49 protein-coding genes, 1 other RNA gene and 5 pseudogenes (1 of these 55 only partly in view) are annotated in these 56,701 nt (G+C 68.3%); 43 read left to right on the top strand and 12 right to left on the bottom strand.

Annotated features, from left to right (window positions below; translation table 11 throughout):
- The first annotated feature begins 133 nt into the window (after positions 1–133).
- From AAG689_RS07805 to AAG689_RS07765, 9 genes and pseudogenes are all read left to right on the top strand, one after another.
- Entirely contained in the window at positions 134–481 is a 348-nt protein-coding gene (locus tag AAG689_RS07805) for a RidA family protein (RefSeq protein ID WP_024001189.1), read from the top strand.
- Positions 482–507: 26 nt separating this feature from the next.
- Positions 508–1,752 carry a D-amino acid dehydrogenase gene (locus AAG689_RS07800; protein ID WP_406625459.1) on the top strand — a complete coding sequence of 415 codons (1,245 nt, stop codon included), beginning with the start codon at positions 508–510 and terminating at the stop codon, positions 1,750–1,752.
- Positions 1,749–2,525: an Asp/Glu racemase gene (locus AAG689_RS07795; protein ID WP_406625458.1), complete on the top strand. Its 777-nt coding sequence runs from the start codon at positions 1,749–1,751 to the stop codon at positions 2,523–2,525. The genes AAG689_RS07800 and AAG689_RS07795 overlap by 4 nt, the downstream gene beginning before the upstream one ends.
- A 49-nt stretch (positions 2,526–2,574) precedes the next feature.
- Entirely contained in the window at positions 2,575–3,705 is a 1,131-nt protein-coding gene (locus tag AAG689_RS07790) for an ABC transporter substrate-binding protein (RefSeq protein ID WP_406625457.1), read from the top strand.
- Between the two features lie 57 nt (positions 3,706–3,762).
- The gene (locus AAG689_RS07785; RefSeq protein WP_406625456.1) at positions 3,763–4,656 is read left to right on the top strand and encodes a branched-chain amino acid ABC transporter permease; all 894 of its coding nucleotides are present in this window, start codon (positions 3,763–3,765) and stop codon (positions 4,654–4,656) included.
- Positions 4,649–5,536, top strand: coding sequence for a branched-chain amino acid ABC transporter permease (locus AAG689_RS07780; RefSeq protein WP_406625455.1), 888 nt, complete (start codon positions 4,649–4,651; stop codon positions 5,534–5,536). Before AAG689_RS07785 ends, AAG689_RS07780 begins: the two co-directional genes overlap by 8 nt.
- A 49-nt stretch (positions 5,537–5,585) precedes the next feature.
- Complete coding sequence (locus AAG689_RS07775; RefSeq protein WP_406625454.1) at positions 5,586–6,314, top strand: ABC transporter ATP-binding protein; 729 nt, start codon at positions 5,586–5,588, stop codon at positions 6,312–6,314.
- Positions 6,314–7,033, top strand: coding sequence for an ABC transporter ATP-binding protein (locus tag AAG689_RS07770; protein WP_406625453.1), 720 nt, complete (start codon positions 6,314–6,316; stop codon positions 7,031–7,033). The genes AAG689_RS07775 and AAG689_RS07770 overlap by 1 nt, the downstream gene beginning before the upstream one ends.
- A 216-nt stretch (positions 7,034–7,249) precedes the next feature.
- Positions 7,250–7,435: pseudogene (locus tag AAG689_RS07765) on the top strand (transposase); the annotation flags it as partial.
- Between the two features lie 314 nt (positions 7,436–7,749).
- Here the strand turns inward: AAG689_RS07765 and AAG689_RS07760 are convergent.
- Positions 7,750–8,391, bottom strand: a complete 642-nt coding sequence (locus AAG689_RS07760) for an IPTL-CTERM sorting domain-containing protein (RefSeq protein ID WP_406625452.1) — start codon at positions 8,389–8,391, stop codon at positions 7,750–7,752.
- A gap of 678 nt (positions 8,392–9,069) precedes the next feature.
- On the opposite strand from AAG689_RS07760, the gene AAG689_RS07755 reads away from it, so the two are divergent.
- The 4 genes from AAG689_RS07755 (at position 9,070) to AAG689_RS07740 (ending at position 11,511) form a co-directional block, all read left to right on the top strand.
- On the top strand, positions 9,070–10,317 hold the full coding sequence (locus AAG689_RS07755; RefSeq protein ID WP_406625451.1) for a tail fiber domain-containing protein: 1,248 nt from the start codon (positions 9,070–9,072) through the stop codon (positions 10,315–10,317).
- 256 nt (positions 10,318–10,573) lie between these two features.
- Entirely contained in the window at positions 10,574–10,726 is a 153-nt protein-coding gene (locus AAG689_RS07750; protein ID WP_406626409.1) for a hypothetical protein, read from the top strand.
- A 141-nt stretch (positions 10,727–10,867) separates the two neighbouring features.
- Entirely contained in the window at positions 10,868–11,239 is a 372-nt protein-coding gene (locus tag AAG689_RS07745) for a transposase (protein ID WP_406625450.1), read from the top strand.
- A complete protein-coding gene (locus AAG689_RS07740) occupies positions 11,236–11,511 on the top strand; it encodes a transposase (protein WP_406625449.1) in 276 nt (91 codons plus the stop codon). Before AAG689_RS07745 ends, AAG689_RS07740 begins: the two co-directional genes overlap by 4 nt.
- A gap of 316 nt (positions 11,512–11,827) precedes the next feature.
- Here the strand turns inward: AAG689_RS07740 and AAG689_RS07735 are convergent.
- The 5 genes and pseudogenes from AAG689_RS07735 to ompA all read right to left on the bottom strand — a co-directional run bounded on the left by AAG689_RS07735 (position 11,828) and on the right by ompA (position 15,811).
- Positions 11,828–13,041: pseudogene (locus AAG689_RS07735) on the bottom strand (tyrosine-type recombinase/integrase).
- Positions 13,042–13,292: 251 nt separating this feature from the next.
- Positions 13,293–13,671: a transfer-messenger RNA gene (gene ssrA / locus AAG689_RS07730) on the bottom strand.
- A gap of 12 nt (positions 13,672–13,683) precedes the next feature.
- Complete coding sequence (locus tag AAG689_RS07725) at positions 13,684–14,361, bottom strand: HAD family hydrolase (protein WP_406625448.1); 678 nt, start codon at positions 14,359–14,361, stop codon at positions 13,684–13,686.
- Positions 14,358–15,071 carry a bifunctional 2-polyprenyl-6-hydroxyphenol methylase/3-demethylubiquinol 3-O-methyltransferase UbiG gene (gene ubiG / locus AAG689_RS07720; protein WP_406625447.1) on the bottom strand — a complete coding sequence of 238 codons (714 nt, stop codon included), beginning with the start codon at positions 15,069–15,071 and terminating at the stop codon, positions 14,358–14,360. The genes AAG689_RS07725 and ubiG overlap by 4 nt, the downstream gene beginning before the upstream one ends.
- Before the next feature lie 77 nt (positions 15,072–15,148).
- Positions 15,149–15,811, bottom strand: coding sequence for an outer membrane protein OmpA (ompA, locus tag AAG689_RS07715; RefSeq protein ID WP_406625446.1), 663 nt, complete (start codon positions 15,809–15,811; stop codon positions 15,149–15,151).
- A gap of 238 nt (positions 15,812–16,049) precedes the next feature.
- On the opposite strand from ompA, the gene gyrA reads away from it, so the two are divergent.
- The 16 genes and pseudogenes from gyrA to mnhG all read left to right on the top strand — a co-directional run bounded on the left by gyrA (position 16,050) and on the right by mnhG (position 34,458).
- A complete protein-coding gene (gyrA, locus tag AAG689_RS07710) occupies positions 16,050–18,680 on the top strand; it encodes a DNA gyrase subunit A (RefSeq protein WP_020228023.1) in 2,631 nt (876 codons plus the stop codon).
- A 67-nt stretch (positions 18,681–18,747) separates the two neighbouring features.
- Positions 18,748–19,857: a 3-phosphoserine/phosphohydroxythreonine transaminase gene (serC, locus tag AAG689_RS07705; protein ID WP_406625445.1), complete on the top strand. Its 1,110-nt coding sequence runs from the start codon at positions 18,748–18,750 to the stop codon at positions 19,855–19,857.
- 104 nt (positions 19,858–19,961) lie between these two features.
- On the top strand, positions 19,962–21,077 hold the full coding sequence (pheA, locus tag AAG689_RS07700) for a prephenate dehydratase (RefSeq protein ID WP_020228021.1): 1,116 nt from the start codon (positions 19,962–19,964) through the stop codon (positions 21,075–21,077).
- Positions 21,078–21,089: 12 nt separating this feature from the next.
- Complete coding sequence (locus AAG689_RS07695) at positions 21,090–21,989, top strand: prephenate dehydrogenase (RefSeq protein ID WP_406625444.1); 900 nt, start codon at positions 21,090–21,092, stop codon at positions 21,987–21,989.
- The gene (locus AAG689_RS07690) at positions 21,989–24,010 is read left to right on the top strand and encodes a bifunctional 3-phosphoshikimate 1-carboxyvinyltransferase/cytidylate kinase (RefSeq protein WP_406625443.1); all 2,022 of its coding nucleotides are present in this window, start codon (positions 21,989–21,991) and stop codon (positions 24,008–24,010) included. The genes AAG689_RS07695 and AAG689_RS07690 overlap by 1 nt, the downstream gene beginning before the upstream one ends.
- Positions 24,011–24,186: 176 nt before the next feature.
- On the top strand, positions 24,187–25,872 hold the full coding sequence (gene rpsA, locus AAG689_RS07685) for a 30S ribosomal protein S1 (RefSeq protein ID WP_020228018.1): 1,686 nt from the start codon (positions 24,187–24,189) through the stop codon (positions 25,870–25,872).
- 86 nt (positions 25,873–25,958) lie between these two features.
- Entirely contained in the window at positions 25,959–26,294 is a 336-nt protein-coding gene (locus AAG689_RS07680; RefSeq protein WP_020228017.1) for an integration host factor subunit beta, read from the top strand.
- Between the two features lie 110 nt (positions 26,295–26,404).
- The gene (locus AAG689_RS07675; protein ID WP_406625442.1) at positions 26,405–26,707 is read left to right on the top strand and encodes a lipopolysaccharide assembly LapA domain-containing protein; all 303 of its coding nucleotides are present in this window, start codon (positions 26,405–26,407) and stop codon (positions 26,705–26,707) included.
- Positions 26,697–27,850, top strand: a pseudogene (lapB, locus tag AAG689_RS07670) (lipopolysaccharide assembly protein LapB). Before AAG689_RS07675 ends, lapB begins: the two are co-directional and overlap by 11 nt.
- Positions 27,847–28,161: a ComEA family DNA-binding protein gene (locus AAG689_RS07665; protein ID WP_406625441.1), complete on the top strand. Its 315-nt coding sequence runs from the start codon at positions 27,847–27,849 to the stop codon at positions 28,159–28,161. Before lapB ends, AAG689_RS07665 begins: the two are co-directional and overlap by 4 nt.
- An 89-nt stretch (positions 28,162–28,250) precedes the next feature.
- Entirely contained in the window at positions 28,251–31,223 is a 2,973-nt protein-coding gene (locus tag AAG689_RS07660) for a monovalent cation/H+ antiporter subunit A (protein ID WP_406625440.1), read from the top strand.
- On the top strand, positions 31,223–31,588 hold the full coding sequence (locus AAG689_RS07655) for a Na+/H+ antiporter subunit C (RefSeq protein ID WP_020228012.1): 366 nt from the start codon (positions 31,223–31,225) through the stop codon (positions 31,586–31,588). Before AAG689_RS07660 ends, AAG689_RS07655 begins: the two co-directional genes overlap by 1 nt.
- The gene (locus AAG689_RS07650; protein WP_406625439.1) at positions 31,585–33,321 is read left to right on the top strand and encodes a monovalent cation/H+ antiporter subunit D; all 1,737 of its coding nucleotides are present in this window, start codon (positions 31,585–31,587) and stop codon (positions 33,319–33,321) included. The genes AAG689_RS07655 and AAG689_RS07650 overlap by 4 nt, the downstream gene beginning before the upstream one ends.
- A complete protein-coding gene (locus AAG689_RS07645) occupies positions 33,318–33,809 on the top strand; it encodes a Na+/H+ antiporter subunit E (protein ID WP_020228010.1) in 492 nt (163 codons plus the stop codon). The genes AAG689_RS07650 and AAG689_RS07645 overlap by 4 nt, the downstream gene beginning before the upstream one ends.
- 56 nt (positions 33,810–33,865) lie before the next feature.
- Positions 33,866–34,087, top strand: a complete 222-nt coding sequence (locus AAG689_RS07640; RefSeq protein ID WP_049696871.1) for a K+/H+ antiporter subunit F — start codon at positions 33,866–33,868, stop codon at positions 34,085–34,087.
- Complete coding sequence (gene mnhG / locus AAG689_RS07635) at positions 34,084–34,458, top strand: monovalent cation/H(+) antiporter subunit G (RefSeq protein WP_406625438.1); 375 nt, start codon at positions 34,084–34,086, stop codon at positions 34,456–34,458. The genes AAG689_RS07640 and mnhG overlap by 4 nt, the downstream gene beginning before the upstream one ends.
- A gap of 49 nt (positions 34,459–34,507) precedes the next feature.
- Here the strand turns inward: mnhG and AAG689_RS07630 are convergent.
- Positions 34,508–38,163 (bottom strand): annotated as a pseudogene (locus AAG689_RS07630) (hydantoinase B/oxoprolinase family protein).
- A 73-nt stretch (positions 38,164–38,236) separates the two neighbouring features.
- Between AAG689_RS07630 and AAG689_RS07625 the strand changes: the two are divergent.
- The gene (locus AAG689_RS07625; RefSeq protein WP_406625437.1) at positions 38,237–40,048 is read left to right on the top strand and encodes a peptidase M14; all 1,812 of its coding nucleotides are present in this window, start codon (positions 38,237–38,239) and stop codon (positions 40,046–40,048) included.
- Here AAG689_RS07625 and icd read toward each other — a convergent pair.
- Entirely contained in the window at positions 40,023–41,288 is a 1,266-nt protein-coding gene (gene icd / locus AAG689_RS07620) for an NADP-dependent isocitrate dehydrogenase (RefSeq protein WP_406625436.1), read from the bottom strand. The genes AAG689_RS07625 and icd overlap by 26 nt on opposite strands.
- Before the next feature lie 165 nt (positions 41,289–41,453).
- Here icd and AAG689_RS07615 point away from each other — a divergent pair, with 165 nt between their 5' ends.
- Positions 41,454–41,666 (top strand): hypothetical protein, encoded by a 213-nt coding sequence (locus tag AAG689_RS07615; protein ID WP_020228004.1) that lies wholly within the window; start codon positions 41,454–41,456, stop codon positions 41,664–41,666.
- An 89-nt stretch (positions 41,667–41,755) separates the two neighbouring features.
- Positions 41,756–42,241: a DUF192 domain-containing protein gene (locus tag AAG689_RS07610; protein WP_406625435.1), complete on the top strand. Its 486-nt coding sequence runs from the start codon at positions 41,756–41,758 to the stop codon at positions 42,239–42,241.
- Between the two features lie 176 nt (positions 42,242–42,417).
- Here AAG689_RS07610 and AAG689_RS07605 read toward each other — a convergent pair whose 3' ends face one another.
- The 3 genes from AAG689_RS07605 to xseA all read right to left on the bottom strand — a co-directional run bounded on the left by AAG689_RS07605 (position 42,418) and on the right by xseA (position 47,206).
- The gene (locus AAG689_RS07605; RefSeq protein WP_406625434.1) at positions 42,418–44,652 is read right to left on the bottom strand and encodes an NADP-dependent isocitrate dehydrogenase; all 2,235 of its coding nucleotides are present in this window, start codon (positions 44,650–44,652) and stop codon (positions 42,418–42,420) included.
- Between the two features lie 261 nt (positions 44,653–44,913).
- Positions 44,914–45,495 (bottom strand): Fe-Mn family superoxide dismutase, encoded by a 582-nt coding sequence (locus AAG689_RS07600; RefSeq protein ID WP_406625433.1) that lies wholly within the window; start codon positions 45,493–45,495, stop codon positions 44,914–44,916.
- A 397-nt stretch (positions 45,496–45,892) separates the two neighbouring features.
- Positions 45,893–47,206, bottom strand: a complete 1,314-nt coding sequence (gene xseA, locus AAG689_RS07595) for an exodeoxyribonuclease VII large subunit (protein WP_406625432.1) — start codon at positions 47,204–47,206, stop codon at positions 45,893–45,895.
- Positions 47,207–47,556: 350 nt separating this feature from the next.
- Between xseA and AAG689_RS07590 the strand changes: the two genes are divergently transcribed.
- The 6 genes from AAG689_RS07590 to adk all read left to right on the top strand — a co-directional run bounded on the left by AAG689_RS07590 (position 47,557) and on the right by adk (position 51,348).
- On the top strand, positions 47,557–48,192 hold the full coding sequence (locus tag AAG689_RS07590) for a MotA/TolQ/ExbB proton channel family protein (RefSeq protein WP_020227999.1): 636 nt from the start codon (positions 47,557–47,559) through the stop codon (positions 48,190–48,192).
- Entirely contained in the window at positions 48,189–48,614 is a 426-nt protein-coding gene (locus AAG689_RS07585) for an ExbD/TolR family protein (protein ID WP_406625431.1), read from the top strand. Before AAG689_RS07590 ends, AAG689_RS07585 begins: the two co-directional genes overlap by 4 nt.
- 5 nt (positions 48,615–48,619) lie before the next feature.
- Positions 48,620–49,606: a tetraacyldisaccharide 4'-kinase gene (gene lpxK, locus AAG689_RS07580; protein ID WP_406625430.1), complete on the top strand. Its 987-nt coding sequence runs from the start codon at positions 48,620–48,622 to the stop codon at positions 49,604–49,606.
- An 11-nt stretch (positions 49,607–49,617) separates the two neighbouring features.
- Complete coding sequence (locus AAG689_RS07575) at positions 49,618–49,800, top strand: Trm112 family protein (RefSeq protein ID WP_020227996.1); 183 nt, start codon at positions 49,618–49,620, stop codon at positions 49,798–49,800.
- The gene (kdsB, locus tag AAG689_RS07570) at positions 49,797–50,573 is read left to right on the top strand and encodes a 3-deoxy-manno-octulosonate cytidylyltransferase (RefSeq protein ID WP_406625429.1); all 777 of its coding nucleotides are present in this window, start codon (positions 49,797–49,799) and stop codon (positions 50,571–50,573) included. Before AAG689_RS07575 ends, kdsB begins: the two co-directional genes overlap by 4 nt.
- Positions 50,574–50,691: 118 nt before the next feature.
- Complete coding sequence (gene adk / locus AAG689_RS07565; protein WP_406625428.1) at positions 50,692–51,348, top strand: adenylate kinase; 657 nt, start codon at positions 50,692–50,694, stop codon at positions 51,346–51,348.
- 9 nt (positions 51,349–51,357) lie between these two features.
- On the opposite strand, the gene AAG689_RS07560 is transcribed toward adk, so the two are convergent.
- Positions 51,358–52,593, bottom strand: a complete 1,236-nt coding sequence (locus tag AAG689_RS07560) for a PQQ-dependent sugar dehydrogenase (RefSeq protein ID WP_406625427.1) — start codon at positions 52,591–52,593, stop codon at positions 51,358–51,360.
- Positions 52,594–52,909: 316 nt separating this feature from the next.
- Between AAG689_RS07560 and AAG689_RS07555 the strand changes: the two genes are divergently transcribed.
- The 5 genes and pseudogenes from AAG689_RS07555 to AAG689_RS07535 form a co-directional block, all read left to right on the top strand.
- Positions 52,910–53,653 carry an energy-coupling factor ABC transporter ATP-binding protein gene (locus AAG689_RS07555; protein WP_406625426.1) on the top strand — a complete coding sequence of 248 codons (744 nt, stop codon included), beginning with the start codon at positions 52,910–52,912 and terminating at the stop codon, positions 53,651–53,653.
- On the top strand, positions 53,653–54,246 hold the full coding sequence (locus tag AAG689_RS07550; RefSeq protein ID WP_406625425.1) for an energy-coupling factor transporter transmembrane component T family protein: 594 nt from the start codon (positions 53,653–53,655) through the stop codon (positions 54,244–54,246). The genes AAG689_RS07555 and AAG689_RS07550 overlap by 1 nt, the downstream gene beginning before the upstream one ends.
- A 27-nt stretch (positions 54,247–54,273) precedes the next feature.
- Entirely contained in the window at positions 54,274–54,858 is a 585-nt protein-coding gene (locus AAG689_RS07545; protein WP_406625424.1) for a biotin transporter BioY, read from the top strand.
- 2 nt (positions 54,859–54,860) lie between these two features.
- Entirely contained in the window at positions 54,861–56,273 is a 1,413-nt protein-coding gene (locus tag AAG689_RS07540) for an AMP-binding protein (RefSeq protein WP_406625423.1), read from the top strand.
- Positions 56,270–56,701, top strand: a pseudogene (locus AAG689_RS07535) (acetyl-CoA C-acyltransferase); it runs 716 nt beyond the window's last position. The gene AAG689_RS07540 and the pseudogene AAG689_RS07535 overlap by 4 nt, the downstream one beginning before the upstream one ends.

The following is a 56,701-nucleotide window of genomic DNA, read 5'->3' as shown; positions in this document are numbered from 1 at the left end:
TGCGCCATAGCAGTAACAGACCAGCCAGACTGCCTGTACCTGGCACGCTTCTTGGTAGTGGATAGAAGTGACTGCACAACTGTCTTCACTTGGTGAAGGCAGCCCTTTGTTCAACGACCCGGAGATTCCTCGCATGACGATCCAGCGCATCAAGACCAACAACCGCATGAGCCAGGCCGTGGTGGCCAACGGCTTCGTCTTCCTGGCGGGCCAGGTGGCCGACGACACCTCGGCCAGCGTGGCCGGCCAGACGAAGCAGATCCTGGACAAGATCGACGCGCTGCTGGCTGAGACCGGCTGCGACAAGACCAAGATCGTGCAGGCCACCATCTGGCTCGCCGACCACAAGACCTTCGCCGAGATGAACGAGGTGTGGGACGCCTGGGTGCCCGCAGGCCATGCGCCGGCGCGCGCCTGCGTGGAATCGGCCCTCGCCTTCCCGCCCTACACGGTGGAAATCGGCGTGGTGGCCGCCCTCTGACGCACGGCCGCAAGGAAACCCTTTCCATGCACACCGTCGTTCTGGGAGCCGGCGTCGCGGGCATCACCACCGCCTGGTATCTGGCCGCACAGGGCCGCCAGGTGACGGTGATCGACCGGCAGCCGCTGGCGGCCTCCGAGACCAGCTATGCCAACGCCGGCATGGTCGCGCCGGGCCACTCGTACACCTGGGCGTCGCCGCGCGCGCCCGGCATCCTGTGGCGCTCGCTGCGCGACAGCAGCCAGGCGCTGCGCCTGAAGCTCAACGCCGACCCGCACATGTGGGTCTGGCTGTGGAAATTCCTGCAGAACTGCACGGCCGAGCGTTCGCGCATCAACACCAGCCGCAAGCTGGTGCTGTGCCGCTATTCGCAGGAGCGGCTGCAGGCGCTGACGGCCGCTCAGGGCCTGGAGTACGAGCGCATCAGCCAGGGCGCGCTCTACATGTACCGCGACGCCGCCTCGTTCCAGCGCGGCCAGGCCAACATGCGCATTCTCTCGGACGGCGGCATGCGCCTGGACGTGCTGAACACAGATGGCGTGGTCGCCCGCGAGCCCGCGCTGGCCGCGGCCCGCGAGCACATCGCCGGCGCCATCTACTGCCCCAGCGACGAGAGCGGCGACGCGCGCATGTTCACCCGCGCGCTGGCCGAGCGCTGTCGCGCGGCGGGCGTGCGCTTCCTCATGGATACGTCCATCGACCGCATCGAGGCGCAGGGCGACCGCATCGCGGCCGTGCACACCAGCGCGGGGCCGGTCACGGCGGACGAATATGTGCTGTCGCTGGGCAGCTACTCGCCCATCCTGGCGCGGCCGCTGGGCTACAGCCTGCCGATCTATCCGGTCAAGGGCTACTCGGTCACCTTCCCCATCGGCGCGGGGCACCTGCCGCCCACGCTCGCGGGCGTGGACGAGAACAACCTCGTGGCCTGGGCGCGCTTCGGCGATCGGCTGCGCTTCACGGCCACGGCCGAGTTCAGCGGCTATGACACGCGCCATACCCCGCGCGACTTCGAGCCCATGCTGCGTGCGGCGCGCCAGTTATTTCCCAACGGCGCGGACTGGAGCCAGCCGGACTACTGGGCCGGCCTGCGCCCCATGACGCCGGAGAACACGCCCATCCTGGGCGCGAGCCGACACCGCAACCTGTTCCTGAACACCGGCCACGGCCACATGGGCTGGACCATGGCCTGCGGCACCGCGCAGATCGTGGCCGACCTGATGGACGGCCGCAAGCCGGCCATCGACATCACCGGAATGACCCTCGCATGAACGACACCGCCACCCCCAAGAGCACCTGCACGGTGCTGCCTTTCACCATGGACGAGGGCGTAATGGCCCGCGCCGCCATCGGCCTGGTGGTGCTGGCCACCGACCAGACGCTGGAGCACGAGTGGCGCCAGATCATCGACCTGCCCGGCGTGGCCTTCTTCGAGTCGCGCATGTACAACTCGCCCGACATTTCGCCGGCCACGCTGGCCGCGATGGAGAAGGACATCACCGCCGCCGTGGAGCTGATCGTGCCCGACGTGCCGCTGCAGGTGGTGGCCTTCGGCTGCACCTCGGGCTCCATCGTGATCGGCGAGGAGCAGGTGGCCCAGCGCATCCGCAATGCGCGCCCCGGCGTGGCCGTCACCACGCCCATCACCGGCGCCGTGGCAGGCCTCAAGGCGCTGGGGGCCCGGCGCGTGGCGCTCATCACGCCCTACGTGCAGAGCGTGAACCAGCTCTTCGAGCGGCACCTGCAGGGCTGCGGGCTGGAAGTGAGCCGCATCGGCACCTTCAACCACGGCAACGACAACGAGGTGGCGCGCATCGACGCCGCCTCGCTGCGCGCGGCCATCCTGGCCACCGGCGGGCACGGCGACGTGGATGCCGTCTTCGTCTCGTGCACCAGCCTGCGCATGGCCGCGCTGATCCACAGCGTGGAGCAGGAACTGGGCAAGCCCGTCGTCGCCAGCAACTCCGCCATGGCCTGGCACGCGCTGCGGCTGGCCGGCGTGCGCGATGCGCTGCCGCAGTTCGGCCGCCTGTTCGACATCTGAGTTCCCCATCGCCCCACGGCATTCCCTTCCCTCACCACAGGAGTTCACCATGCGTTCCTCTCGCGTTCCCGGATTCCGCCGCGCCCGCATCGCGGCCGCGGCTTCGCTGCTCACCCTGGCCGGCACCGCCGCCTGGGCGCAGGACAGTGTCAACATCGGCGCCGTGCTGTCGCTCACCGGCGCCAACGCCACGGTGGGCGAAGACGTGCGCCGCGGCATCATGCTGGGTGTGGAGCACGTCAACGCCAAGGGCGGCGTGCTCGGCAAGAAGTTCAACATCATCATCGAGGACTCGGGTGGCAACCCCACCACGGCGCTGAACGCCGCGCGCAAGCTGGCCACCGTGGACAAGGTGCCGGTGGTGATGGGCGAATACTCCTCCGGCATCACCCTGCCCATGGCGCAGTACCTGGTCAAGGAAGGCGTGACACACCTGAACATCGCCAGCAGCAGCACCAAGATCCGCCAGCTCGGCGCCACCTCGTTCAGTCTGGTGGGCCTGGAGAACTTCGGCAACCAGTTCTCGGCCAAGGACACCTGGGATCAGGGCTACCGCAAGGTGGCCGTGATCGCGCCCAACAACGCCTACGGCCAGGGCGTGCTCGAAGGCTACAAGGCCGAGTTCGAGAAGCTCGGCGGCAAGGTGGTGACCGAGGTGCTCTACACCGCCGGCCAGTCCACCTACCGGCGCGAGCTGCAGCAGATGTCGCGCAGCAACCCCGACGCCTATGTCTACACCGCCTACGGCCAGGAGTCAGCCGTCATCAACCGCGAGGCCGAGGAACTGGGCCTGCGCAAGACGCCCTGGTACGCCATCCTCATGAGCATGAGCCTGTCGGACACGCCGCCCGCCATCGCCAACGGCCAGATCGGCATGGAGCTGGGCTCGGTGCAGGGTGCGGCGGGCAAGGCCTATGCCGATGCGTTCAAGGCCAAGTACACCGAGGGCTTCAAGACCTCCTACACCGGCTACGGCTACGACGGCGTGCTGCTCACCGCCGCCGCCATCGAGAAGGCCAAGGCCACCACGCCCGCGGCCATCCAGGCCGCGCTCAAGGAGATCGGCGCGACGGGCTTTCCCGGCGTGACCGGCACGATCCGCTTCGACCAGGACCGCCAGCGCGTCGACCCGCCCTACGACAAGCTCAAGTTCGAAGGCGGCAAGCTCGCGCCGCGCTGACCCACGCCCTTTCGCGCAGGCCTGCACGGCCTGCGCTCCCCTTGCCCGAGATCCCCGATGCTTCAATTCCTCGTCGACACGGTATTGCGTGCCTCCGACCTGGCGCTCATCGCGCTGGGCCTGAGCATGCTCTACGGACTGGTGAAATTTCCCAACGTGGCGCACGTGCAGTACGCCATGTTCGGCGCCTATGTGAGCTACGCCCTGCAGTCCAGCGGCTTCCCGCTGGTCGGCGCACTGCTGGCCGGCAGCGTGGCGGCGGGGCTGCTCACGTTGGGGCTGCAGGTGCTGGTATTCCAGCGCCTGCTGCGCGGCGGGCCTGCCATCGCCATGATCGGCTCGCTGGCCGTGGCCATGCTGGTCATCGCCATCATGCAGGGGCTGGCCGGGTCGTTCCCACGCATGTTCAACCTGCCGCGCGTGGAGCCGCTGGTAATCGGCGGTGCGCGCATCGCGTGGACGCAGCTCTACCTGATGGGCACCACCATCGTGCTGCTGGCGCTCTTCATGCTGGTGCTGTTCCACACGCGGCTGGGGCGCGCCATGCGCGCGCTGTCGAGCAACCCCATGCTCGCCAACGCCTCGGGCCTCAACGCCGAGCGCATCACCTATTGCGTGAGCTTCGCCAGCGGCGCCATCGCCGGGCTGGGAGGCAGCATGCTCGCGCTTTCGACCGGTGCGCACATCAACCTGGGCAACGACCTGCTGCTGCCCGTGTTCGCGGCAGCCATCCTCGGCGGGCTGGGCAACCCCATCGGCGCGGTGTTCGGCGCGCTGCTGATCGCGCTGACCGAGACCGCCGTCACCAACCTCAACTTCGGCCCCCTGCTCGGGCGCGAGCTGGCCTTCATGCCCGTGGGCTACATCTCGGCCGGCTCCTTCCTGATCCTGCTGCTGGCGCTGCTCTTCAAGCCCTACGGGCTGTTCGACCGGGAGGTCCGCCGTGTTTGACTTCGCCGTCTCCACCGTCACCATCGCGGGCATCTACGCACTGATGGCCCTGGGCCTGAACCTGCAGGCGGGCTACGCGGGCCTGCTGAACTTCGGCCACATCGCCTTCGCGGGCCTGGGCGCCTACGCGGCGGGCATCGGCTTCGGCCTGGGCTGGGCGCCGCTGCCCAGCCTGGCGCTAGGCGTGGGCCTGGCCATGCTGCTGGGTGCCTTCATGGCGGGCCTGGGGCGCAAGCTGGCCTCCGACTACTGGGGCATCGCCACGCTGGCTATCGCCGAGATCCTGCGCACCATCGCCACCAACGAGGGCTGGCTCACCGGCGGCGCCAACGGCATCAGCGCCATTCCCGCGCTGTTCGACAGCCTGCCGCGCCCCTGGAACGCCGTGGCCTTCCTGGCGCTGGTGCTCGGCGTGCTGGCCGCCGCCGCGTGGCTGTGCGCGCGCCTGGGCAACGGCCGCTTCGGCCGCGCGCTGCGGCTGATGCGCGAGGAGCCGCAGTTCGCCACCTGCCTGGGCTACAACCTGCGCACGCTCAAGACCCGCGCCATCATGGCCAGCGCTGCCGTCACCGCGCTGGGTGGTTTTCTCTACGCGCACTACATGAGCTTCGCGGGGCCCGAGTACATGCTGGCCTCCGAGACCTTCCTGCTGTGGACCATGGTGATGATCGGCGGCCTGGGCAACACGCTGGGCGTGCTGGTGGGCGTGGTCACCGTGCAGGCCGCGCACGTGCTCGTGCCCTTCGCCAAGGACTGGATCGGCTTCGACTCCGACGTGGCTGGCGCGCTGCGCCTGGGCCTGATCGGCGCCATCCTGCTGGCCTGCCTGCTGTGGCGTAGCGAGGGCCTGGTTCCTGAAAAACTGCGGAAGATCCCATGACCCCCTGCTTCGCGTTCACGACGTCGCCAAGGCCTTTGGCGGCAACCAGGTGCTCCACGGCGTGGAGTTCGACATCGCCCCCGGCGAGATCGTCGGCCTGCTGGGGCCCAACGGCTCGGGTAAGAGCACGCTGCTCAACACCATCACCGGCTTCGAAGCCATCGACCGCGGCCGCATCGAGTTCGAGGGCCGGCGCATCGACCAGGTGCCCGCGCACCGCATCGTGGCCGCCGGCGTGGGCCGCACGTTCCAGCTGCCCTCCATGCCGCGCCGGATGTCCGTCATGGAAGTGGCCATGGCCGCCGCCACGTCGCACCACGGCGTATGGGGCACGCTGCTGGGCACCACGGGCAGCCGGCAGGCGGAGGCCGCCGCGCACGCCAAGGCCACGGCGCTGCTGGAGCAGTTGCTGCTCACCCGCGTGCGCGACCTGCCTGCCTCGGCGCTCTCGGGCGGGCAGAAGAAGCTGCTGGGCATCGTCTGCGCGCTGATGGGCGACCCGCGCCTGCTGATGCTCGACGAGCCCACGGCCGGCGTGCACCCCAACCTGCGCCGCGACATCGTGGCCGCGCTGCAGCGCCTGAACGCGCAGGGCATGACGCTGGTGATCGTGGAGCACGACATGCACTTCATCCGCGAAGTGTGCACGCGCTGCATCGTGCTGGACCGCGGCCGCATCGTGGCCAGCTGCCGGCCCGACGAGCTGGCGTCGAACGAACACGTGGTGCAAGCCTACCTGGGCAGCGTGGAACCGAAGGCCGTGGAGGAGACCGCCTGATGATCAAGATCGACAACATCGTCGCGGGCTACACGCCCGAGGTGGACATCCTCAAGGGCATCTCGCTGCACGTGGACAAGGCCGAGATCGTCACCCTGCTCGGCCCCAACGGCTGCGGCAAGAGCACGCTGCTCAAGACCATCGCCGGCGTGCTGCTGCCGCGCAGCGGCACCGTCACGCTGGAGGGGCAGGACCGCTCGCAGATGCCCGTCCACCGCAAGATCCGCCACTGCAGCCTGGGCTTCGTGCCGCAGACCGAGAACGTGTTCGCCAACCTCACCGTGCGCGAGAACATGCAGGTGGGCGGGCACTACATGCCGCCGCAGGCCTGCCAGCAGCGCATGGTGCAACTGTGCGACCTGTACCCCGTGCTGGGCCGCAAGATCAACGCCCCCGCCGCCTCGCTCTCGGGCGGCGAGCGGCAGATCCTGGCGCTGGCGCGCGCGCTCATGCCCAGCCCCAGCCTGCTGCTGCTGGACGAACCCTCGGCCGGTCTCTCGCCCAAGGTGCTGCAGGAAGTGTTCGCCGCCATCGTGGAGGTGCGCGACAAGGAGCGCGTGTCCATCCTCATGGTGGAGCAGAACGCCATGGAGGCCATGCGCATGTCCGACCGTGCCTACATCCTCTCGATGGGCACCGTGGCGCTCACCGGCACCACGCGCGAGCTGCTGCACGACCCGCAGGTGCGCGAGCTGTACATGGGCGGCCGGGCCGCCTGATCTATAGGCTCAGTAAATGCTTTGCAGGGTCCGCACGATCTACATTTAGCCCTGCTCAATTTCAGTCGCCCAGCCTGATTTGAACCCCTCGGTTTTCGCGGAGGCTCAACACTCTGAGAGTATTAAGCCATGAGCAAGTTGAATCGCCCCGGGTGAATCCTCCCTGGTTTCCTAGACACCTCTGAGCCTCAAACCTGAGACCCAATAGGAGGTGCCATGACAGCAAAGCGACCCTACCCGGAAGAATTCAAGATCGAGGCAGTAGAACAGATCACGGAGCGAGACCACCGGGTGGCTGCTGTGTCTGCTCGGATCGGCGTGAGCCAGCACAGCCTGTACAAATAGATCACAGCCTATTCGGTGCCGAAGGCCGAGCAGCGGGCTCAGGTTTCGCGAACAGAATAACTGCGGCGCCTGAAGGCCGAACTGCGCCGCGTGACCGAAGAGCGCATGCTCGGGGAATGCCAGCCAAGCCCCAGCCTCCTTCTCGATTGCCCGATCCGGGCGATTTGCGCGCTGTGCTCGCGTACTGGGTACGCCTCAAGCGGACGGACAAGGACTGGTAGCAAGAGCGCTTGGCGATGGAGTACGAGTTGGACAGGACTTACGTGTCTGCGGTGGAGCGATCACGCTGGAATGTGTCTCTGTCGAATATCGAGCGCTTCGCGCAGGCTCTCGATGTGGAGGCGTGGACGCTGTTGAAGCCTCCTACCCGTTCACCGGAGTAGGAAACCGATGCAAGTTGGCTGCCCTTTGCGTCGCATCCATCCCAGCCCCATTACCATAAGGACAGCCGAGATCCCGATCAGGCCCCATTGGCTCAAAGTGGGAATTGGCGCCGCGCCAGGAGGCGCACCTGCCTCAATCAGAACCGTGGGAGGCACGCTTGCAAAAGTCCGCACGAGCGTTGCCGAAGGGCCAAGCGCAATTACTGCAGTACCTCCCGACGGCAATAGTCGCACGGGTAGCGCTGCAGTTCCCTGAATGGTCAACATTCCGAGAACGGTGATATTGATGCCTTCGGGTATGACGAAGGTGCGGCCCGTATTGCTGCTCAGCGTAAGGTCTCGCAACCGCAGGCTGCCGGCGACACGGCTGCTGTTGGCCGCATTGCACCCGTCCCGGAGCACCACGCTGACAGCATCCAGGTCGAGAGAGCCATTCGTCACCAAGTCCCCACCCACTGAAATCAAGCCATTTCCGGTGACGCTTGCGCTACTGGCAAACGTTGCATTGGCATCCAGGGCTAAAGACCCTCCACTTAAGTCCAATTCACCCTCCACTGTGAGCTCAGTGCAGGAAAGATCGAGTACGCCTGCAGTTGCACCTTCATCGATGCCACGGGTGGAACGTGCCATTGCGCTGACGCGTGAGCACACAGCAGCAACGCGCTTGTCAGACCGATGACCAGAAGGCCCAGCATTGCTCTCATCGAAATTCTCCTGGGCCTGCTTAGGCAACAGCCGCGAAATAACACAACTTGAAGCTGTAAGATTTGACGATTGTCTACTATCCTCACAATTCCTCTCAATCGGTCAAACCCTTTTCCCCACAGAACCATGAAGCACCTGCTTTCCTTCGTCGCTGCTCTGTTGGCGGGCTCCGCATGCGCGGCAGATATTTCCATCACCCCTCCCCCGGGGGAGGGGGTCGTTATTAATTCCGCGCCCAACACACCTGTGCTGCGTGTCTCAGGGGATGGGGTGCGTATCCCAGAGTTGCCGGCAGCATCGCCGACCTTCTCGAGCGTGGTCTGCCACGATGGCACTGGTGTCTTGGGCCGCTGTGCGCCTTCAGCTCTCGCTGGTCCTCAAGGGCCACAGGGCGAGAAAGGCGATACCGGCGCAGTGGGCCCCGCAGGCCCACAGGGCCCGATCGGTCCTGCTGGCGCAGCGGGCGCCCCGGGAACGCCCGGTATGCCAGGTGCTACGGGGCTTACAGGGCCTGCAGGCTTGGCTTGGCGTGGCCAGTGGTCTGCCGCGGCCGCCTATGCCCCTGGTGACGCTGTCGAATATGGCGGTTCTTCCTATATTGCCGTGGCCAATGCAAGTGGCACCAGCGCATCTCCGATCAATTCCGCTAACTGGTCTCTACTTGCTGCACGCGGTGCTGCCACCGGAAATGCCTTGGTGGAATTGTCTCCTGCCGCCACCCAGTCGAGTGCACTTCTGCCCCTGGTCAGCATCGCCTCGCTCCAAGGGATCGGCTCTGGAAACGATGCACTGATCAATATTGGGTACAACGCTGGAGCAGGCACCGTGATGCGCCTGTCGGACGATGGCGCATTCACTGTGGGGGGCGACATAGCCAATGGCCAAGTGCCAGCCACGGGTGCTGGCGCTCGAATGATGTGGTATCCCGGCAAATATGCCTTTCGCGCAGGCAGCGTCGGCAGTTTTGGTAGCACCTACTGGGACGAAAATAACATTGGCTCGGGCTCTGTTGCTTTTGGAGAAAACTCCCGGGCGTCAGGGAACAATAGTTTCGCAGCAGGATTGGCCACAACGGCATCGGGCAGCGAGTCCGTTGCGTGGGGCAACAATGGCACGGCAAGCGCAGCTCGAGCCTTCGCCTTCAATGGCACAGCAAGCGGAGTGGGAGCCATTGCGTTAGGTTCTGGAGCCCAAGCTACCAACGATGATGCATTAGCTCTCGGGCCCAGCTCGATTGCGTCAGGCTTGGCCTCCGTTGTTTTAGGGCCTTCTGTTGCATCGGGCAGCTTTGGCGTTGCAATAGGGCTTCAAAACCAAGCATACGGTAATTTCGCATTTGCTATCGGCAAAAATGCTTGGGCGCATCACCAAGGCAGCGTGGTGATCGGAGATGGCTGTGCAGGCTTTTCGTCCGATGCCGTACGCTCCACGGCCAATAACCAGTTTGTAGCTCGCGGATGCGGTGGAATCAAACTGTATACGTCTCAGAACATGACTTCTGGCGTAGAGGTGGCAGCAGGTGGCGGCTCGTGGAGCAGCATCAGTGACAAGGCGAAGAAGGAAAATTTTGCCGACGTGGATCCTGTGGCAGTGCTTGAACAGGTGGTTGCCCTTCCCATTCAGACCTGGAATTACAAAACTCAAGATCCAGCGATTCGCCACATAGGTCCAACGGCGCAGGACTTCCGTGCTGCCTTTGGCCTTGGGGAAAACGACACCACGATCAATACCATCGATGCAGATGGAGCGGCACTGGCTGCGATTCAGGGGCTTCACACACTCTTAAAGCAGCAGCAGGAGACGATTGAATTGCTGAGACTTGAGATTGAACGGCTGAAGGGCGCGCGGTAGATAGCCAGTCCCTCATTCTCGGGCGTGGCGCTATTTACCATAGCAGCGCATCCATCTAATCTCTAACAGTTGCCGCACAGATCTGAAAGCATAGTCTCCAATATGGCAGGATTAACGGCGGGGGCTGCAACCTAGTTTGCGTTGACCAGTCCCGTGCCCCATTCAGGGTAGTGACTGACCCTGTTCCAGGTTTCCGTACCGTTCAGTAACAGAACGACCGGCATGATGAAAGCCCGAATCGGGCCAGGAGTATGTCGTGAAGAAGAGCAAGTTCACTGAGGATCAGATTGCCTTTGCGCTCAAGCAGGCGGAGCTGGGCACCAGCGTCGAGGAGGAGTACTGCGCCATCACTCGGGCGATGAGTTGGCCAACAGTCTCTCTGGTCATGGCTGCACCTCGGACAGGCTGAGCTGGCGCGGGTCTGCCCGCCGCCGGCGCAACGGCGACATGACGGCTGGCGCGCGGCGCGCCGGCGCGAAGAGATAGCCCAGCAGGCCCGCGCACCCTAGGGCGTGTCATCAGACTCTGATGTTGCTCCGTTATCAGGAGCATGAACCGCAGATACGCCCTGACAGATAAGCAGTGGTTGCAAATCCAAGACCTGTTGCCCGGCAGGGCCGGGCACGTTGGAGCGCCTGCCAAAGACAACCGCCTGTTCGTCGATGCGGTGCTCTACCGCTATCGCGCGGGCATTGCCTGGCGCGATCCTGCCCGAGCGATTCGGGACTTCCGCGTGGTGCACCTGCGCCATATGCGCTGGAGCCGGCGCGGTGTGTGGCAACGCCTGTTTGAAGTATTGGCCCAGAACGCCGACAACGAATACGCCATGATCGACGCGACCATCGTGCGAGCCCACCAGCACAGCGCAGGCGGCAAAGGGGGGCCTCAGCGCAAGCCATCGGACGCAGCCGGGGAGGCTTGAGCACGAAGATCCACGCCACAGTGGATGCGCTGGGCAATCCCACGGGCTTTGTGCTTACGGCGGGCCAGGCATCGGACCTGGAGGGTGCCGATGTCCTGCTCAAGGACATTGATGCGCAGATGGTCATCGCCGACAAAGCCTATGACGCGCAGCAAAGAGTGGTTGAGCCCCTATTGCAAGCAGGCAAGGCCGTGGTCATTCCCAGCATTCGCACACGCACCGTGCAGCGCGAATACGAGCGGCATCTATACAAGGCAAGGCGCGTCACCTGATCGAGAACTTCTTTGCTCGCCTGAAGCAGTACCCCCCGACAAAAACGACACACGAAGCCCGGGGGCGAGGCGGGGCTGCGGTGGCGCGCTGCGGGGTTGCGTGGTTGTACGCCTGGGGCGAGCCTGCAGGCCCGCCAGCAGGGGGCGGCGCGGCAGCGCATAGGGTGGGCCTCGCTGTGCGGGCGTTCTGGTGCGTTCTAGAGGGGGTGCCGTTTTCGCACCGACACGCTGGTATGCCATCGACCGCAGCACTGCATGTCAGCCGCAGGGCGGCGGGTATAGGTGGGCGCAGCCCCTGCAATGCTGGCGGAGTGGTTCAGCGCTGGCTGGCGCGCAGTTCGTCCAAGTAGTCGGCCCATCGCTGCATCATCTTTTACGGTGGGCCATGTACTGTGTGCGGTTGTAGGCGCGGCCGTTGGCATCCTTGACGGCGTGGGCCAGTTGGGCCTCGATTACCAAGGGGTCCACGTCCAAGCGCTCCGCGAGCATGGTGCGGGCTGTGGCCCGGAAGCCGTGCCATGTGTGCACATCGGGCGTGTAGCCCATGGAGATCAATGCGGTAAGCACTGAGTTTTCAGAGATGGAGCGGTCGTGGTTGCGCTCGCCTGGGAACACCATGGCGCCCCGGCCGGTCAACGGGTGCAGTTCCTGCAAGACGGCCACGGCTTGCTTGGGCAAAGGCACCAGATGTGGCTCGCCATGCTCCTTGCCATCCTTGCCGCGCTTCATGCGAGCGGCGGGGATCGTCCAAAGCGCGGCATCCAAATTGATTTCGGCCCAGGTGGCGGCGCGCAATTCGCCCGGCCGCTGGAACAGAAGGGGGGCAAGCTGCAATGCAGCGCGCACGACAGGCCCGCCCCGGTACGCCTGTATGGCGCGCAACAGCTCCCCCAGCTTGGCCGGGTCGGTGATGGCAGCGAAATGCCTCCCCCGGTATGGCGACAGCGCTCCCTTGAGGTCGCCAGTGATGTCCCGCCCTACCCGTCCTGTGGCCACGCCATAGCGCCACACCTGTCTGGCAAGCATCAAACCCCGGTCTGCTGTCTCTATCGCACCATGTTCTTCGATCTTTCGCAGGGTGGCCAACAGCTCTACGGGCTTGATATCGACCAGTCTGCGCTCGCCTATCCATGGAAACAGATCGCGTTCGAACTGGCGAAGTGCTCGCGCAGCATGGCCCTCGCTCCAAACCGGGCTCTGTTTGGCGTGCCATTCCAGCGCGACCACCTGAAAAGAGTCTCCCTCAGGGTTCGTCGCCTTGAGCTTTTCCACCTTGCGGACCTGCACCGGATCGACCCCGGTGGCCTTTTGGTGCTTGGCGGCATCCCTGGCCCGGCGGGCAGCCGTCAGGGAAACCGCTGGGTAGCTGCCTAGAGCGAACTGCTTTTCCTTGTTGTTGACCCGGTACTTGAGAAACCAGCGCTTGGAGCCGTTCGGGCTGACCTGCAGGTAGAGCCCGGCCGAATCACTGAATCGTGCTTGCTTGCTCTCGGGGGGACATACGGCGTTGCGGCACTCAAGGTCAGTCAGGGGTACAAAACGAAGGATGAAGGCAGCCGGTGGGGGTACAGATTCCCCTATGGCGAACCACCTTCTACAGAGGGAAGTGGGGGTACAAAACACCGATTTCACCAGATTTCTGGGTTTGTACCCCCACTTGTACCCCCACTTTTGCTTGGCTGGGCATGGACGGCTGTAGACGGCCATGGACTGCAAGTTGTTGATTCACCAATGAAAAAGGGCGTCCACTGGATTAGTGTGGACGCCCTTGGATGGGGTTATGGTGGAGCTGGCGGGAATTGAACCCGCGTCCGCAAGCCTTCTTCGGGCAGATCTACATGTTTAGCGTTCTGTTTTGAATCTCGCATCCCCCATCGCACAGACGCACGCTATGCGGGATGCCAGCACCCTTGAATCTCGTGCCATGCCAAGGTACCCGGCATGCCACCAGCTGATGTGAATTCCCTTGCAGCCGGGAGGCCTTGCGGCCCCCTTGCCCAGCCCATCAGCGTGCTGTTGCAAGGCTCACCGGTATTTAAGCGGCGAGTGCGAAACGTTCGTCGTTTGCAGTTACTTTAGTGAATGGAGATTTACGAGCGTCACTCAAGCTCGACATGCACCACGCCGATTCCGAACCCACGTCGAAACCGGGACAGCCCCATGGCATCTATTTTAGTCCAGTCCCAGCAGTTTCAAGACCTCGAGCGGAGATTCGGCCATCGCATCCGCTCCCCAGCCCTGCGGGGCGCCGTGAGCGCCCAGGTAGCCGTACATTGCAGCGACCGTACCCATGCCGGCCGCGCGCCCGGCCACGATGTCGCGCTCATCGTCGCCCACGTAAATGCAGTGCTGCGGCGCCACGCCCAACTGTGCAGCGGCCTCCAGCAAGGGGGCGGGATGGGGCTTGGAATGCGGGGTCGTGTCTCCGCTCACGACAGCGCCCGCAGTGCCGAACAACGCCATGCGCTGCGCGATGAGCGAAGTGAAGCGTGTCGCCTTGTTCGTGACGATCCCCCACTGCAGCGCATTGCGGCCCAGTGCCGCCACCAGTTCCGGCACCCCCTCGAACGCATAGGTGCGGTCGTGGATGCAGCGCTCGTAGTTGGTGAAGAACTCTTCTCTCAAGGCGGGAAAGTCCGGGTGTTCAGGGGTGATGCCGAACGCTACCGCCAGCATGCCCCGCGCCCCCGCCCCGGCCATGGAGCGATAGGCGTCCAGCGGCAGCGAAGGCAGCCCGCGGTGGACGCGCAACTGGTCCGCGGCAGAGCCGAGGTCCGGCGCACTGTCGATCAGCGTGCCGTCCAGGTCGAACAGCACGGCGCGGATACCCGCCGATGCGAAGGCACTCATGCGGCGGGACGCCGTGTGGCGAACAGGTAGTTCACGCTGGTGTCGCTGCTGAGCCAGTACCGTCCCGTGAGCGGGTTGTGCTGCATGCCGCGCGTCTGCACTACATCCAGGTCCGCAGCACGGCAGGCAGCGGCCAACTCGCTCGGGCGGATCAGCTTGGCATATTCGTGCGTGCCGCGCGGCAGCATCCTGAGCACGTATTCCGCTCCCACGATCGCCAATGCGAATGCCTTGGCGTTGCGGTTGATGGTGGAGAAGAACACCCAGCCGCCGGGCTTGACCAGTTGCGCGCAGGCGGCTACCACGGAATGCGGATCCGGCACATGCTCCAGCATTTCCATGCAGGTCACGATGTCAAAGGACGCGGGCGCCTCCTGCGCCAGTGCTTCCGCGCTGATTTCGCGGTACTGGATGCGGGGCGTTTGCGCCTCCAGCGCGTGCAGGCGTGCCACGCGCAGTGCCTTGGAGGCCAAATCGATCCCCGTCACCTCCGCGCCCTTGCGCGCCATGGAGTCGGCCAGAATCCCGCCGCCGCATCCCACATCGAGCACCTTGCGTCCATCCAGGGGAGCCAACTGGTCGATCCAGTCCAGGCGCAGAGGATTGATCTGGTGCAGGGGGCGAAACTCGCTGTCCGGGTCCCACCAGCGATGCGCCAGCTCCGAAAACTTGGCCAGTTCGGCCGGGTCGGCATTCACGGATTCATTCATGCGTTCATTGTCCCATGGAGGCTTCGGGCCATAAAAAAAGCCCCGTTTCCGGGGCTTTTTTTCGATCGTGGAGAAGATCAGTTGGAGCGGGTACCCACCACTTCGATTTCCACGCGGCGGTTCTTGGCGCGACCTTCCTTGGTCTTGTTGTCGGCCACGGGCTGCTTCTCACCCTTGCCTTCGGTGTAGACGCGGTTCTTCTCGATGCCCTTGGAGACCAGGTAGGCCTTCACGGCTTCGGCGCGGCGCACCGACAGCTTCTGGTTGTAGGCGTCAGTGCCGATGGAGTCGGTGTGGCCCACGGCAATGATGACTTCCAGGTTGATGCCTTGGATCTTGGAGACCAGATCGTCCAGCTTGGCCTTGCCTTCGGGCTTCAGCACGGACTTGTCGAAGTCGAAGAAAGCGTCGGCGGCGTAGGTCACCTTGCTTGCCACAGCCGGAGCAGCCGGCTTGGGAGCCGGAGCAGGTGCAGCGGCGGGAGCCGGAGCAGGTGCAGCGGCGGGAGCGGGAGCAGCCTTCACCAGAGCGCCATCGCAGCCTTCAGCAGCGGTAGCAGGCGTCCAGTTGGCATCGCGCCAGCACAGTTCGTTGGTACCGTTCTTCCAGACCAGTTCGCCGGAACCGTTCTGCCAGTTGTCGATGACCTTGCCACCGTCTGCGGCCTTCACTTGGGCGCCAGCCGAGGTTGCAATCACGGCAGAGGCCAACAACATCGCCACTTTGTTCAGTTTCTTCATGGTTCTCCTCTTGGGGAAAAAGCCGCAGCCGCGCTGCGAATCATGGACGTCGTCAGTGACCATCACCAAAAACGTTGATTTGATTGTGCCATACGTAACAACGCAAAGGCGGCTTTGGCCGGGCCAGAACCGTAGGACGAAAGCGCAATCCCGGGGTTATGTTGCTCTGCCGCGACACAGTCTTGCACCTAAAATGGACTTTTCCCGCCGCCCTCTTCCCTGCCTGCTGCCTGCCGCCATGACCCAGTTCGCCAAAGAAACCCTGCCCATCAGCCTCGAGGAGGAGATGCGCCGCAGCTATCTGGATTACGCCATGAGCGTGATCGTGGGCCGGGCGCTTCCCGATGCCCGCGACGGCCTCAAGCCCGTGCACCGGCGCGTGCTCTACGCGATGCACGAGCTCAATAACGACTGGAACCGTCCTTATAAGAAGTCGGCCCGTATCGTCGGCGATGTGATCGGTAAGTACCACCCGCACGGCGACAGCGCGGTGTATGACACCATCGTGCGCATGGCGCAGGACTTCTCGCTGCGCCACATGCTGGTGGACGGCCAGGGCAACTTCGGCTCGGTGGACGGCGACAACGCGGCGGCGATGCGCTACACGGAAATCCGCCTCTCGAAGATCGCGCACGAGATGCTGGCGGACATCGACAAGGAAACCGTCGATTTCGGCCCCAACTACGACGGCAGCGAGCAGGAGCCCCTGGTGCTGCCCAGCCGCCTGCCGAACCTGCTGGTCAACGGCTCGGCCGGCATCGCCGTGGGCATGGCGACCAACATCCCGCCGCACAACCTCAACGAAGTGGTTGACGCTTGTTTGCACTTGCTGCGCAACCCCGAGGCGTCGATCGACGAGCTGATGGAGATCATCCCCGCGCCCGACTTCCCCACGGCCGGCATCATCTACGGCATCAACGGCGTGAAGGAGGGCTACCGCACGGGGCGCGGGCGCGTGGTGATGCGCGCCAAGTGCCACTTCGAGGACATCGACAAGGGCCAGCGCCAGGCGATCATCGTCGACGAGCTGCCCTACCAGGTCAACAAGAAGACGCTGCAGGAGCGCATGGCCGAGCTGGTGCACGAGAAGAAGCTCGAGGGCATCAGCCACATCCAGGACGAGTCCGACAAGTCCGGCATGCGCCTGGTGATCGAACTCAAGCGCGGCGAAGTGCCCGAGGTGGTGCTCAACAACCTGTACAAGCAGACACAGTTGCAGGACACCTTCGGCATGAACATGGTGGCGCTGGTGGACGGCCAGCCGCGCCTGTGCAACCTCAAGGAGCTGATCCAGGTCTTCCTGCAGCACCGCCGCGAGGTGGTGACGCGGCGCACCGTGTTCGAGCTGCGCAAGGCGCGCGAGCGCGGCCACGTACTGGAAGGCCTGGCCGTGGCGCTGGCGAACATCGACGAGTTCATCCGCATCATCCGCGAATCGCCCACGCCGCCGGTCGCCAAGGCCGAGCTGATGGCCCGCTCGTGGGACAGCCAGCTGGTGCGCGAGATGCTGACGCGCACCCGCGAGGACGGCGGCGTGGTGAATGCCGACGACTACCGCCCCGAAGGGCTGGAGCGCGAGTACGGCATGCAGGCGGGCGGCCTGTACCGCCTCTCGGACACGCAGGCGCAGGAGATTCTGCAGATGCGCCTGCAGCGCCTCACCGGGCTGGAGCAGGACAAGATCGTCGCCGAGTACAAGGACGTGATGTCCGTGATCGAGGACTTGCTCGACATCCTAGCCCGCCCAGAGCGCGTCTCGACCATCATCGGCGAGGAACTCACCGCCGTGCGCCAGGAGTTCGGCCAGACCAAGCTGGGCGCGCGCCGCAGCCTGATCGAGCACAGCGCGCAGGATCTTTCCACCGAAGACCTGATCACGCCCACCGACATGGTGGTGACGCTGAGCCACACCGGCTACATCAAGAGCCAGCCCCTGTCCGAATACCGCTCCCAGAAGCGCGGCGGGCGCGGCAAGCAGGCCACGGCGACCAAGGAAGACGACTGGATTGACCAGCTTTTCATCGCCAACACGCACGACTACATCCTGTGCTTCTCCAACCGCGGCCGGCTGTACTGGCTCAAGGTATGGGAAGTGCCCGCGGGCTCGCGCGGCTCGCGCGGGCGGCCCATCGTCAATATGTTCCCCTTGCAAGAGGGCGAGAAGATCAACGTGGTGCTGCCGCTCACCGGCGAGTTCCGCAGCTTCCCGGCCGATCATTTCGTATTCATGGCGACCAGCATGGGCACGGTGAAGAAGACGGCCCTCGACGAATTCAGCAACCCGCGCAAGGGCGGCATCATCGCCGTGAACCTGGACGAAGGCGACTACCTCATCGGCGCGGCGCTGACCGACGGTCAGCACGACGTGATGCTGTTCAGCGACGGCGGCAAGGCCGTGCGCTTCGACGAGAACGACGTGCGCCCGCTGGGCCGCCAGGCGCGCGGCGTGCGCGGCATGATGCTCGAAGACGGCCAGAGCGTGATCGCCATGCTGGTGGCCGAAGACGAAACGCAGAGCGTGCTGACCGCCACCGAGAACGGCTACGGCAAGCGCACCCCCATCACCGAATACACCCGCCACGGGCGCGGCACCAAGGGCATGATCGCCATCCAGCAGAGCGAGCGCAACGGCAAGGTCGTGGCCGCCACGCTGGTGCATGCCGACGACGAGATCATGCTCATCACCGACACCGGCGTGCTGGTGCGCACGCGCGTGTCGGAGATCCGTGAACTCGGCCGCGCCACGCAGGGCGTGACGCTGATCAGCCTGGACGAGGGCGCCAAGCTCGGCGGCCTGCAGCGCATCGTGGAGAACGACGCCAACGCCGCCGATGCAGAGGGCGATGCGCCCGCGCCCGCCGACGAGTGAATTTTCAAAAACCATAGCTGCCAGCGCTTGCCAGCCGAGCGCTGGAGGCCTATTTGACCCATAGACCATGAACCGCCCCTACAACTTCTCGGCCGGCCCGGCCGCCATCCCGGAGGAAGTGCTGCAACAGGCCGCCGCCGAAATGCTCGACTGGCACGGCAGCGGCATGGGGGTGATGGAGATGAGCCACCGCGGCAAGGAATTCATCGCCATCTGCGAGCAGGCCGAGGCCGACCTGCGCGAGCTGCTGGCCATCCCGCCGCAGTTCAAGATCCTGTTCATGCAGGGCGGCGGCCTGGCCGAGAACGCCATCGTGCCGCTGAACCTCTCGCGCGCGGCCACGGTGGACTTCGTGGTCACGGGCGCGTGGAGCCAGAAGTCGCGCAAGGAAGCGCAGAAGTACGCGGCCGAGGTCCATACCGCCGCATCGGGCGAGGACAGCCACTTCACCACCCTGCCCGACCCGACCACCTGGCAGCTCTCGCGCGGCGCGAGCTACGTGCACCTGTGCAGCAACGAGACCATCCACGGCGTCGAGTTCCAGCAGCTGCCCGACCTGCGCGCACTCGGCAGCGACGCGCCGCTGGTCATCGACTTCTCCTCGCACGTGGCCTCGCGCCCCGTCGACTGGAGCCGCGTGGGCCTGGCCTTCGGCGGCGCGCAGAAGAACCTGGGCCCGGCCGGCCTGACGCTGGTGGTGGTGCGCGAGGACCTGCTGGGTCACGCCCTGCCCGCCTGCCCCACGGCCTTCGACTACCGCGTGGTGGCCGAGAACCGCTCCATGTTCAACACGCCGCCCACCTGGGGCATCTATGTGGCCGGGCTCACCTTCCAATGGCTCAAGCGCCAGCGCGAGGGCGGCGCCACCGGTGTGGCGGCGATGGAGGCACGCAACATCGCCAAGGCCGCGCTGCTCTACGGCTTCATCGACCAGTCGCAGTTCTACGTGAACAAGGTGGCGCCCACCTGCCGCTCGCGCATGAACGTGCCCTTCTTCCTGCGCGACGAATCGCGCAACGACGCCTTCCTGGCCGGCGCCAGGGAGCGCGGGCTGCTGCAGCTCAAGGGCCACAAGTCCGTGGGCGGCATGCGCGCCAGCATCTACAACGCGATGCCGCTGGCCGGCGTGCAGGCACTGGTGGACTACATGCGCGACTTCGAGCGCAGCGCCGCCTGAAAACCACTCATAAAAAATGAGCTGCTTGCGCTTGAAGGACCAGGGTTTCAGGTAGTTTTCATACCAGAACCCACTACCAGCAAGCGCAGGCAGCTATCAAAACCATGGCAGACAACCCTTCAAGCATCACCCCCCAGGCCAGTCCCGCCCTGGCCGACCTGCGCGTGCAGATCGACTCGCTGGACCACCAGCTGCTCACCCTCCTGAACCAGCGCGCCCACGTGGCCGAGCAGGTGGGCGAGCTGAAGAAACGCGAGGGCACGCCCTTCTTCCGCCCCGACCGCGTGGCCCAGGTGATCGAGAAGATCACCCGCGCCAACCCCGGCCCGCTCAAGGGCGCGCACGTGGCCGCCATCTGGCGCGAGATCATGTCCGCCTGCCTGGCGCTGGAGTCGCCCCAGCGCGTGGCCGTGCTGGGCCCCGAGGGCACGTTCTGCGAGCAGGCGGCCATCGAATACTTCGGCGGCGCGGCCGACCTGATGTACTGCGCCAACTTCGACGAGGTGTTCCACGCCACCGCCGCGGGCAGCGCGCAGTACGGCGTGGTGGGCGTGGAGAACTCCAACGAGGGCGTGGTCACGCGCTCGCTCGACATGTTCCTGCACACCCCCTGCCACGTCGTGGGCGAGGTGAGCCTGCTGGTGCGCCACAACCTGCTGCGCCAGATCCCCTCGGCCGGGGGCATCGAGGCCGTGCTGGCCCACCCCCAGGCGCTGGCGCAGTGCCAGGCCTGGCTGTCCAAGCACCTGCCGCATGCCGAGCGCCGCCCGGTGTCGAGCAACGCCGAGGGCGCCCGCCTGGCCGCCACCAACCCGGCCTGGGCCGGCATCTCCAGCGAGCGCGCGGCCCAGCAGTACGGCCTGCACGTGGTGGCCCACGCCATCCAGGACGACGCCTACAACCGCACCCGCTTCGCCGTCATCTGCCTGCCGCACACGCTGGCCACGCCCGCCCCCTCGGCCAAGGACTGCACCAGCCTCATCATCTCCGTGCCCAACCGCCCCGGCGCCGTGCACGACCTGCTGGTGCCGCTCAAGAAGCACGGCGTGTCCATGACGCGCTTCGAGTCGCGCCCCGCGCGCACCGGACAGTGGGAGTACTACTTCTACATCGACATCGAGGGCCACCCTGCCCAGGCCAACGTCGCCGCCGCGCTGGCCGAGCTACAGGAGCTCGCCGCCTTCTACAAGGTGCTGGGCACGTACCCGGTGGCCGCGTGAGGAAGGGCCGCCATGTTTGAGCAACTCGGCCTCATCGGCTGCGGCCTCATGGGCGGCTCGTTCGCCCTGGCGATGAAGAAGGCAGGCCTGGTCAAGCGCGTGGTGGGCTACAGCAAGTCACCCTCCACCACCGACCGCGCGCGCCAGCTCGGCGTGATCGACGTGGAGGCGCCCTCGGCCCTGCTGGCCGCCGCCGGCGCCGACATCGTGCTGCTGGCCGTGCCCGTGGCCGCTACCGAATCGACGCTCAAGGCCATCCGCCACCTGGTCACGCCGCAGATGCTCATCATGGACGTGGGCTCCACCAAGGCCGACGTGGTGCTGGCCGCGCGCCGCGCGCTGCAAAGCCAGGTCGCCTCCTTCGTGCCCGCCCACCCGATCACCGGGCGCGAAGTATCGGGCGTGGAGCATGCCGACGCCGAGCTGTACCACGGCCGCCAGGTCATCCTCACCCCCACCGAGCGCACCCTCACCGCCCACCTGCAGCGCGCCGAGGCACTGTGGACCCAGCTGGGCTGCCGCGTGAGCAGCATGGCGCCCGAGGCGCACGACGCCGCCTTCGCCGCCGTGAGCCACCTGCCCCACCTGCTGGCGTTCGCCATGATGGGCAGCATCACCGCGCAGCCCGAGGCCGACGACTTCCTCTCGCTGGCGGGCCCGGGCTTTCGCGACTTCACGCGCATCGCCGCCAGCGACCCGAAGATGTGGCGCGACATCCTGCGCGCCAACAGCGCCGAGGTGCTGGCCCAGTCGCGCCTGTTCCAGAAGGCGCTGCACGACCTGGAGGCCGCCATGCAGGAGGGCAGCGAGCAGCCGCTGGAAGACCTGATCACGCTGGCCAGCCAGACCCGCGCCCACTGGCGCATGGGCGCGCAGCGCAAGGGCGCAGCGCAGCCACACAAGGAAGCCTGATGTACCGCACCGCGTTTCTCGACCTGCCCCCGCTGGCGCACGCCGGCGGCGACGTGCGGCTGCCGGGCTCCAAGAGCATCTCCAACCGCGTGCTGCTGCTTGCCGCCCTGAGCGAGGGCACGACCGAGGTGCACGACCTGCTCGCCTCGGACGACACGCGCGTCATGCTCGACGCGCTGCGCCAGCTCGGCTGCGCCGTGGAGGAAGCCGGCGGCGGCCTGGTGCGCATCACCGGCCTGGGACAAGCCGTGCCGCGCTCGCCCGCCGAGCTGTTCATGGGCAACGCCGGCACGGCCATGCGCCCGCTCACCGCGGCGCTGGCGCTGCTCGGCGGCCAGTTCACGCTGTCGGGCGTGCCGCGCATGCACGAGCGCCCCATCGGCGACCTGGTGGACGCCCTGCGCCAGCTCGGCTGCCGCATCGACTACCTCGGCAACGAGGGCTACCCGCCCCTGTCCATCGCCCAGGGCGGCGGCGTGCCGCTCCTGCGCCTGGATGCGCCTATCCGCGTGCGCGGCGACGTGTCCAGCCAGTTCCTCACCGCGCTGCTCATGGCGCTGCCGCTGGTGGCGCGCACGCAGGACGTGGTGATCGAGGTGATGGGCGAGCTGATCTCCAGGCCCTACATCCACATCACCCTGGAGCTGCTGGCGCGCTTCGGCATCGCCGTGCGGCACGAGGCGTGGCAGCGCTTCACCATCCCCGCGGGCAGCCGCTACCGCTCGCCAGGGCGCATCCATGTCGAGGCGGATGCCTCTTCCGCTAGTTATTTCATAGCGCTTGGCGCTTTATCCACGGGCGCTGATGGCCAAAATGGCATCAAGATCCTGGGAGTAGGACTGGACTCCATCCAGGGCGACATCCGCTTCGTCGAAGCCGCGCAGGCCATGGGCGCGCGCGTCGAAGGCGGGCCCAACTGGCTGCACGTCTCGCGCGGCGCATGGCCACTCAAGGCCATCGACCTGGACTGCAACCACATCCCCGACGCGGCGATGACCCTGGCCGTGATGGCGCTCTACGCCGAGGGCACCACCACCCTGCGCAACATCGCGAGCTGGCGCGTCAAGGAAACCGACCGCATCGCCGCCATGACGGCCGAGCTGCGCAAGCTTGGCGCCACGGTCGAGGAAGGCGCCGACTACCTGCGCGTCACCCCGCCCGCCACCGCGGCCGATTGGCGCGCCGCCAGCATCCACACCTACGACGACCACCGCGTGGCCATGTGCTTCTCGCTCGCGGCCTTCAACCCGGCGGGCCTGCCCGTGCGCATCGAAGACCCGCAGTGCGTGGCCAAGACCTTCCCCGACTACTTCGAGGCGCTGTTCCAGGTGGCCCGCTCGCCGGATGCGCGCATCCCCGTGCTGTGCATCGACGGCCCCACCGCCTCGGGCAAGGGCACGGTGGCGGCGGCGGTGGCCGAGCGGCTGGGCTACCACTTCCTCGATTCGGGCAGCCTCTACCGCATCGCCGCGCTGGCCGCCCTGCGCGCCGGCCTGGCGATCGACGCCGCGCACGAGACGCGCATCGCCCAACTGGCGCGTGGCCTGCCCGTGCGCTTCGAGGGCGGCCGCATCCTGCTGGGCGAGGACGACGTGACCGACGCCATCCGCACCGAGGAAGCGGGCATGAACGCCTCGCGCGTCTCCGCCCTGCCCGCCGTGCGCGAGGCCCTGGTAGGGTTGCAGCACGGCTTCAGGCGCCTGCCGGGGCTCGTCGCCGACGGGCGCGACATGGGCACGGTGATCTTTCCCAAGGCGCCGCTCAAGGTCTTCCTCACGGCCAGCGCCGCCTGCCGCGCCGAGCGGCGCCATAAGCAGTTGATTTCCAAGGGGATTTCGGCTAATATCTCCGACCTTCGCGCGGACTTGGAAGCGCGTGACGCACGGGACAGCACCCGCAGCGTCGCGCCCTTGAAGCCCGCTGAAGACGCCGCGCTGCTGGACAGCTCCGCGCTCACGATCGACGAGGCCGTGGCGCAGGTGCTGGACTGGTGGCAGGCACGCCAGCCGTTCGGCACGTAACACGTCCGCACGGCCGGCAAACGGCCCGCACGGCTCCCTCCGCGCCCTGACAGCGCACCGGCCGTGCGGTTCATCCACCCTGACCCGCGGTGCAACCACCGCACAACCTCCGCAGGCAGTCTTAGAAACGGTGGCAATGGTGCCGCCGGAAACCTGTCCGTGGCTTGAGGAAATACATGTCTGAATCTTTTGCCGCCCTGTTTGAAGAATCGCTGCAACGCACCGAAATGCGTCCGGGCGAGGTCATCACCGCCGAAGTCGTGCGCGTGGAGCACAACTTCGTCGTCGTGAACGCTGGCCTGAAGTCCGAAGCCTACGTGCCGATCGACGAATTCAAGAACGACCAGGGCGAGATCGAAGTCCAGGTGGGCGACTTCGTGTCCGTGGCCATCGGCTCCATCGAGAACGGCTACGGCGACACCATCCTGTCGCGCGACACCGCCAAGCGCCTGGCTTCGTGGCTGGCACTGGAAAAGGCGCTGGAATCCGGCGACTTCGTGACCGGCACGACCTCCGGCAAGGTCAAGGGCGGCCTGACGGTGCTGGTCAACGGCATCCGCGCCTTCCTGCCCGGCTCGCTGATCGACACCCGTCCCGTCAAGGACCTGACTCCGTACGAAAACAAGACGATGGAGTTCAAGGTCATCAAGCTCGACCGCAAGCGCAACAACGTGGTGCTGAGCCGCCGCGCCGTGGTGGAAGCCTCCATGGGCGAAGAGCGCGCCAAGCTGATGGAAACGCTCAAGGAAGGCGCCATCGTGCAGGGCGTGGTCAAGAACATCACCGAATACGGTGCGTTCGTGGACCTGGGCGGCATCGACGGCCTGCTGCACATCACCGACATGGCATGGCGCCGCGTTCGCCACCCCTCCGAGGTGGTGCAGGCCGGCCAGGAAATCACGGCCAAGATCCTCAAGTTCGACACCGAGAAGAACCGCGTCTCGCTGGGCCTCAAGCAAATGGGCGACGATCCCTGGCTGGGCGTGTCGCGCCGCTACCCCTCGGGCACGCGCCTGTTCGGCAAGGTCACGAACATCGCCGACTACGGCGCGTTCGTCGAGCTGGAGCCCGGCATCGAAGGCCTGGTGCACGTCTCCGAGATGGACTGGACCAACAAGAACGTCGCTCCCTCCAAGCTCGTGTCGCTGGGCGACGAAGTCGAAGTCATGGTCCTGGAGATCGACGAAGACAAGCGCCGCATCAGCCTGGGCATGAAGCAGTGCAAGGCCAACCCCTGGCAGGAATTCGCGCAGAACACCAAGCGCGGCGACCGCGTCAAGGGCCCGATCAAGTCCATCACCGACTTCGGCGTGTTCGTGGGCCTGGCTGCCGGCATCGACGGCCTGGTGCACCTGTCCGACCTGTCGTGGAACGAGCCCGGCGAATCCGCCGTGCGCAACTACAAGAAGGGCCAGGAAGTCGAGGCCATCGTGCTGGCCGTGGACGTGGACCGCGAGCGCATCTCCCTGGGCATCAAGCAGCTCGACGGCGACCCGTTCACCACCTTCGTGACGGTGAACGACAAGGGCCAGACCGTGTCCGGCAAGGTCAAGACGGTTGACGCGCGCGGCGCCGAGATCGACCTGGGCGAAGACATCGTGGGCTACCTGCGCGCTTCGGAAATCTCCCGCGACCGCGTGGAAGACGCCCGCAACGTGCTCAAGGAAGGCGACGAAATCACCGCCGTGGTGGTCAACGTGGATCGCAAGACCCGCAACATCCAGCTGTCGATCAAGGCCAAGGACATGGCCGACGAGCAAGGCGCCATGGCCCACCTGTCGGCCCAGTCGGCCAAGGAAAACGCCGGCACCACCAGCCTGGGCGCCCTGCTGCGCGCCAAGCTGGACAACTCCGACAAGTAAGCCGGAGCCTGTCTCCAGGCACTGAACCGGCCGCCATCCTCCGGGGTGGCGGCCACCGCAGCGGGCGCCACGGCGCCCGCTGCTTTTTGCCCCGCTACGCACCCGAGAACACCATGACCCGATCTGACCTCGTCGAAGAACTGGCCGCCCGCTTCGGCCAGCTCACCCAGCGCGATGCCGAGTACGCCGTCAAGACCATTCTGGATGCCATCGGCGATGCCCTGGTGCGCGGGCACCGCATCGAGATCCGCGGGTTCGGCAGCTTTTCCGTCAACCGCCGCCCGCCCCGCATGGGCCGCAATCCGCGCAGCGGCGAAGCCGTGCAGATCCCCGAAAAGCGCGTGCCGCACTTCAAGCCCGGCAAGGCCCTGCGCGAGGCCGTGGACCAGCGCACCGGCGCGCCGGAACAGCAAAAACCATAGCTGCCTGCGCTTGCTGGACAAGCACTGGAGCCTTGTTTTACCCCTAAAACGCCGCGAACGGCACCGTGCGGGTGGCAGACCGTAGAATCTCGCCACCACTGGGGAGCCGCATGAAATACCTCCTGTGGCTGCTCAAGGCAGCCATTTTTTTCACCCTCTTCGCCTTCGCGCTGAACAACCAGCAGGACACCACGGTGCACTTCTTCTTCGGCACCCGGTGGAACGCGCCGCTGGTGCTGATCGTGCTGGCCGCGTTCACGCTGGGCGTCGCCGTCGGCGTGCTGGGCATGGTGCCCCGCTGGTGGCGCCACCGCAGCGCGGTGCGCCGCATCCAGGCGGAGCAGCCTGCCGCCGCAGTGGCGGCCCCGCCCGCGCCCGAGTCCGCCCTGCCCCCGACCATCCATGGAATTTGACCTCAGTTGGCTCCTGCTGGGGCTGCCGCTGGCCTTCGGGCTGGGCTGGCTCGCCTCGCGCTTCGACCTGCGCCAGCTGCGCGACGAGAACCGCCGCGCGCCCAAGGCCTACTTCAAGGGGCTGAACTACCTGCTCAATGAACAGCAGGACCAGGCCATCGACGCCTTCATCGAGGCCGTGCAGAACGACCCCGACACCACCGAACTGCACTTCGCCCTGGGCAACCTGTTCCGCCGCCGCGGCGAATACAACCGCGCCGTGCGCGTGCACGAGCACCTGCTCTCGCGCGGCGACCTCTCCCGCGCCGACCGCGAGCGTGCCCAGCACGCGCTGGCGCTCGACTTCCTCAAGGCCGGCCTGCTCGACCGCGCCGAAGACGCGCTGCGCCGCCTGGAAGGCTCGCCCTTCGAGGCCCAGGCCCGCATGGCCCTGCTGGCCATCTACGAGCGCTCGCGCGACTGGCCCCAGGCCACCGAGATCGCGCAGCGCATGCAGGCCGCGCAGCAGGGCGACTTCAGCACCCGCCAGGCCCACTACCTGTGCGAGCAGGCCCTGGCACAGGCCGCGCGGGGGAAACCGCCGCCGCCCAGGCCCTGCTCGCGCAGGCCATCGCGATCGCGCCGCGCGCACCGCGCGCGCGCATCGAGCTGGCGCGCCTGCAGCAGCGCACGGGCGACGCCGCCGCGGCGCTGCACACCCTGCTGGAGCTGCCCCAGGCGGCCCCCGCCGCGCTGCCCCTGGCCGCGCCCCTGCTCGTGGAAACCGCCCAGGCCACCGGCCGCGCCGAACAGGCCCTGGCCCTGCTGCAGGCGCACTACCAGGACATGCCCTCGCTCGACCTGCTGGACGCCATCGTGGCGCTGGAAACAGGCGGCAGCACGCCCCAGGACGCGCGCGGCTGGTACGTGCGCCACCTGGAAAAAGAGCCCTCGCTCGTGGCCGCGACCAAATGGCTGGCCGGCGAGACGCTGGCGCACGAGCAGTTCCACCCGCAGATCCAGCGCGCGCTCGAGCAGGCCGCCAAGCCACTCACGCGCTACCGCTGCGCGGCCTGCGGCTTCGAGGCGCGCCAGCACTTCTGGCAATGCCCCGGCTGCCAGACCTGGGACAGCTACCCCGCCCGCCGCGTGGAGGAGCTGTGAACGCCCCGCGGCGCCTGCTGTGCCTGGGCGCGCTGCTGCTGCACGCGGCCTGCGCCCTGGCGGCGGTGGAAGTGAACCAAGCGGGCGTGGCCGACCTGGACGGCGTCAAGGGCATCGGCCCCGCGCTCTCCGGCCGCATCCTGGCCGAGCGCGCCCGGGGGCCGTTCAGCGACTGGCGCGACCTCATCGCCCGCGTCAAGGGCATCGGCCCCGCGGCGGCCGGCCGGCTGTCGGCCGAGGGCCTCACCGTGAACGGCGCCGCGTACCCGCAGGCGGCCCGCCGGCCCCCCTCCACGGCACCCGGCCATTGAAACCATGGGCAGACGCTGACCCAATCGCCGGTAGCTGCTCGGGTTTTCATAGCAGCGCGCGCGGAGCTTCCCCGTAGAATCAGGCACCCATGTCCCTGATTCTCCTCATCGTCCTGCCCTTCGTCGGAAGCCTGATGGCCGCCGTGCTGCCCGCCAACGCGCGCAACACCGAGTCCACGCTGGCGGGGCTGATCGCGCTGTTCTGCACCGTGCAGACGGCGATGTACTTCCCCGAGGTGGCGGACGGCGGCGTGCTGCGCCAGGAGATCGCCTGGCTGCCCGCGCTGGGCATGAACCTGGTCGTGCGCATGGACGGCTTCGCCTGGATGTTCAGCATGCTGGTGTTCGGCATCGGGGCGCTGGTGGTGCTCTACGCGCGCTACTACATGTCGCCGGCCGACCCCGTGCCGCGCTTCTTCTCGTTCTTCCTCGCCTTCATGGGCGCCATGGCGGGCGTGGTGCTCTCGGGCCACCTCATCCAGCTGGTGTTCTTCTGGGAACTCACCAGCCTGTTCTCGTTCCTGCTCATCGGCTACTGGCACCACCGCGAGGATGCACGCCGCGGCGCGCGCATGGCGCTCACCGTGACCGGCACCGGCGGCCTGTGCCTGCTGGCCGGCCTGCTCGTCGTGGGCCACATCGTCGGCAGCTACGACCTCGACCGCGTGCTGGGCTCGGCCGAGCTGGTGCGCGACCACCCGCTGTACCTCACGGCCCTGGTGCTGGTGCTGCTGGGCGCGTTCACCAAGAGCGCGCAGTTCCCGTTCCAGTTCTGGCTGCCCAACGCCATGGCCGCGCCCACCCCCGTGTCCAGCTACCTGCACTCGGCCACCATGGTGAAGGCGGGCGTGTTCCTGCTGGCGCGCCTGTGGCCCGTGATGGGCGGCACCGAGCCCTGGTTCTGGCTCGTGGGCGGCGCGGGCGTGCTCACGCTGCTGATCGGCGGCTACGCAGCCATGTTCCAGCACGACCTGAAAGGGCTGCTGGCCTACTCCACCATCTCGCACCTGGGCCTGATCACGCTGCTGCTGGGCCTCAACAGCCCGCTGGCCGCCGTGGCGGCGGTGTTCCACATCATGAACCACGCGACCTTCAAGGCGTCGCTGTTCATGGCCGCGGGCATCGTGGACCACGAGAGCGGCACGCGCGACATCCGGCGCCTGTCGGGCCTGCGCACCATGATGCCGGTCACCGCGACGCTGGCCACGGTCGCCGGCGCGGCCATGGCCGGCGTGCCGCTGCTCAACGGCTTCCTGTCCAAGGAAATGTTCTTCGCCGAGACGGTGTTCCTCGACGCCACGCCCTTCGTGGCCATGGCGTTGCCCGTGGCCGCCACGGTGGCCGGCATGTTCAGCGTGGCCTATTCGCTGCGCTTCATCGCCGACGTGTTCTGGGGCCCGCCCGCCACCGACCTGCCGCACACGCCGCACGAGCCCCCGCACTGGATGCGCGTGCCGGTCGAGTTGCTGGTCTGCGCCTGCCTGGTGGTGGGCATCGTTCCCGCCTGGTCGGTGGGCAAATACCTGGACGCCGCCGCCCTGCCCGTGGTCGGCGGCGAGCTGCCGGCCTTCAGCCTGGCCGTGTGGCACGGCATCAACACCCCTTTCGTGATGAGCCTGGTGGCGCTCGCGGGCGGCACGGCGCTGTATTTGCTGCTGCGCTGGCAGCGCAACCAGGGCCACGTGGACGCGCCGCCGCTCATGTGGCGCATCAGCGGGCGCCGCTTCTTCGAGGCCTCGCTCACGCTGCTCACGCGCTGGGGCCGCAGCGGGCGGCGCCTGCTGTCCACACAGCGGCTGCAGTGGCAGATGCTGTGGCTGGTGCTCGCCACGCTGAGCGCGGGCGCCCTGCCGCTGTGGAAGCTGGGCGTGCAGTTGGGCGACCGGGGCACGCTGCCGCTGTCCCCCGCGTTCGTCGTGATCTGGATAGTCGGAGTGAGCTGCGCGCTGGCCGCGGCCTGGCAGGCCAAGTACCACCGCATGGCCGCGCTCACGCTCGTGGGCGGCGCCGGGCTGTGCACCTGCATCACCTTCCTGTGGTTCTCCGCGCCCGACCTGGCGCTCACGCAGATCGCGGTGGAGATCGTCACCACCATCCTCATCCTGCTCGGCCTGCGCTGGCTGCCCAAGCGCGACCAGAGCCTGCCCCCCGCCGACCCCCGCCCCATGCTGGCGCGCGCGCGCCGCCTGCGCGACCTGCTGCTGGCCGTCGGCGCCGGCGGCGGCATGGCCTGGCTGGCCTTCGCCATGATGAGCCGCCCCTTCCCCGAGAGCACCTCCACCTTCTTCCTGGAGCGCGCGCTGACCGAGGGCGGCGGCACCAACGTGGTCAACGTGATGCTGGTCGACTTCCGCGGCTTCGACACCTTCGGCGAGATCGTGGTGCTGGGCATCGTGGCGCTCACCGTCTACGCGCTGCTGCGGCGCTTCCGCCCTGCGCGCGAAACCATGGACCTGCCCGAGCAGCAGCGCTTCCTGCCTGCCGACCTGCAGACCGACCTGCTGAACCCGCGCAACGCGCAGGACACGGCCGTCGGCTACCTCATGGTGCCCGCCGTGCTGGTGCGCCTGCTGCTGCCGTTCACCGCGCTGGTGGCGTTCTACCTGTTCATGCGCGGGCACAACCAGCCGGGCGGCGGCTTCGTGGCCGGGCTGGTGTTCTCGGTAGGGCTGGTTCTGCAGTACATCGTCTCGGGCACCTCGTGGGTGGAGGCACACCTGCCGCTGATGCCCCGCCGCTGGATCGCCACGGGCCTGCTGCTGGCGCTGGCCACCGGCCTGGGCGCGATCGCCGCGGGCTACCCCTTCCTGACCAGCCACACCGCCCACCTGCACCTGCCGGTGCTGGGCGACATCCACGTGGCCAGCGCCATGTTCTTCGACATGGGCGTGTTCTCGCTCGTCGTCGGCGCCACCCTGCTCATCCTCACGGCCATCGCCCACCAGTCGGTGCGTGGCCACCGCTACCACGCACGACTCATGGAAGAAGAACAGCAAGCCCTGGCCGCCGTGGTGGCCTACGACGACGAGACGGCTGCCCCCGCGCCGCAGGGAGCCCGCTGATGGAAACCATCCTGGCCCTGTCCATCGGCGTGCTCACCGGCTCGGGCGTCTGGCTGCTGCTGCGCCCGCGCACCTTCCAGGTCATCATGGGACTGTCGCTGCTGTCGTATGCGGTGAACCTGTTCATCTTCAGCATGGGGCGGCTGGGCCTGGAGGTCAACAAGGAGCCCGTGCTCCGGCCCGGCGTGCCGCAGGACCTGCTGCACTACACCGACCCCCTGCCGCAGGCGCTGGTGCTCACGGCCATCGTCATCGGCTTTGCCATGACGGCCCTCTTCCTCGTGGTGCTACTGGCCTCGCGCGGCATGGCCGGCACCGACCACGTGGACGGCACGCTCTCACGCGACGTCCAGGAGATGCAATGAGCCGCCTGGCCGACTTCACCTCCACGCTGATGCCGCACCTCATGCTGGCCCCCATCGGCCTGCCGATGCTCACGGCCGCGTTCATGATGCTGCTGCGCGAGGAAAAGCAGCGCCTCAAGCTCACGCTCAACATCTTCTCCACGCTGGCGGGCCTGCTGATCGCCATCGCCCTGCTGGTCTGGACGCACCAGGCCGGCGCCCCCGCCACCATGGGCGTGTACCTGCCTGGCAACTGGCCCGCACCGTTCGGCATCGTGCTCGCGCTGGACCGCCTGTCGGCGCTGATGCTGGTGCTGACCGGCATCGTGGCCCTGTGCTCCATCGTGTTCGCAGGCGCGCGCTGGCACCGCGCCGGCGTGCACTACCACACGCTGTTCCAGCTCCAGCTCATGGGGCTGGGCGGCGCCTTCCTCACGGCGGACCTGTTCAACCTGTTCGTGTTCTTCGAGATCATGCTCGCGGCCTCCTACGGCCTGCTGCTGCACGGCTCGGGGCGCGCACGCGTGCAGGCGGGGCTGCACTACATCGCCATCAACCTAGCGGCCTCCTCGCTGTTCCTCATCGGCGCCTCGATGCTTTACGGCATCACCGGCACGCTCAACATGGCCGACCTAGCGCAGAGCGTGCCCCAGGTGTCGGACGCCGACCGCGGCCTGCTGCACGCCGCGGCGGCCATCCTCGCCACGGCCTTCCTCATCAAGGCCGCCGTGTGGCCGCTCAACTTCTGGCTGGTGCCCGCCTACAGCGCCGCCACGGCGCCCGTGGGCGCGCTGTTCGCCATCATGACCAAGGTGGGCGTCTACACGCTGCTGCGCCTGTGGACGCTGCTGTTCAGCAGCGAGGCCGGCCCCTCGGCGCTGTTCGGCAGCCTGTGGCTGGTCGCCGGAGGCATGGCCACCATGGCCTTCGGCGCCATCGGCATGATGGGCTCGCAGCGCCTCACCCACCTGGCGGGCCATGCGGCGGTGCTGTCCTCCGGCACGCTGCTGGCGGCGGCGGGCTTCGGTCAGAACGGGCTCACCGCCGGGCTGCTCTACTACCTGCCCAGCTCCACGCTGGCGGTGAGCGCCCTCTTCCTGCTGGCCGACCTGATCGACCGCTGGCGCAACGACGGCTCCACGCTGGCGCCCTACGAGATGGACGACGACGCTCCCTTCCTCACCCCCGAGCTGGTGCCCTCCACGGGCCTGAACCTCGACGAGGACGAGGAGGTGCTGGTGGGCCGCGTGATCCCCGCCGCCGCAGCCTTCCTGGGCCTGACCTACCTCATGTGCACGCTGGTCATCGCCGGCATGCCGCCGCTGTCGGGCTTCGTGGGCAAGTTCGCCATGCTCACGGCCCTGCTCAACCCGCTGGGCCTGGGCTCCTCGGCCGGCACGCAGCTCGGCCCCTGGGGCTGGGGCCTGCTGGGGCTGATGATCGGCACCGGCCTGGTGGCGCTCATGGCGCTCACGCGCTCGGGCATCCGCCACTTCTGGGCCAGCCACGACCGGCCCACGCCCCGGCTGCGCGTGATGGAAGGCATGCCCATCGCGGTGCTGCTGGGCATCTGCGTGGCGCTCACCATGCAGGCCGACGGCGTGATGCGCTTCACGGAAGCCACCGCCAACGCGCTGCACGCGCCGGGCACCTATGTGCGCGCGGTGATGTCCGCCACGCCCAAGCCGGGCCCCACGACGGCCGCCGCCGAGGGCCGCCCTATCGAGGGCCGCCCCGAAGGAGCCGCGCCATGATGAAGAAGCTCTTTCCCGCGCCCCTGATCTCGCTGGGCCTGTTCGTGATGTGGCTGCTGCTGAACCATTCGGTCAGCGCGGGCCACATGATCCTGGCGCTGCTCCTGGCCCTGGGCCTGCCCGTGCTGTTCAAGGAGCTGCGCCCGCAGAAGGTGCGCGTGCGCCACCTGGGCACGGCGCTGCGCCTGTGCTTCGCCGTCATGGTGGACACCACCCAGTCCAACATCGCCGTGGTGCGCTTCCTGCTGCTGCCCTCCCAGCGCCGCCATCCGCCCGCGTTCGTGAAGATCCCGCTGGAGCTGCGCGACCCGAATGCGCTGGCCGTGCTGGCCATGATCGTGTGCATCACGCCCGGCACCGTGTGGGCCGAACTGTCGCTGGACCGCTCCGCGCTGATGCTGCACGTGCTGGAGGTCGACGACGCCCAGGCCGTCATCGACCATGTCAAAACGCGCTACGAGCGCCCGCTGATGGAGATATTCGAGTGAGCAGTCCCGTGCTTTCCTGGGCCCTGCCCGTGGCCCTGTTCCTCCTGGCCCTGGCCATGGTGATGTGCCTCGTGCGCGTGCTCAAGGGCCCCTCGGCGCAAGACCGCGTGCTGGCGCTGGACTGCATGTACCTCAACGCCATGCTGTTCATGCTGGTGCTGGGCATCTACTACGGCAGCACCAACTACTTCGAGGCCGCGATGCTGATCGCGCTGCTGGGCTTCGCCAGTTCCACGGCCATGGCCAAGTTCCTGCTGCGCGGCGAGGTGATCGAATGAACGGCCAGCCCCTGCCGCTGTGGCTGGACATCGCCATCTCCGCGGTGGTGCTGTGCGGCGCGCTCATCGCGTTCATGGGCTCGCTCGGCCTGCTGCGCCTCAAGAGCTACTTCGAGCGCGTGCACGCGCCTTCCATCATCGCCACCATGGGCTGCTGGTGCGTGATGCACGGCGCGCTCGTGTACTTCTCGGTGCAGGAAGGCTTCCTGGCGCTGCACGTGCTGCTGATCGCCCTGTTCGTCGCCATCACCGTGCCCGTGACCAGCATCTTCCTGATGCGCGCCGCCCTCTTCCGCGCCCGGCGCTCCGGCGAGGCGGTGCCGCAGAGCCTGAGCCGCATGACCGGCAGCGGCGAAGACCGGGACTCCTGAAATCATAGCTGCCCGCACTTGTTGGACAAGCGCTGCAGCCATTTTTCACTCAAACCGGCGAGCCGAAGCCGCCGCCGCCCGGCGTGTGGACCTCGAACACGTCGCCGGCCTCCATCGCGGCCTGGCCGATGTGCTCCAGCACCTGCACCCGCCCGTCGGCGCGCACCACGCGGTTGATGCCGGGCCGGCCCGCCACGCCGCCGGCCATGCCGAAGGCGCCGTGCAGCCTGCCGTTGGACAGGATGCCCGCAGTCATGGGCTCCAGGAAGCGGATGCGCCGCACCCCGCCGTCGCCGCCCTTCCAGCGGCCCGCGCCGCCCGAGCCCGCGCGGATGGCATAGCCCTCCAGCCGCACGGGGAAGCGGAACTCCAGCACCTCCGGGTCGGTCAGGCGCGAATTGGTCATGTGGGTCTGCACCACGCTCGTGCCGTCGAAGCCGCCCACGAGCGCCCCTGCCCCGTCGAACTCGCCCCCGCGCCGCTGCCGCCGGCGATCGTCTCGTAGTACTGGTGGCGCGCGTTGCCGAACGTGAAGTTGTTCATCGTGCACTGGCTGGCCGCCGACACGCCCAGCGCCCCCAGCAGCGCGTTCGTGATGCAGGTGGACGTCTCCACATTGCCCGCCACCACCGACGCGGGCGGATGGGGGTGGAGCATGGAGCCCGGCGGGATGATGACCTGCAGCGGCTTGAGGCACCCCGCGTTGAGCGGGATGGCGTCCTGCACCAGCGAGCGGAACACATACAGCACCGCCGCCATGCACACGGCCGTGGGCGCGTTGAAGTTGTTGGCCTGCTGGGGCGAGGTGCCGGTGAAGTCGATCACCGCGCTGCGCGCGGCCGCGTCGATGCGTACGGCCACCTGGATCTGCGCGCCATTGTCCAGCGGCAGCGTGAAGCGCCCGTCCTTCACCCGCGCGGCCAGGCGCGTGATGGCGCGGCGCACGGATTCTTCCGCGTTGTCCTGCACATGGCGCATGTAGGCCTGCACCACCGGCAGCCCGAACTGCCCGGCCATGCGGCGCAGCTCCTGCACGCCCTTCTCGTTCGCGGCGATCTGCGCCTTCAGGTCGGCCAGGTTCTGCTGCGGGTTGCGGCTGGGGTAGGCGCCGCCTTGCAGCAGCGCGAGCATCTCGGCCTCGCGCAGCACGCCGCCTTCCACCAGCTTGAAGTTGTCGATCTGCACGCCCTCTTCCTCGATGCGCGTGGAAAACGGCGGCATCGATCCCGGCGTGGCGCCGCCCACGTCCGCATGGTGGCCGCGGCTGCCCACGTAGAACGTGGGCGCTGCGCCCTCCCCGTCCGCATCCGCGCCGATGTAGACCGGCGTGATGACCGTGATGTCCGGCAGGTGCGTGCCGCCGTGGTACGGGTCGTTGAGCACGTACACGTCGCCCGGCCGCATGCCGGCGCGGTTGCGCGCGATGACGGTCTTGATGCTCTCGCCCATGCTGCCCAGGTGCACCGGCATGTGCGGCGCATTGGCGATGAGCTGGCCCTCGGCGTCGAACAGCGCGCACGAGAAGTCCAGCCGCTCCTTGATGTTCACCGAATGCGCCGTGTTCTGCAGCTGCAGTCCCATCTGCTCGGCGATGTTCATGAACAGGTGGTTAAACACCTCCAGCAGCACCGGGTCGGCCGTGGTGCCCGCCGCATGCCGCTCGGCGCGCGACACGCAGCGCTCCAGCACCAGGTGGTCCAGCGCGGTCAGGTGCGCCTGCCAGCCGGGCTCGACCACGGTGGTGGCGTTTTTCTCCGCGATGACGGCCGGCCCCTGCAGCACGTCGCCCGCGCGCAGGTCCTCGCGCACCACCAGGGCCGCGTCGTGCCACGCGGGCGCGCCATCCAGGCCCACGGTGAACATGCGCACCGTGTCGCGGCGCGGCACCGTGCGCGGCCCATGCAGCGGCAGCGTGCGCTCGGCCGGCGCGTCGCCGGCCAGCACCGCCTCCACCGACACGGCCTCCGCGATCAGCGCCTTGCCCTGCAGCAGGAAGGCGAAGCGCTGGCGGTAGGCGGCCTCGAAGGCCGCCACGATGGCCGGCAGGTCGCCGAACGGCACGACCAGGGCGGCGTCCGAGCCCTCGTAGCGCACGTGCACGCGCCGGTGCACCGCCACGCCGGCGCCCGGCGCGCCGCTGCCCGCCATCTCCGCCCGCGCGGCCTCGGCCAGCACGTCGAGCGCGGCGGCGATGGCCGGCAGGGCCTCGGGCGCCAGGCGCGCCTCCACCGCCCGCTCGCGCATCACGTTCTGGTCGGCCAGGCCCATGCCGTAGGCCGACAGCACGCCGGCCAGCGGATGCACCAGCACCCGCTGCATGCCCAGCGCATCCGCCACCAGGCAGGCGTGCTGCCCGCCCGCGCCGCCGAAGCACTGCAGCGTGTAGCGCGTGACGTCGTAGCCCCGCGCCACCGAGATCTTCTTGATGGCACCCGCCATCTGCTGCACGGCGATCTGGATGCAGCCGTGCGCCAAGTCCTGCGCGCTGCGGCCCGCCTGCGCGGCCAGCGCCTGGAAGCGCGCGCGCACCACATCCGCGTCCAGCGGCTGGTCGGCCGCGGGGCCGAACACGCGCGGGAACCAGGCAGGCTGGATCTTGCCCACCAGCACGTTGGCATCCGTCACCGCCAGCGGCCCGCCGCGGCGGTAGCTCGCTGGGCCGGGGTTGGCGCCCGCGCTGTGCGGTCCCACGCGCAGGCGCGCGCCGTCGAACTCCACGATGGAGCCGCCGCCCGCCGCGACGGTGTGGATGCTCATCATCGGCGCGCGCATGCGCACGCCGGCCACCTGGGTCTCGAACTCGCGCTCGAACGTGCCGGCGAAGTGGCTCACGTCGGTGGAGGTGCCGCCCATGTCGAAACCGATCACGTGCGCGTGGCCGGCCAGCGCCGCCGTGCGCGCCATGCCCACGATGCCGCCGGCCGGACCCGAGAGGATCGCGTCCTTGCCCTGGAAGCGGTGCGCGTCCGTGAGCCCGCCGGAGGACTGCATGAAGTAGAGCGGCACGCCGGGCATCTCGGCCGCCACCTGCTCCACATAGCGGCGCAGGATGGGCGAGAGATAGGCGTCCACCACCGTGGTGTCGCCGCGGCTGACGAACTTCATCAGCGGGCTCGTGCCGTGCGAGGTGCTGACCTGGGTGAAGCCCGCCTGCCGCGCCAGCCGCGCCGCCGCCTCCTCGTGCACCGTGTAGCGGTAGCCGTGCATGAACACGATGGCCACGCTGCGCAGGCCGGCGTCGTAGGCGGCCCATAGTCGCTCCTTGAGGTGTTCCTCGTCCAGCGGCTCGACCACCTCGCCGTGCGCGCCCACGCGCTCCTGCGCCTCGATCACGCGGCTGTAGAGCAGCTCGGGCAGCACGATGCGGCGGTCGAACAGGCGCGGCCGGTTCTGGTAGGCGATGCGCAGCGCATCCCGGAACCCGCGCGTGGTCACCAGCAGCGTGGGCTCGCCCTTGCGCTCCAGCAGCGCGTTCGTGGCCACCGTCGTGCCCATCTTCACGCACTCCACGCGGTCCGGGGTGACGGGCTCGTGCGGCCCCAGGCCCAGCAGGGCGCGGATGCCCGCCACGGCCGCGTCGCGGTAATGGCCGGGGTTGTCCGACAGCAGCTTGTGCGTGACCAGCGCGCCGTCCGGGCGCCGCCCCACGATATCGGTGAAGGTGCCGCCCCGGTCTACCCAGAACTGCCAGAGTTTCGTCGCCATGTGCATCGTCCCGCCGTCACGTTTCCCCATAATGGATGGGCGATCATCGCTCATCCCTTCCCCGCCCCGCCGCATGCCCTCCACCCCCGCGCCCTCCGGCCCGCAGGCCGTCCTTCTCGACCGCACGTTCGACCGCACGCTGCACGCATGGGTGCAGCGCTTCTCGCACCCCCACTGGCACGGCCGCCACGTGGAAGGCTGGCTCTTCGAGGGCCGCGCGCAGCGCCAGGAGGCCGAGCGCCAGCTGGCCCAGGCCGGCGTGCACGCACGGCTGCACAGCGCCTACAAGCCGCTGCTGCACCACTTCCTGGAGGACGTGGACACCGCCCGCCTGGCCACGGCCCGCATCCGCTACCCGCGCGCGCAGGCCGGCCCCGCGCACCGCTTCCTGCTGGAGGCCTACCCGCTGGCCGCGCTGCCCCTGGCCGAACCGCCCCGCTTCGAGCCGCGCGAGGACGCGCAGCCGCACTACGACGTGGAGCTGCTCTGGCGCGACGGACAGCGCACGCAGCAGCGCGTCTTCGCCCCCAACCGCATGCATGCCGACGTGCTGGGCGCCGCCACGCTGTCGCCCACCGGCTGGCTGCGCGCCGGCACCCGCGCCGGCGCGGCCGACCTGCTGGACACGCCCGTGCACACCGACGCCGAGCAGGCGTTCGAGCACGCCCTGCAGGCCGTGCTGGGCCATCCCTGGCCCGCGCAGGAGCCGTATTTCGAGCGCCTGCAGATCCAGGTGGACCTGCCCGGCTTCGAGCACCACCTGACCTGGGCCGGCGAGAGCGTCAGCCTGCCCGAGGCCGTGCACGAAGACCTGTACTTCTCGCTGCTGGAATGGTTCCAGCGCCACAGCGGCCGCCTGCCGGGCGACCGGCGCCTGCAGCCCGGCCAGATCGTGCCCGACGTGCGCGGCGGCGCCGGCGCGCCGCGCGTGCGCGTCGCGCTGCAGCGCTTCGATGCCGCCAGCCAGGACGCGCAGGCCGCGCCCGCCTGGCACGCAGCCACCGACGGCCAGCCGCTCGACACGCTGGACACCGCGCCGCCACCCGCGCGCATCCACCGCCACCTGCAGGACGGGGGCGGCGAGCCCTTCTCGGCGGGCACGCGCCAGGGCCGCACCGTCTGGGGCCGGTACCACCGCGGCACCCAGGCGCCCGTGTTCCTGAGCGCGGGCCAGCACGCGAACGAAACCTCCGGCGTGGTGGGCGCGCTGCGCGCCGCGCAGGCGCTGCTGACGCGACCGGGCACGCACCTGGCCCTGATCGCGCTGGAGAACCCCGACGGCTACGCCCTGCACCGCGAGCTGTGCGCCGTACACCCGGGCCACATGCACCACGCGGCGCGCTACACCGCGCTGGGCGACGACGTGGAGTACCGCGACGCGCCGCCCTTCTTCGAGCGCGAGGCGCGCCAGGCCGCGCTGGCACTCTCGGGCGCACACCTGCACGTGAACCTGCACGGCTACCCCGCGCACGAGTGGACGCGGCCGCTGTCGGGCTACGTGCCGCGCGGCTTCGAGCAGTGGATGCTGCCCAAAGGCTTCTTCCTGATCCTGCGCCACCACGCGGGCTGGGAGCGGCCTGCGCGCGCGCTGCTGGAGGCCGTCTGCGCCGCCCTGCGGCAGGTGCCGGGGCTGGCCGAATACAACGCGCGCCAGCGGGCGCTGTACGAGCGCCACGCGGGCCCGCTGCCCTTCGAGGTCATCGACGGCATCGCCTGCATGCAGTCGGAGAACCGGCACGACGCGCCCGTCACGCTCATCACCGAGTTCCCCGACGAGACAGTGCACGGCGAGGCGTTCCGCTTCGCGCACACCGTGCAGATGCACACGGCGCTGGCCGCCTACGAGGCGTGGCAGCGCATCAGTCCTGCATGGCCTCGATCATGACGCGGCCGAAGCCCGAGCAGCTCACCTGCGTGGCCCCGTCCATGAGGCGCGCGAAGTCGTAGGTGACCTTCTTGCTCTGGATGGCCTTCTCCATCGCGCGGATGATGAGGTCGGCCGCCTCGGTCCAGCCCATGTGCCGCAGCATCATCTCGGCCGAGAGGATCTCGGAGCCGGGGTTCACGTAGTCCTTGCCCGCGTACTTGGGCGCGGTGCCGTGCGTGGCCTCGAACATGGCCACCGAGTCCGACAGGTTGGCGCCCGGCGCGATGCCGATGCCGCCCACCTGCGCGGCCAGCGCGTCGGAGATGTAGTCGCCGTTGAGGTTCAGCGTGGCGATCACGCTGTACTCCGCCGGGCGCAGCAGGATCTGCTGCAGGAAGGCGTCGGCGATGCTGTCCTTGATGGTGATCTCCTTGCCGTTGCGCGGGTTCTTCAGGCGCATCCACGGGCCGCCGTCGATGGGCTCGGCGCCGAACTCGCTCGCCGCCAGCTCGTAGCCCCAGTCGCGGAAGGCCCCCTCGGTGAACTTCATGATGTTGCCCTTGTGCACGAGGGTCACGCTGGGCTTGTCGTTGTCGATGGCGTACTGGATGGCCTTGCGCACCAGGCGCTGCGTGCCCTCGCGCGACACCGGCTTGACGCCGATGCCCGAGGTCTCGGGGAAGCGGATCTTCTTCACGCCGAACTCGTCCTGCAGGAACTGGATGAGCTTCCTGGCCTTCTCGGACTGCGCCTCGAACTCGATGCCGGCGTAGATGTCCTCCGAGTTCTCGCGGAAGATCACCATGTTGGTCTTCTCGGGCGCCTTGACCGGCGAGGGCACGCCCTTGAAATACTGGATGGGGCGCAGGCACACGTACAGGTCCAGCTCCTGGCGCAGGGCCACGTTCAGCGAGCGGATGCCGCCGCCCACCGGCGTGGTGAGCGGGCCCTTGATGGACACGACGTACTCGCGCACCGCGTGCAGCGTTTCCTCGGGCAGCCAGACGTCGGGGCCGTAGACGCGGGTGGACTTCTCGCCCGCGTAGACCTCCATCCAGTGGATCTTGCGGCGGCCGCCATAGGCGCGCGCCACGGCCGCGTCCACCACCTGCAGCATCACGGGCGTGATGTCCACGCCCGTGCCGTCCCCCTCGATGAAGGGAATGATGGGCTGGTCCGGCACGCTCAGCGTCATGTCGGCGTTGACGGTGATCTTGCCGCCTTCGGGGGGTACTTGGATGTGCTGGTAGCTGGTCATGGAACTGTCTCCGGTCTCCGGTGTAAGGCCCGAAGATTTTAGGGCTTGTCAACGGCGCGGCGCGCCGGCCGTTGATCCAGGGCGTGCCTGCCTCTTCCTCCCGCGGCGCGCGCCACGCGCGCGAGCGCATGGCTGTCACCGACCTCCCTCAAGGAACTGGCATATATGAAAAAACTCCTCGCTCTCCTGATCGGTGGTCTGCTCGCCTCGGGCGCCTACGCCCAAGCAGATCCCGCCACGCCCGCCGTCTCCGCGCAGCCCGCCGCCCTGGCAGCCCCGGCCGCCAAGGCATCGAAGGCCCGCAACCACCACGCCAAGGCCCCGGCCAAGCACAAGGTGGCCAAGAAGAAGAGCCACAAGCAGCGCAAGGCCGCCTGACCGCTCTTTTTTGCACGCACCGGCCCGCCTTATTGCGCGGGCTTTTTTCGGCTGCTACGCTAGTAGCCTTTCCGCCCGAGCTTCCTGCCATGACACCTATCCGCCCGCCTTCCTCCTCGCGCTCCATCCTGCCCCGCCTGCTGGCCGTCGGCCTCGGGCTGGCCGCCTCGGCCGTGGCGCTGGCGCAGGAGGGCGCGCAGATGCACCTGCCCCGCGTGGAGCTGCGCGCCGGCATGCACCGCATCGAGGCCCAGGTGGCCCAGGCGCCGCAGGAGCGCCAGACCGGCCTGATGCACCGGCGCGAGATGCCGCAGCACGAGGGCATGCTGTTCGTGTTCGAGCAGCCGGCCACGCAGTGCTTCTGGATGCGCAACACGCTGCTGCCGCTCACCGCGGCCTTCGTCGCCGACGACGGCACCATCGTCAACCTGGCCGACATGAAGCCGCTGGACGAGTCCTCGCACTGCTCGGCCAAGCCGGTGCGCTACGTGCTGGAGATGAACCAGGGCTGGTTCGCCAAGCGCGGGCTCAAGGCGGGCGCCAAGCTGGGCGGCCAGCCGTTCTCGGCGCGCTAGCTCCTGTTTCAGGAGCTGCTTGCGCTTCTTTCTCAAGGGTTTCGATGTGATTCTCATCTGAATTACCCAGCCATCAAGCGCCACCAGCTCCTTTCTTCATAGCACCACTCAAGAAAAACCGGCCGCCCTTGCGGGCAGGCCGGTCGTGCGCCGGGAGCGGGCCGGTCAGCGCCGCATCAAGCGAGGACGCCGAGCGCCGCGTTGAAGGTGGCGCTGGGACGCATGATGGCGTCGAGCTTGGCCACGTCGGGCAGGTAGTAGCCGCCGATGTCGGCAGGCTTGCCCTGCACGGCATTGAGCTCCTCCACGATCTTCTGCTCGTTGTCGGCCAGTTGCTTGGCCAGGAGCGCGAACTTGCCAGCCAGGTCCTTGTCCTCGGTCTGCGCGGCCAGTTCCTGCGCCCAGTACAGGGTCAGGTAGAACTGGCTGCCGCGATTGTCGAGCTGGCCGGTCTTGGGGCTGGGGTTCTTGTTGTTGTCCAGCAGCTTGCCGGTGGCGGAGTCCAGGGTCTTGGACAGCAGCTTGGCGCGCGGGTTGTTGTTCTTCAGGCCCAGGTCTTCCAGCGACACGGCCAGCGCCAGGAACTCGCCCAGCGAATCCCAGCGCAGGTGGTTCTCTTCCACGAGCTGCTGCACGTGCTTGGGCGCCGAGCCGCCCGCGCCCGTCTCGTACATGCCGCCGCCGGCCATCAGCGGCACGATGGAAAGCATCTTGGCGCTGGTGCCCAGCTCCATGATCGGGAACAGGTCGGTCAGGTAGTCGCGCAGGATGTTGCCGGTGGCGCTGATGGTGTCCTGGCCGCGGATCACGCGCTCCAGCGTGTAGCGCATCGCGCGCACCTGGCTCATGATTTGAATATCGAGGCCCGTGGTGTCGTGCTCGTGCAGGTACATCTTCACCTTGGTGATGAGCTGCGCCTCGTGCGGACGGTACGGGTCGAGCCAGAACACGACCGGCATGCCCGAGTTGCGCGCGCGCGTGACGGCGAGCTTCACCCAGTCGCGGATCGGTGCGTCCTTCACCTGGCACATGCGCCAGATGTCGCCCTGCTCCACGTTCTGCGAGAGCAGCACTTCGCCGGTGTCGAGGTCGGTGATGTTGGCCACGCCGTCCTCGGAGATCTCGAAAGTCTTGTCGTGGCTGCCGTATTCCTCGGCCTGCTGCGCCATCAGGCCCACGTTAGGCACGGTGCCCATGGTCTTGGGGTCGAACGCGCCGTGCCACTTGCAGAAGTTGATCATCTCCTGGTAGATGCGGGCGAAAGTGGACTCGGGCATCACGGCCTTCACGTCCTTCAGACGGCCGTTGGCGTCCCACATCTTGCCGCCGTTGCGGATCATGGCGGGCATGGAGGCGTCCACGATGATGTCGTTGGGCGAGTGGAAGTTGGTGATGCCCTTGGCGGAATCGACCATCGCCAGCTCGGGGCGGTGCTCGTGGCAGGCGTGCAGGTCGCGCTTGATCTCGTCCTGCTGGCTCTGCGGCAGCGTGGCGATCTTGTTGTAGAGATCGACCATGCCGTTGTTGACGTTGATGCCCAGCTCGTCGAACAGCTTGGCGTGCTTCTCGAACGCGTCCTTGTAGAAGATGCGCACGCAGTGGCCGAACACGATGGGGTGCGACACCTTCATCATCGTGGCCTTCACGTGCAGCGAGAACATCACGCCGGTCTTGCGCGCGTCCTCGATCTCCTTTTCATAGAAGGCCAGCAGCGCCTTCTTGCTCATGAACATGGAGTCGATCACCTCGCGGTCCTGCAGCGCGACCTTGGGCTTGAGCACGATGGTCTTGCCGCTCCTGGTGATGAGTTCCATCTTCACGTTGCGCGCGCGGTCCAGCGTCATGGACTTCTCGCCGTGGTAGAAGTCGCCCGCGTGCATGTGCGAGACGTGCGAGCGCGAGGCCTGGCTCCACTCGGCCATGCTGTGCGGGTGCTTGCGCGCGTATTCCTTGACGGCCTTGGGCGCGCGGCGGTCGGAGTTGCCCTCGCGCAGCACCGGGTTCACGGCGCTGCCGATGCACTTGTTGTAGCGCGCGCGGATGCTCTTTTCTTCCTCGGTCGCAGGGTTCTCGGGGTAGTCGGGAATCTTGTAACCCTTGCCCTGCAGTTCCTTGATGGCCGCCTTGAGCTGCGCCACCGAAGCGCTGATGTTGGGCAGCTTGATGATGTTGGCGTCGGCCTGCAGCGTCTTCTTGCCCAGCTCGGCCAGGGTGTCGGGCACCTTCTGCGCATCGTTCAGCGCCTCGGGGAACTGGCCCAGGACGCGCGCGGCCACGGAGATGTCGCTCTCGGCCACGTTGATGCCAGCCGGCGCTGCGAACGCGCGCACGATGGGCAGGAACGAAGCCGTCGCCAGGCGCGGCGCCTCATCGGTCAGGGTGTAGATGATGGTGGGTTGTTGGGTGCTCATCTCGTCTCTCAGGTGAACAAAAAACAGGGGGATCGGTGCTGTCGGGCGACCCGGCGCGCGGCCATGGCGGTGACCTGTGGGATTGTGCTTGAGATGCCCGCGCGGAAGTCCCGTTTTCCGCAATGAAATATTGCGATATGAAAAATCGGGACGGAAAAGCCGGATTTTTTTGCAAGTCTTCTACAAGACTGCCCCGCGCCCCACGAAAAAAGGGCCCAGAGATCGCTCTCCGGGCCCCCTTGGCAGAAGCGGCCGCGCCGGTCAGGCGAAGTTGGCTTCGGCGAACTTCCAGTTCACCAGCTTGTCCAGGAAGGTCTCGACGAACTTCGGGCGCAGGTTGCGGTAGTCGATGTAGTAGGCGTGCTCCCACACATCCACCGTCAGCAGGGCCTTGTCCTCGGTGGTCAGCGGCGTGCCGGCGGCGCCGGTGTTGACGATGTCCACAGTGCCGTCGGTCTTCTTCACCAGCCAGGTCCAGCCGGAGCCGAAGTTACCCACGGAGCTCTTGACGAAGGCTTCCTTGAACGCAGCGTAGCTGCCCCACTTCTTGTTGATGGCATACAGCAGGGCGCCCGTGGGCTCGCCGCCGCCATTGGGCGCCATGCAGTTCCAGAAGAAGGTGTGGTTCCAGATCTGGGCCGCGTTGTTGTAGATGCCGCCGGAGGACTTCTTCACGATCTCCTCGAGCGCCATGTTCTCGAACTCGGTGCCCTTTTGCAGGTTGTTCAGGTTCACCACATAGGCGTTGTGGTGCTTGCCGTGGTGGTACTCCAGCGTTTCCTGGCTGTAGTAGGGAGCCAGGGCGTCGATGGCATAGGGCAGCGGAGGCAGGGTGTGTTCCATGGTCAAGTCCTTCTCGTGGGGTTTGGAATGTGCGAAGCGCCGGCAAGCGGCGCAGCAACGGGCATTGTAGGAAGGAACCGCACGCGGCGTTGTAGGCGGCGGGCGACTCCCGCCACCGCCTGCGGGATTCAGAGCGTGTTCAAGGTTCTATCGTGGTGACCGCAAGGCAGCAAACAGCCGCAATCTAGGCGCGCACCGCAGGCCATGCTGGCGGCCTGGGCAAGGTGCGCAACGACGAGTGCGGCTGTTTGCTGCCTTGCCCGAAGGGTTGCCCCGCAAAGGCAGCATCTGCGGCGTTGCAAATGCTCGCCGGGCCACCAGCCCGTCTGCGGTTTGCGCCTTGCAGCTACTGCCTTTGCGGGGCAACGGGCACCACGATAGAACCTTGAATACGCTCTCAGATCAGCCGCCGCGGCGTGACCGCCAGGTCCAGCTCGCCCTCGGCCAGCCGCGCATGCACGGTGTCGCCCAGCCGCACCTGGCCGGCCCGCGTCACCGCGCGGCCCTGCGCATCGGTCAGCAGCGCGTAGCCGCGCTGCAGTACCAGACGCGGGTCCAGCAGATCCAGGCGCAGCGCGGCGCGCTCCAGCCGCTCGGCGCTGCGCGCCAGGCCGCCACGCACGATATGCGGGAAATCAGCCTGCAGCGATTGGCTGGCGTGCGCGAGGCGCTGCGTTTTCAATAGCATGCCGTGGCGCATGCACTGCGCCAGCCGCGCCAGCTGCAGTTGCTGGCGCCCCACGAAGCCCGAGGGCCGGCCCAGGCGCTGCGCCGCCCCGTCCAGCCGCTGGTGGCCCAGGTCGATCTGCCGCTGCGCGGCATCCTGCAGCCGCCCGGCCAGCAGCTCCAGCGCTCCCAGCCAGACGGCGCGTGGCTGCGCCACCAGCTCGGCCGCGGCCGTAGGCGTGGGCGCGCGCAGGTCGGCGCAGAAGTCGGCGATGGTGAAGTCGGTGTCGTGCCCCACGCCGCTCACCAGCGGCACGGGGCTCTGCACGATGGCGCGGGCCACGCGCTCGTCGTTGAAGGCCCACAGGTCCTCGATGGAGCCGCCGCCGCGCACGAGCAGGATCACGTCGACGGCCGAAGCAGCCTCCAGCGCCTGCCCCTCCTGCGCCAGCCGATACAGTTTCGATAGCGCCTCGGCGATGGACGCGGGCGCCTGCGCCCCCTGCACCAGCGCCGGCACCAGCACCACGGGGATGTGCGGCACACGCCGGCGCAGCGCGGTCACCACATCGTGCAGCGCGGCGGCGCCCGGCGAGGTGACGAGGCCGATGCCGCGCGGCAGCACCGGCAGCGGGCGCTTGCGCGCAGGGTCGAACAGGCCCTCGGCCTCCAGCTGGGCCTTCAGGCGCAGGAACTGCTCGAACAGCGCGCCCTGCCCCGCGCGCTGCAGCCCTTCCACGATCAGCTGCAGGTCGCCCCGGGCCTCGTACACGCCCAGGCGCCCGCGCACCTCCACCAGCTCGCCGTCGCGCGGCACGAAGTCGAGCTGGCTGGCCGCGCGGCGGAACATGGCGCAGCGCACCTGCCCCTGCGCGTCCTTGAGCGTGAAGTAGCAATGCCCGCTGGACGCGCGCGAAAAGCCCGTGATCTCGCCGCGCACCGCGACAGGGTTGAAGCGCGCCTCCAGGGCATCAGCAATGGCGCGGCACAGCGTCCCGACTTCCCAGACAAGCGGCGCCACGCCTGCGTTCGGGCGCTCAAACACAGGCCGCTCCAGGCCTGGCGCGCGGCGCGGGGGCCGCACTAGTCCACAGATCCGCGCCAGCGGGAGCGGCGCTGCAGCAAGACAGCCGCATCGGCCGCAAATCACGCATCCACATGCAAGTCATTGATTTATATGAAAATTTTGCTGCGTATTTTTTCATCAACCCAAGCAAACCACGCAGCGGTGCCGCCTGGCGCTGTCTGTACAAGCGGTTTCCCACAAAGTTATCCACAGAAAATGTGAGTCAGGCCGCCGTCAGCAAGCGTGCCGGCGCCGGGCGGTGCGCTCGCGGGGGCCTTCGCAAGCTGCGCCATAATCCCCCGCTGCTTTCATCGTGCGCGGAGTGAGAATTGCTGTCGATCATACAAGCCGCCGGTTGGCCCATCTGGCCCCTGATTGCCTGCTCCATCGTGGCGCTGGCGCTGATTTTCGAGCGTTTCATGGCCCTCAAGACGGCCCGCGTCGCTCCGCCCAAGCTGCTGGACGAGGCCATCTCCGTGTCCTCCCGCTCCGTGCCCACGCCCGACGTGGTGAACCAGCTCGCGCAGAACTCCGCGCTGGGCGAGGTGCTGGCCAGCGGCCTGCGCGCGCTCCAGGCCAACCCCCGCAGCACCGAGGCCGACCTGCGCGCCGCCATGGAAGGCACGGGCCGCGCCGTGGCGCACCGCCTGGAGAAATACCTCACGGCCCTGGGCACCATCGCATCGGCCGCGCCGCTGCTGGGCCTGCTGGGCACGGTGATCGGCATGATCGAGATCTTCGGCTCGCAAGGCGGCGCCGGCGGCATGGGCGCGGGCGGCGGCAACCCTGCGCAACTGGCGCACGGCATCTCCATCGCGCTCTACAACACCGCGTTCGGCCTGATCGTCGCCATTCCCGCGCTGATCTTCTGGCGCTACTTCCGCGGCCGCGTGGACGAATACCTGCTCACGCTGGAGCTGGCCGCCGAGCGGTTCGTGCGCCACCTGGGGCGCCTGGCGCCATGAACTTCCGCCCCCGCGCCAAGGATGAGCCGGAGATCAACCTGATCCCGTTCATCGACGTGCTGCTGGTGATCCTCATCTTCCTGATGCTGACCACCACCTACAGCAAGTTCACCGAGCTGCAGCTCACCCTGCCCGTGGCCAATGCCGAGCAGCTGCGCGACCGGCCCAAGGAAATCATCGTGTCCGTGGCCGCCGACGGCCGCTATGCCGTGAACAAGGACACGCTGGAGGGCAGGAACGTCGAGCTGGTGGCCCGCGCCCTGGCGGCCTCCGCCCCGGCCGGGGGCGAGAGCGTGGTCATCATCAGCGCCGACGCCTCCGCCCCCCACCAGGCCGTGGTCACGGTGATGGAGGCCGCGCGCCGCGTGGGCCTGTCGCAGATCACCTTCGCCACGCAAACGCCGGCCTCGGCCGGCAAGTGACACGCATGGCCGCCGCGCAGCGCCTGCGCCGCGCCTGGCAGGGCCGAGGCCCGCTGGCCTGGCTGCTCTGGCCGCTGTCGCTGCCCTACGGCGCCCTCTCCGCGCTGCGCCGCCAGCTCTACCGCCGGGGCCTCCTGCGCAGCGAGCGCCTGCCGGTGCCGGTCATCGTCGTGGGCAACGTGATCGCCGGCGGCGCGGGCAAGACCCCCGTCACCCTTGCCGTGGTGCGCCACCTGCAGGCGCGCGGCTGGCGCCCGGGCGTCATCTCGCGCGGCTACGGCCGCCGCACGCAGGACTGCCGCGAGGCCCTGCCCGGCAGCAGCGCCGCGGAAGTGGGCGACGAGCCCGCGCTGATCGCCCGCGCCACCGGCGCACCGGTCTTCGTGGCCCGCCGCCGCCTTGACGCCGGCCGCGCGCTGCTCGCCGCCCATCCCGCCACCGACGTGATCGTCTGCGACGACGGCCTGCAGCACCTGGCCCTGGCGCGCGACGTGGAGATCTGCGTGTTCAACGACGAGGGCATCGGCAACGGCTTCCTGCTGCCCGCCGGCCCCCTGCGCGAGCCCTGGCCGCGCGCGGTGGACTTGGTGCTGCATACCGGCCCCGCGCCGAGTAGCCCCGCGCCGCAGTACCCGCTGGCACGCACGCTGGCCCCCGAGGCCGTGGACGCCACCGGCGCCCGCGTGCCCCTGGCCGCGCTGCGCGGCCAGCCGCTGCACGCCGTGGCGGCCATCGCCCGCCCGCAGGACTTCTTCGCCATGCTGCGCGCGCGAGGCCTGGCGCCCGAGCGGGAGGAAGCCCTGCCCGATCACTATGATTTTTCTAGCTGGCAGCGCTTGCCAGACAAGCGCCTGAGGCTGATTTGCACCGAAAAAGACGCCACCAAGCTCTGGCCCGCGCACCCCGACGCGCTGGCCGTGCCCCTGGCCGTGCAGATACCGCCCGCCTTCTTCGACGCGCTGGACGCGCGCCTATCATCCCTGTCCCATTGAGGATCACCGCCATGGACCCCAAACTGCTCGAACTGCTGGTCTGCCCCGTCACCAAGGGCCCCCTCACCTACGACCGCGAGCGCCAGGAACTCGTCTCGCGCAGCGCGCGCCTGGCCTACCCCGTGCGCGACGGCATCCCCGTGCTGCTGGAAACCGAAGCCCGCACGCTGACCGACGCGGAGCTGGGGCAGTGAGCACGGCACCCTTCACGGTGCTGATCCCGGCGCGCCTGGCCTCCACGCGCCTGCCCGACAAGCCCCTGGCGGACATCGCCGGCCTGCCCATGGTGGTGCGCGTGGCGCGCCGCGCGGCCGAGAGCGCGGCCGCGCGCTGCGTGGTGGCCGCCGACGACGCGCGCATCGTGCAGGCCTGCCAGGCCCACGGCGTGCAGGCCCTGCTCACCCGCAGCGACCACCCGAGCGGCAGCGACCGCCTGGCCGAGGCCTGCGAGTTGCTGGGCCTGGACGACGGCGGCATCGTGGTCAACGTGCAGGGCGACGAGCCGCTGATCGACCCGCGCCTCATCGACGCCGTCGCCGCCCTGCTGCAAGCCAGGCCGCAGGCGGCCATGGGCACCGCCGCCCACCCCATCGACAGCGTTCAGGACTTCGCCAACCCCAACGTGGTGAAGACGGTGCTCGATGCCCAGGGGTTCGCCCACTACTTCAGCCGCGCGCCCATCCCCCATGCGCGCGACGCCGCGCCGGGCAGCGCCTGGTGGCGCGAGCCCCGCGCCCAGGGCCTCGCACCGCTGCGCCACATCGGCATCTACAGCTACCGCGTGGGCTTCCTGCGCCGCTTTCCGCAGTTGCCGCCCGCGCCCACCGAGGCGCTGGAATCGCTGGAGCAGCTGCGCGCGCTCTGGCACGGCCACCGCATCGCCGTGCACGTCACGCCCCACGCCCCCGGCCCCGGCGTGGACACGCCCGCCGACCTGGAGCGCGTGCGCGCCCTGCTTGCAGCCTGAGGAGGCGCGTCAGGCTCGCGCAGGGATCGCGTGCTATGCTCGAATGCAACAAATAAGGCACGCACCCCCTCCGGCGCGGTCGCGTGCCCACTGATTTCAAATCACCAGAGGACCTCCCATGAGACTGATTCTGCTCGGCGCGCCCGGCGCCGGAAAGGGGACGCAAGCCACGTTCATCTGCCAGAAGTTCGGCATTCCGCAAATCTCCACCGGTGACATGCTGCGCGCCGCGGTGAAGGCCGGCACGCCGCTGGGCGTGCAGGCCAAGGCGGTCATGGATGCGGGCCAGCTCGTGAGCGACGACCTCATCATCAACCTCGTGAAGGAGCGCATCGTCCAGCCCGATTGCGCCCAGGGTTTCCTGTTCGACGGCTTCCCCCGCACCATCCCGCAGGCCGATGCCATGAAGGCCGCCGGCGTCAAGCTGGACTACGTGCTGGAGATCGACGTGCCGTTCGACGCGATCATCGAACGCATGAGCGGCCGCCGCTCGCACCCCGCCAGCGGCCGTACCTACCACGTGAAGTTCAACCCGCCAAAGGTGCCGGGCAAGGACGACGTGACCGGTGAAGACCTGCTCCAGCGCGAGGACGACAAGGAAGACACCGTCAAGAAGCGCCTGGAGGTCTACAGCGCCCAGACCCGCCCGCTGGTGGACTACTATTCCAGCTGGGCCCGGCAGGATCCCGCCAGCGCGCCGAAGTACCGCTCCATCAGCGGCACCGGCAGCGTGGAAGAAATCACCCAGCGCGCGCTGGCCGCGCTGTCGGCTTAAACAAGCGGCTCAGCGCGCGGGCGTCACGCGCACCAGGGCCCCATCCGGGGCATCGGTCAGCACCATGATCGCGCCGTCCCGGGCGACGGCGACGTCCCGGATGCGGCCCTGCCCCTGCAGGTACCGGGCCTCTCCCACCACACGCCCACCGGCCAGCTTCAGCCGCACCAGCGCCTGGCTGGCCAGCCCCCCGATCAGCAGATCGCCCTGCCATCCGGCAAACAAGCCGCCCTGGTAGAAGGCCATGCCGCCAGGCGCGATCACCGGATCCCAGTAGTAGACGGGCTGCTCCATGCCCTCCCGGGCGGTCACCCCTTCGCCGATGGGGCGGCCGCTGTAGTCCAGGCCATAGGTGATCACCGGCCAGCCATAGTTCAAACCGGCCTGCGGCCGGTTCAATTCATCCCCTCCGCGCGGGCCATGCTCCGCCGTCCAGAGGTTGCCGTCGGCATCCAGCGCGGCCGACTGCAGGTTGCGGTGCCCATACGACCAGACCTCGGGCCGCCCACCCTGCAGGGAGGGATTGCCCTGCGCTGCGCCGCCCTGCGGATCGATGCGCAGCACCTTGCCGAGATGGGTGCCGACGTCCTGCGCCAGCACGCGCGGCTGCGGCAGGGAGCGGTCGCCGGTCGTCACGAACAGCATGCCGTCGCGGCCGAACACCAGCCGCGAGCCGAAATGGGCCGTGGAACTCCACGCGGGCTGCTGCTGGAAGACCACACGCACCTGCGTGAGCTGGCGACCGTCCTCGGACAGGATGCCCGTGGCCACCGCGGTCGCGTTGCGCCCCTCGCCCCGGGGCTCGGCGTAGCTCCACCAGACCTGGCGCGTCCGGGCGAAGTCCCTGCCGACCGCCACATCCAGCAAGCCGCCCTGCCCCCGCGCGTCCACGGGCGGCAGGCCAGCCACCGGATCGGACACCGCTCCATCGGCGGAGACCAGGCGCAGCCGCCCCGGGCGCTCCGTCACCAGCCAACGGCCATCGGGGAGCTGCTCCATCCCCCAGGGATGGACCAAGCCCCGCGCGACGACCTGCGCGTGCAGCCGGACGCTCTCATCGATGGCGGGCGCCCGCGTCTGGCCCTTGAAGGCCGGGCGCTGGTCCGGCGCATTCGGCGGGCGGGCATTGAAATCCAGCGCATGCCCCACCCCCGTGGCACCCAGCAGCACGGCAGCCGCCGCAGCCATGCGCACGCACGGGACGGGGAGGAAATGGCGGATTCGCTTCAGGGACGGTGGCCGCATGTGTTTCTCCCACGCAGTTCAGTAAAGGAAACCGCTGCACACCCCGCAAAGCAGGCATACGTAGCGGATTGCAGCCCATTGTGCCCGAGCCAATGCAGAGAAAAGACGACAGATTGCCACGAGAAGGCGGCAAGGAAACGGCACTTTCAGCAACGTGCAGCAGTTGCAGGCAAACAGACGCCAAACCAGGCCCATTTTGCGCGTAGATACGGCAGGATGAATGCACTCGTTTTTCCACATTTAATGAAAGAAGAACATCTTTTGCAGAAAGATGCGTGTGCATAAAATGCATTTCGATCTGACACGACCTATCGCCATGGACTGCCCGGCCGCCGCCTCCACGACTGCACTGCTCGAAGTGCAGGGCGTACGCCTGCGCCGCGGAGCCACACAGGTGTTCGATGGCCTGGACCTGCAGTTGGACGGCGAGCGCATCGGCCTCATCGGCCACAACGGCGCGGGCAAGACCAGCCTGCTGCGCCTGCTGTGCGGGCTGGACGCGCCGGAGGCAGGACAGGTGCTTTCGCAGGGGCAGGACCTGCACACCCTGCCGCCGGGCGGGCCCCGCGCACGGCGCGTGGGCATGATGTTCCAGAACCCGGACGACCAGATCCTCTTTCCCACGGTGGAAGAGGAACTGGCATTGGGCCTGCAGCCCCGCGGCACCCCGAAGCGCGAGGCGCTCGCGCAGGCACGCGCCTTTCTGGCCGCGCGCGGCCTGCAGGATTGGGCTCCGCGCGCCGTGGGTGCATTGAGCCAGGGCCAGCGCCAGCAGGTGTGCTGGCTGGCGCTGCTGATCGCGGGGCCGCGCACGCTGCTGCTGGACGAGCCCTATGCCAGCCTGGACTTGCCCGGCCAGGCGCGGCTGGCCGACGAGATCGGCGCCTGCGCGCAGCAGGTGCTGGTCTCCACCCATGTGCTGGAGCACGTGCGCCACTACCCGCGCGTGCTCTGGCTGGAACAGGGCCGCGTGCAGGCCGACGGGCCGGGGCGCGAGGTCTGCGCCGCCTACGAGGCCGCCGTGGCGGCCGAAGTGGCAGCGCGCAGGAAGGAGGCGTGATGGGCAGCCTCTACAGCGCACAACCTGCGTGGCTGCACGCCTGGCCCACCGGCCTCAAGCTGGCCTGCATGGCCGTGTTCGGCACGCTGCTGTTCCTTGTGGACAGCCCCTGGGTGCTGGCCGCCGCGGCGTGCGGCTGCCTGCTGCTGTGGGCCAGCCTGGGGGAGGCCACCCGCGTGGCGCGCCGGCTCATGGCGTCGGTGCTGACCGCGGCGCTGCTGGTGGCCGCCTTCCACCTGTGGACGGGCCGGCCCGACGTGGCCGCCATGAGCGCGCTGCGGCTGGCCTGCGCCTCAACCCTGGGCGTGGCACTCACCGTGACCACGCGGCCCACCGATCTGCTGGCGGTGCTCGACGCGCTGCTCGCGCCGCTGGCGCACCTGGGCCTACAGCCGCAGCGCGTGTCGCTGCAGCTCGCGCTCATGCTGCGCTTCACCGAACACTTCTTCACGCAGTGGAAGAAGCTCGACGATGCCCACCGCCTGCGCACCGGCTGCGCGGGCGGCCTGCGGCTGATCGCGCCGCTCACCGTGCAGATGCTGCAAAGCGCGCGCCGCGTGGCCGATGCCATAGACGCCCGGCTGGGCAGTTAGTTTTTTTTTACACAGAACGCTTCACACATGCCTGCTGCCGCCACCCGCACGCACTCGCACTCCATGGCGCTGGTCGCGCTGTTCGCCGCCCTGATGGCCGTCATGGGGCTGATCCCCAAGATCGACCTGCCGCTGGGCGTGCCCATCACCATCCAGTCGCTCGGCGTGATGCTTGCGGGCTGCCTGCTGGGCGCGCGGCAGGGCTTTCAGTCCATGGCCCTGTTTCTCGTCGCGGTGGCGGCGGGGTTGCCACTGCTCGCGGGCGGGCGCGGCGGACTGGGCGTGTTCATGGCGCCCTCGGCGGGCTACCTGCTGGGCTACGGCGTGGCCGCGGGCGTGACAGGCGCCGTGATGGGCCTGCTGCCGCACGCCACGCCGCTGCGCACGGCGCTGTCGGCCTTCGTGGCGTCGGTGCTCGGCGGGCTGGTGTGCCTGCATGCCATGGGCATCGCCGGGCTGGTGCTGGTGGCGCAGATGCCGCTGGCGCAGGCCTTCATGGTGGACCTGGCCTTCGTGCCGGGCGACCTCGTCAAGTGCATGTTGTGCGCGCTCGTGGTGCACACGGTGGCCAAGGCATTGCCGGACTGGCCCTTCGGCAACCGCGCGCGTTGAGCATGGCGGACGAACGCCTCGTGCATACCCCGCTGGCCCGCTGGGCGCACGAGCGCCCCGCAGCCGTGGCGCTGGCCAATGGCGAGCGGCACCTCACCTTCGCCGCGCTGCACGCGCTGGTGCAGGAGCGCGCCGCGCGCCTGGATGCGCGGAGCGCTCCGGCCACGGTGCTGCTCGAAGGCGAAGGCGGCACGCTGGAGCGCGCGGTGGACTTCCTCGCCGTGATCGCCAGCGGCCGCTGCGCCGCCATGGGCGATGCCGACTGGCCCGCCGCCGTGGCCCAGGCCATCGCCGCGAAACTGCCCGCACGGGCGCACACGGGTGCGCCGCCCACACCCGAAACGCCGTTCTACGTCGGCTTCACCTCGGGCAGCACGGGCCTGCCCAAGGGCTTCGAGCGCCACCACCGCTCCTGGGCCGAGAGCTTCGCCGTGACGCTGCGCGACTTCGGCCCCGACGCCGCCACGCGCGTGCTGGCGCCCGGGCGCATGTCGCACTCGCTGTTCCTCTTCGGCGCACTGCTGGGCCTGTGGAGCGGCGCGGGCGCCGAGGTCCAGGAGCGCTTTTCCGCGCCGCGCGCGCTCGCCACGCTGGCCGCGGGCGGCACGCCGCTGCTCGTGGCCGTGCCCAGCCAGCTCGTGCTGATGCTGCAATGGGCGCAGCGCAGGCGGCTCGCGCCCATCGAGGGCGTGCGGCTGGTGCTGATCAGCGGCGCGCGCTGGATGCGCGAGCGCACGCCTGAGCTGCGGCGGCTCTTTCCGCGCGCGCGCATCGTGCAGTTCTACGGCGCCTCCGAAGCCAGCTACATCGCCTGGATGGACGCCGACGCGCAGGCCCCCGCGCAGGCCGTGGGGCGCCCCTTCAGCAACGTGGCCCTGCACATCGGACCCCATCCCGGCACTGCCCCGCTCCCCCGTGGCGAAACCGGGCTGATCTGGGTGCGCAGCCCCATGCTGTTCACCGGCTACGTGAACCTGGCAGACGGCACGGCCGCGCTGCGCGAAGGCGACTGGCTCTCGGTGCGCGACGTGGGCTTCCTCGACGCATCCGGCCTGCTGCACCTGTGCGGGCGCGAAAGCCGCATGGTGGTCACGCAGGGCAAGAACCTGTTCCCCGAGGAAATCGAAACCTGCCTCGCGGCCCACCCGGCCGTGGTCCAGGCCAGCCTGCACGGACTGCCCGACGCACTGCGCGGCATGGCCGTGCACGCGGTGCTGCAATGCCAGGGCGAGCCGCCCCCGGCACCGCTGCTGGCCGCGTGGTGCCGCGAGCAGCTCGAACCCTTCAAGACGCCGCGCCACTGGTGGCTGTGGCGGGGCCCATGGCCGCAGACCGCGAGCGGCAAGACCGACCACGCGGCCATCGCACGCGCGCTGGCATCGGGCGGCCACGCATCCCTCGCACGCCTGCCATGAGCCAGGCGCCCTTTCCCATCCTCGCCTGGGCGCGCACGCCGGTGGCGCCCGTGGGCGGCGCGCTCTCGCGCTGCCAGCCGCACGACCTCGCCGCGCCGCTCCTCGCACGCCTGCTCGCCGACAGCGGCCTGCCCGCCGACAGGGTCGATGCCGTGGTACTCGGCAACGCCCTGGGCGCGGGCGGCAACCCCGCGCGCATGCTCGCGCTGGCCGCGGGGCTGCCCGAGCGCACGCCCGCCGCCACCGTGGACACGCAATGCTGCGCAGGGCTGGACGCCATCACCCACGCCTGCGGGCTGCTCGCGCTCGGGCAGGCGCAAGTGGTGGTGGCCGGCGGCGCCGAGGCCTGGAGCCGCGCTCCGCTGCGCCACCACCGCCCGCTGGAGCACGGCGCCGCGCCGGTGCCCTATGACAGCCCGCCCTTCGCC

Source organism: Acidovorax sp. SDU_ACID1 (assembly GCF_045291395.1).
Classification (GTDB): Bacteria; Pseudomonadota; Gammaproteobacteria; order Burkholderiales; family Burkholderiaceae_C; genus MR-S7.
Note: the sequence above shows the minus strand (reverse complement) of the source record. Positions and strands in the feature narration are given on the sequence as shown.

What these genes read in the sequence shown, in the direction of transcription:
- AAG689_RS07560 (WP_406625427.1), bottom strand. Translation starts at nt 52,593, where the DNA reads ATGCGGCCACCGTCCCTGAAGCGAATCCGCCATTTCCTCCCCGTCCCG.
- AAG689_RS07725 (WP_406625448.1), bottom strand. Translation starts at nt 14,361, where the DNA reads ATGAGTGCCTTCGCATCGGCGGGTATCCGCGCCGTGCTGTTCGACCTG.
- AAG689_RS07600 (WP_406625433.1), bottom strand. Translation starts at nt 45,495, where the DNA reads ATGGAACACACCCTGCCTCCGCTGCCCTATGCCATCGACGCCCTGGCT.
- AAG689_RS07610 (WP_406625435.1), top strand. Translation starts at nt 41,756, where the DNA reads ATGACACCTATCCGCCCGCCTTCCTCCTCGCGCTCCATCCTGCCCCGC.
- AAG689_RS07805 (WP_024001189.1), top strand. Translation starts at nt 134, where the DNA reads ATGACGATCCAGCGCATCAAGACCAACAACCGCATGAGCCAGGCCGTG.
- ubiG (WP_406625447.1), bottom strand. Translation starts at nt 15,071, where the DNA reads ATGAATGAATCCGTGAATGCCGACCCGGCCGAACTGGCCAAGTTTTCG.
- AAG689_RS07575 (WP_020227996.1), top strand. Translation starts at nt 49,618, where the DNA reads ATGGACCCCAAACTGCTCGAACTGCTGGTCTGCCCCGTCACCAAGGGC.
- AAG689_RS07625 (WP_406625437.1), top strand. Translation starts at nt 38,237, where the DNA reads ATGCCCTCCACCCCCGCGCCCTCCGGCCCGCAGGCCGTCCTTCTCGAC.
- AAG689_RS07660 (WP_406625440.1), top strand. Translation starts at nt 28,251, where the DNA reads ATGTCCCTGATTCTCCTCATCGTCCTGCCCTTCGTCGGAAGCCTGATG.
- mnhG (WP_406625438.1), top strand. Translation starts at nt 34,084, where the DNA reads ATGAACGGCCAGCCCCTGCCGCTGTGGCTGGACATCGCCATCTCCGCG.
- AAG689_RS07800 (WP_406625459.1), top strand. Translation starts at nt 508, where the DNA reads ATGCACACCGTCGTTCTGGGAGCCGGCGTCGCGGGCATCACCACCGCC.
- AAG689_RS07585 (WP_406625431.1), top strand. Translation starts at nt 48,189, where the DNA reads ATGAACTTCCGCCCCCGCGCCAAGGATGAGCCGGAGATCAACCTGATC.
- AAG689_RS07675 (WP_406625442.1), top strand. Translation starts at nt 26,405, where the DNA reads ATGAAATACCTCCTGTGGCTGCTCAAGGCAGCCATTTTTTTCACCCTC.
- icd (WP_406625436.1), bottom strand. Translation starts at nt 41,288, where the DNA reads ATGACCAGCTACCAGCACATCCAAGTACCCCCCGAAGGCGGCAAGATC.
- AAG689_RS07785 (WP_406625456.1), top strand. Translation starts at nt 3,763, where the DNA reads ATGCTTCAATTCCTCGTCGACACGGTATTGCGTGCCTCCGACCTGGCG.
- AAG689_RS07545 (WP_406625424.1), top strand. Translation starts at nt 54,274, where the DNA reads ATGCCTGCTGCCGCCACCCGCACGCACTCGCACTCCATGGCGCTGGTC.
- AAG689_RS07650 (WP_406625439.1), top strand. Translation starts at nt 31,585, where the DNA reads ATGAGCCGCCTGGCCGACTTCACCTCCACGCTGATGCCGCACCTCATG.
- AAG689_RS07790 (WP_406625457.1), top strand. Translation starts at nt 2,575, where the DNA reads ATGCGTTCCTCTCGCGTTCCCGGATTCCGCCGCGCCCGCATCGCGGCC.
- pheA (WP_020228021.1), top strand. Translation starts at nt 19,962, where the DNA reads ATGGCAGACAACCCTTCAAGCATCACCCCCCAGGCCAGTCCCGCCCTG.
- rpsA (WP_020228018.1), top strand. Translation starts at nt 24,187, where the DNA reads ATGTCTGAATCTTTTGCCGCCCTGTTTGAAGAATCGCTGCAACGCACC.
- AAG689_RS07555 (WP_406625426.1), top strand. Translation starts at nt 52,910, where the DNA reads ATGGACTGCCCGGCCGCCGCCTCCACGACTGCACTGCTCGAAGTGCAG.
- adk (WP_406625428.1), top strand. Translation starts at nt 50,692, where the DNA reads ATGAGACTGATTCTGCTCGGCGCGCCCGGCGCCGGAAAGGGGACGCAA.
- AAG689_RS07615 (WP_020228004.1), top strand. Translation starts at nt 41,454, where the DNA reads ATGAAAAAACTCCTCGCTCTCCTGATCGGTGGTCTGCTCGCCTCGGGC.
- AAG689_RS07640 (WP_049696871.1), top strand. Translation starts at nt 33,866, where the DNA reads ATGGTGATGTGCCTCGTGCGCGTGCTCAAGGGCCCCTCGGCGCAAGAC.
- AAG689_RS07795 (WP_406625458.1), top strand. Translation starts at nt 1,749, where the DNA reads ATGAACGACACCGCCACCCCCAAGAGCACCTGCACGGTGCTGCCTTTC.
- AAG689_RS07645 (WP_020228010.1), top strand. Translation starts at nt 33,318, where the DNA reads ATGATGAAGAAGCTCTTTCCCGCGCCCCTGATCTCGCTGGGCCTGTTC.
- AAG689_RS07540 (WP_406625423.1), top strand. Translation starts at nt 54,861, where the DNA reads ATGGCGGACGAACGCCTCGTGCATACCCCGCTGGCCCGCTGGGCGCAC.
- AAG689_RS07605 (WP_406625434.1), bottom strand. Translation starts at nt 44,652, where the DNA reads ATGAGCACCCAACAACCCACCATCATCTACACCCTGACCGATGAGGCG.
- AAG689_RS07655 (WP_020228012.1), top strand. Translation starts at nt 31,223, where the DNA reads ATGGAAACCATCCTGGCCCTGTCCATCGGCGTGCTCACCGGCTCGGGC.
- AAG689_RS07690 (WP_406625443.1), top strand. Translation starts at nt 21,989, where the DNA reads ATGTACCGCACCGCGTTTCTCGACCTGCCCCCGCTGGCGCACGCCGGC.
- lpxK (WP_406625430.1), top strand. Translation starts at nt 48,620, where the DNA reads ATGGCCGCCGCGCAGCGCCTGCGCCGCGCCTGGCAGGGCCGAGGCCCG.
- AAG689_RS07550 (WP_406625425.1), top strand. Translation starts at nt 53,653, where the DNA reads ATGGGCAGCCTCTACAGCGCACAACCTGCGTGGCTGCACGCCTGGCCC.
- AAG689_RS07695 (WP_406625444.1), top strand. Translation starts at nt 21,090, where the DNA reads ATGTTTGAGCAACTCGGCCTCATCGGCTGCGGCCTCATGGGCGGCTCG.
- AAG689_RS07745 (WP_406625450.1), top strand. Translation starts at nt 10,868, where the DNA reads ATGAACCGCAGATACGCCCTGACAGATAAGCAGTGGTTGCAAATCCAA.
- ompA (WP_406625446.1), bottom strand. Translation starts at nt 15,811, where the DNA reads ATGAAGAAACTGAACAAAGTGGCGATGTTGTTGGCCTCTGCCGTGATT.
- gyrA (WP_020228023.1), top strand. Translation starts at nt 16,050, where the DNA reads ATGACCCAGTTCGCCAAAGAAACCCTGCCCATCAGCCTCGAGGAGGAG.
- serC (WP_406625445.1), top strand. Translation starts at nt 18,748, where the DNA reads ATGAACCGCCCCTACAACTTCTCGGCCGGCCCGGCCGCCATCCCGGAG.
- AAG689_RS07760 (WP_406625452.1), bottom strand. Translation starts at nt 8,391, where the DNA reads ATGGCACGTTCCACCCGTGGCATCGATGAAGGTGCAACTGCAGGCGTA.
- AAG689_RS07770 (WP_406625453.1), top strand. Translation starts at nt 6,314, where the DNA reads ATGATCAAGATCGACAACATCGTCGCGGGCTACACGCCCGAGGTGGAC.